Here is a 57,671-nt window from a genome sequence, read left to right as displayed (position 1 = left end):
TTCGAGTTGATCGACCGCATCCGTGAAAAGCATCCGGAAGCCCGCATTATAATCAATACCATGCATGATGAAATGTGGAACATCAGCCGCCTGCTTCAGATGAAAGTATCTTCCGTTATCCTTAAATCTTCCAATATACAGGAAGTAAAACAGGCGATCCTTACTGTATTATCCGGTAAACAATATTTTTGTGATCACTTTGAGTCTTTATGCCGTAAACTTAAAAATACGGATACCGGAATATTTCCGAATGATGTGCTCACTACTCGGGAGATGGATGTATTGCAGGCTATTGCCGATGGGTTGAATACTAATGAGATAGCTGAATTGTTACATCTGTCGGATAACACGATTGAATCTCACCGCAAGCGGCTGATGCTGAAATTGAATGCTCGTAATGCAGTGGATCTGGTGATGAAAGCCATTTCCAAAGGCATTATTTCTCTGAAGAAACGCTAAATATTATATTCTGTATTATACACTAAAATTACATGATTTATGAAACACAATTACTCAACGTTCTGGCTAAGCGCCTGCTTTATTCTGTGTTTGCTATTGTGCGGTAATGTATCTGCACAGCCGGTCACATCCTTTGAGGTCCAGCGCCCCGATTTCATGTCCGAACCTTATGAATTGCATTTAATGCTTCGTGCCCCGACTTCTTCGGATACGGAAGTTGGGCGGGAGTTTTACGCTGCATACAATTCTGAAACCGGAAAATATGAGATTCATGATTTGGAGGAATCGGCGGATTTTCTCATTAATGTGTATTACTCTTACTGGCAGCAATATGCCTATATTTTGCCTTATTCGTTTGTACAGCGTGTGACAGTAGGGGAAACCATGAAATTGGATCTACGGAATGTATACCATCAGTGTAATGTTACCGTGAAAGATTATTATGGTAATCCGTTTTCGAATGCTTCTTTGCAGGAATATCCTTACGGAAACAGTTACCAGCTTGATCAAGAGGGACAATTGCGATTCTATATGCCTAATGGTACCTATGATTTTTCAATTTCCGCTTCGGGCTACTCTCCTTTGAAAAAAAGCATAACAATGGCAGGAGCCGATCGTAATGTGACATTCACGCTCGATGATTATAGAAAAGTGAACTTTAAGGTTACGGATCATAAAGGAGACGCAATGGCGTATGCCAATGTAATGGTAGAGGAAGACAGAAGTTCTTTCTCTGTACAGACGAATGAAGAAGGGGAAGCGACTATGTTTCTAACTGATGGTAATTATGAAGTTTGTCTGTCGGCTACCGGATATTGGAGCTTGAACAAAGAACTTGTGGTGAACAGTGCTACTGAAACGGTAAGTCTTTCTTTTGAAGGATACAAACATTTATCTTTCAAAGTGAAGAATGGTGAGAATATGGATATTCATGTGAGTCATTTTTATCTTTATACTCAAGGTGAGGATTATTCTTCTTCCATTTCCGGTGATTCTTATTATATGCCGGAAGGGCTTTATATGTACGAGGTTAATTTTAATGCTACTTCTGCACAATATGGTTTGATTCAAGTCGGTAATTCAGATATAGAAAAGACATTTGATTTCAGTGGTTATAAAAAAGCAATTATAGAGTGTAGCCAGGATGTCAGATTTATCAATGTGTATGATCCTGCAAAAGAAGAATATGAGCCGATATGGAATATTTCGTTTCCTGATTATGCTGGTCCGGAAGGAGGGGAGACACCGGGGCAAGCGGACAGAACAGCTATCGTTTATCTTCTTGCCGGAGAATACGAAATCAATGGGCATGATACTCCTCAAACGGGTATGAAAATCCAACTGAACCAATCGGAACAGCGTTTCATTTATAATACACAAGCTTTGAATCTGCTCGATGTGGAATTGAATTTTATCAATTCGCCCGTCGATACTGACGAACTTAATTCTTGGTATGCCTATTTTATTCCTAAGGGATACAAGGGGAGTATATCCGGTAGTTCGTACAGTTTGCAAATACCTGCCGGTGAATATTCTTATACAGTTGAACATGATGCATATAATGGTTATGGCTTTATGAAAGAAGGGAATTGTAAAGTGGATGCTGCCAATCGTGTGTTGAATGTGGATTTGAAAGATTATCATTGTGTGAGTTTTAACGTATCGACTCCTGATGGTGTTGAAGTGGAATATCCGATCGTGGAACTCTTCAAAGATGGCGAGCCTTTTATGTCGGGAGAAGGGAGAGAGTATTTATTTGAAAATGGGAATTATAAAGCGCTGGTTTGGGATGAAGATGAGACAGAAGTTTTCCAAAAATGGGTATCTTTCACCGTATCCGGTAAAGACCAGATCATAGATGTGCGTTTTGAACATGCTAATACTTCTCTTGTTTTCACAGAGGTAAGAAACGAGAAGTTCGAACCGGTAGAAAATACAGATGTGGTCATCGCAGGAAAGACACCGGATTATGTGCATAAGAATTACGCTTTGTTTACGAGCATTCCTTGTGGTAAGAATAATTATACAATTTCTATTGGCGGAGCTCAAGTGCAGGCCGGTACAATAGAGATAAAAGCGGACGAAACGCTCGATATTACGTTCTTTATCGATTCTTCAGCAACCGGCATGAATGATCGGACGGAAGGAAAACTGTCGATGATACAGCAGGGTAACAAGCTACTGTTGCTTTCGGAAAACGGAGAGCCATACTCGGTTTCCATTTATAGTGTAAATGGAAATAAAATGTTGGAAAGAAGGATGAATGGAGATGGCGAGCTTTCTGTAGAATCTTTCGGAAGCGGTGTTTATATTTTGCAAATAGTGAAATCTGACCATGTGAAAACGTTTAAGTTTGTAAAGAAATAAACTGGTAAATATTTTTAAGAGGAAAGTTTAAACAGACTCTAAGTATGATTCCCCGACAAAAACGTTATTTTGTTTTTGCCGGGGGATTATTTTTTCTTAATTTTGTTCCTCTAAAACAGATATTCAGTCTTATTTGAATTTTACTCATCATTGTTTTGAGGAGAATTTGAACGAGCTCTTAATTAGACTCGATAGTTATGAAAATAAATAAAACAAATGCCGCCCGTCTTTTGGATAAGTCAAAAATCTCTTATGAGTTGATTCCTTATGAAGTGGACGAGAATGATTTGAGTGCAGTCCATGTAGCGGCTAATCTTGGCGAGAATATAAGCCAGGTGTTCAAAACGCTTGTTTTGCAGGGTGATAAAACCGGGTATTTTGTCTGTGTCATTCCCGGAGACAAAGAGGTGAATCTGAAACTTGCTGCTAAAGTATCCGGCAATAAAAGTTGTGATATGATACCGATGAAAGAACTTCTTCCTACTACCGGGTATATTCGGGGAGCTTGTTCGCCTATAGGGATGAAAAAGCATTTTCCTACTTATATTCATGAGACCTGTCTTGAATTTCCGTATATTTATGTAAGTGCCGGCCAGCGTGGGTTACAGATAAAGGTTGACCCGAACGATTTAATAAAAGAAATACATGCTGAAGTTTGCATCTTGTTTGTTGAATAATTCAAAAAAAAGCATATATTTGCAGAAACTATACCAAAAAAAAAGTAAACCATTATTAATTAAATATTTATATCTTATGTTTAGTAAACACCCTAAAGGGCTGATAGCAGCCGCCTTAGCCAATCTTGGCGAACGCTTTGGCTTTTATACTATGATGGCAATCCTCGTTCTTTTCTTACAGGCAAAATTTGGACTGGATGGAAAAAGCGCCGGATTTATCTATTCTACATTTTATTTTTCTATTTACATTCTTGCCCTTGTAGGCGGCATTATTGCTGATAAAACGCGAAATTATAAAGGTACGATTATGGTAGGTATTGTTTTGATGGCATTAGGCTATCTGATGCTTGCCATTCCTTCTAAAACTCCGGTAGACAATCAGACTTTATTTTTGGCTATCACTTGTATCGGGTTATTTGTTATTGCTTTTGGTAACGGGCTTTTTAAAGGAAATCTTCAGGCATTGGTCGGGCAGATGTACGATAATCCGCAATATTCTGCTATGCGTGACTCCGGTTTCTCCCTTTTCTATATGTTTATTAATATCGGTGCTATTTTTGCTCCGATGGCTGCTATCGGTGTACGTAACTGGTGGTTGTCTACTTTCGGTTTTGCCTATAATGCCGATCTTCCTGCGCTGTGTCACGGACAGTTGGCGCAGACACTTACTCCCGAAGCCATAGAAACTTATACGAGGCTTGCTTCGGAATCATCGTCAGTGCCTGTTACCGATCTGACCGCTTTTGCAGCCGATTATTTGAACGTATTTACTACCGGATTCCATTATGCTTTTGGTGTTGCTATCGTGGCTATGGCAGTTTCGCTTCTCATTTATGTATTGAATAAGAAGAACTTTCCTGATCCCAGCAAGAAAGCGGAAGCCAATAAAACTGCCGGAACTTCTGCAGCCGTTACGGAGATGAGCGCCCAAGAAGTGAAGCAACGCATTTATGCTCTGTTTGCTGTATTTGGTGTTGTTATTTTCTTCTGGTTCTCATTCCATCAGAATGGTTTGACATTGACATTCTTTGCAAAAGAATACACTGATCTGAATCTTTTCGGTATGCCTATTTCCGCAGAGTTGTTCCAATCGCTGAATCCTTTCTTTGTGGTATTCCTTACTCCGGTAGTTATGGCGATATTTGCCCGTCAGCGTGCCCGTGGATGTGAACCGTCTACTCCCAAGAAGATTGCTATCGGTATGGGAATTGCTGCTTCGGCATTTGTTGTGATGGCTGTCGGTTCTTTCGTTTCCAACTTACCTTTGCACAAAGAAATTCTTGAAGTAGGAACGTCTCCGGTAAAAGTAACTCCATTGTTGCTGATGGTGACTTACCTTATCCTTACGGTTGCCGAATTGTATATTTCTCCATTGGGTATTTCGTTCGTATCTAAAGTGGCTCCTCCTAAGTATCAAGGAATCATGCAAGGTGGTTGGTTGGGTGCTACCGCCATCGGTAATCAGTTGCTTTTCATTGGTGCGGTATTATATGAGACAATTCCTATCTGGATGACATGGACCGTGTTCGTTGTTGCATGTAGTATCTCGATGATTACTATGCTTTTTATGTTGAAATGGCTGGAAAGAGTGGCTAAATAAAAGAATCTTTTTTTAATTTGTTTTTTTTGAATATGATGAAAGGGTGTATCGGTAATTTTCCGGTGCACCCTTTTTGTAATGTGCCAATGTGTCAATATGCTAATGTGCCAATTGGTTGCGTCGTGGTCTTGAGTAGTAATTAGCCCATGGCCTTATTCTTTAATTGTTCCATTGTTCATTCTTCATTCTTTAATTGGCACATTGATACATTGGTGCATTATTTATTTTTTCTGTTTAAAAACTAAAATATTATTATAAAGATAAATCTTTGTTTCTATATTTGTACGTGTTTTATGTTTTTATTATATCATATAAGAAAATGGATATTTGGAACGTCTTTCTGGGGCTCTAAAACCATCATGTGAAAGTACAATAAAGATAATGGAGAGAGATACCAATGTTAAAACATGTTTAAAGGAATGGCATAAGCATCCTTTTAGTTGGTTAATCGTCCTGTTCGGGATGGGTTATGGTGTTTTTTATGTAATGGTGCGATATCTTTTTAGAGCCAATGGTATCGGAGTTATATTTGTCAGCATTATTTTGGGGATATTACTTGTGTTGGTAAATTGGTTGTTATGGAAGTCTGTCGCTTTTCATTTTTGTCCGAAGAAGGATACGGCCTTGGATGCTCTTGATATTTTAGCTTTATACAAAGCATGGGGAATGCATGTTTTGCTTTATATGATATGGTTCATTCCTGTATGGCCCGCCTTGCTGATCATATTTATTTGGTATTGGGGATGGCAGCATAAATATAACGTCCGTTTAGGATGTACCTGTCCTAAATGCGGGGAGATATCCCTTAAATCGCTTTCCGATGCAGAGTCCGATCCGTTATTGTATGAGAGCGATTGTACGGAGCTTGAGAAAGGAATAGCCGATATAAGGTATTATCGTTGTTCTTCTTGCGGTAAACTTCTGAAGCACCGTATACAGCTTGATAAAAGGCAAGAATGGCATTTGCTTCCATCTGTCATTACTAAATGTTCAACCCCATGATATAATCATTCATATAATATCCGTTTCCTATCGGAAAATCTCCTTCGCGTAATTTTCTCATTCCCATTTTTTCATAAAAGTGCAGGGCTTTATTATTCCGGTTTACATTCAGTTCCATCAGACAGGGGGCAGGGTGTATTTCCTTTATATACTTGATAGCCTGCCGAAATAGGAAACTACCCAAGTGTTGTCCTTGGAAAGCCGGGAGCACATAAATCTTTTGTAAATGAAATATAGCATCTTCCTGAGGCTGTACCGATACATATCCGCAAGGTTCGTCTCCTTTGTAGGCTATGAAATAAACATGGCCTTCTTCTTCCATTTGCTTGCGAATATTTTCGTGAGAGTACATCCAGTCCATCATAAAATCTAACTGTTCGGTTGAGATTATTTCTTTATAAGTAGCGGGAAAGACGATGGAAGCCATATTGTGAATCAATCCGCAATCTTTTGTTGTCGCTTTTCGGACAGTAAACATAAGTGTATCGTATTTTGGTTTTGAATGGTACAAATATAAGGTAATAATCGGTATAATTGAATGAGTGGTATTTTAATGTGAGTTAAAATCGTATTTTCAGTAGGGTACATATCTTATTCGGTAAGATGCGTTATATGATATGATCAATATGGATCTATCATATAACCATATGATAATGTGACTGAATAATGATAGATTAATTATTATTAAATTATAGTACTTTGTATTGCATAGTACTTATATGATACATATATTTGTTTCATCAAATTAAAAAAAGTGATTTATGAATGTAGATAATGTAAAGTCGCAGATGCGGAAAGGGATGTTGGAGTACTGCATTATGCTATTATTGCATAAAGAGCCGGCTTACGCTTCGGACATTATCCAGAAGCTGAAAGAGGCCCGGTTAATTGTGGTGGAAGGTACGCTGTATCCATTGCTTACCCGGTTGAAGAATGATGAACTGTTAAGTTATGAATGGATAGAATCTACTCAAGGCCCCCCGCGTAAATATTACAAGCTGACAGAGAAAGGGGAGATTTTTCTGGGAGAACTGGAAAATTCCTGGAAAGAATTGAATGAAACCGTGAGTCATATAGCAAATAGATAACAGATTAAAGGAAGATATAATAATGAAAAAAACATTGACTGTAAATTTAGGTGGAACTGTTTTTCATATAGATGAAGATGCTTACCGCCTGTTGGACAATTATTTGTGCAATCTTAAGCTGCATTTCCGTAAACAGGAAGGGGCAGAAGAGATCGTAGATGATATTGAAGCTCGTATTTCGGAATTGTTTTTGGAAAAGCTGAATGCCGGTTCGCAAGTGATTACGCTTGCTGACGTAGAGGAGGTGATTGCTCGTGTCGGAAAACCGGAGGATTTTGGGACTACAGATGAAGAGGAAAAGAGGACTTCGTCCGGTACTTCTGCCGCCTCTGCTACTTATACGTCCCGTCGCCGTTTATATCGCAATTCGGATGATAAGATATTGGGAGGAGTCATGGGTGGTTTGGCGGCATATTTAGGGTGGGATCCCACGCTGTTGCGTCTTCTCGCATTGGTAATCCTTATTTGTGGATATGGCACTTTGATCCCCGTGTATATCATTTGCTGGCTGGTTATCCCGGAAGCCCGTACAGCAGCAGAGAAACTCAGTATGCGTGGAGAGGCGGTGACGGTTGAAAATATAGGTAAAACGGTGACTGATGGTTTTGAGAAAATGGCTAACGGAGTAAACAGCTATATGAATTCTGAAAAGCCGCGTACTTTTCTCCAGAAATTGGGTGATGCGTTTGTTGCTGTAGCGGGATTCTTCTTGAAAGCATGTCTTGTGGTATTAGCTATTATTTTCAGTCCTGTATTATTTTTACTTGCCATTGTGTTTGTGGCATTGGTTATAGCGGCTATTGCAGCAGCCATCGGTGGTGGAGCTATACTCTATGAGATACTTCCTTCGGTGGATTGGTCACCTTTGGCTTCTATTTCTCCATTGATGACAGTGGCAGGAAGTATGGCAGGTATTGTTCTGGTCGGTATCCCATTGGCATGTATTGTCTATACTATTCTTCGTCAGATATTTCATTGGTCGCCAATGGCTACCGGGTTGAAATGGTCATTGCTTATCCTTTGGATTCTCGGATTGGCTATTTTCCTTATTAATTTATCTGCTTTGGGTTGGCAATTTCCCCTTTATGGAATCCATAGACTTTTTTAATAATCAAGTGATAAGAATAGCCAAGCAGTAAGCGGTAAGTAGTAAAGTAGTAAGTAGCCAAGTAGTCAAGTAGTTAAGTAGTTAAGTAGAATAGATCTGAGTTATAGTTTTTTTGTTTACCTAATTTAATTATTTACTACTTACCGCTTTACTACTTACTACTTAACTACTTGGCTACTTACTACTTAACTACTTACTACTTAACTACTTACTACTTGGCTACTTACTACTTAACTACTTACTACTTGACTACTTACTACTTGACTACTTAACTACTTACTACTTGACTACTTACTACTTAACTACTTTTATCACTTCCCTTCTGCATAAATCGATATTTTTATTTATGTTTGTAATATATTATTTGGTTTAGAAAGATGGGTGAACATATATGTTTCAGGCGAAATGAGCGCTTGGCGACTATAAACCCCTATTGGAGGGGAAATCCAATGGTAAAAGGACGATTTTTCAACCGTCAGCATCGTTTCCGGCCTGGAATGGGCAGTGTGTTGAAGTGGCGTTTGTCTCCTAATCCGCAACGAAAAGAAAAACGTACTGTAAAGTGGGAACCGAAGGTCAATTATCTTCGTTCGTTGGATGCGGTGAACGGCAATTCATTGATATGGCTGGGACATAATTCATTTTTTATGCAGTTGTCGGGTAAAAGGATTATGTTCGATCCGGTATTTGGCAATATTCCATTTGTGCGTCGGAGAAGTCAGTTTCCTGCCAATCCGAATATTTTTACGGGAATCGATTATTTGCTGATTAGTCACGATCACTTCGATCATTTGGATAAACAGAGTGTCGGGCGGTTGTTGGAGAACAATCCGCACATGAAGTTGTTCTGTGGCTTAGGTACCGGTGAATTGGTAAAGAGTTGGTTTCCGGAGATAGAGATGCTGGAAGCCGGATGGTATCAGCAGATAGAAGACGGGCACTTGAAAATAACCTTCCTACCTGCACAGCATTGGAGTAAACGTTCGGTGCGCGATGGGGGACAACGTTTGTGGGGGGCGTTTATGCTTCAAGGTGATGGTATTTCTATTTATTATAGTGGTGATACGGGCTATTCCAATCATTTTGCGGAGATACCCGAATTGTTCAGTTCTCCTGATTATGCGTTGGTAGGTATCGGTGCCTATAAGCCCCGGTGGTTCATGCGTCCCAATCATATTTCTCCTCATGAAGCGTTGACGGCTTCGCAGGAGATGCATGCCGGGTTGACTATTCCGATGCATTATGGTACATTTGATCTATCGGATGAACCGCTCCACGATCCTCCTCAAGTTTTTGCTGCTGAGGCAAGGAAAAGGAATATTAAAGTAGCTATTCCTACGCTGGGAGATATCGTGAAACTGAAAAAGCAAAAGTAGGAAGTTCAGTTTGTTACCGTTGTGTATGCGAAGGATGTATTTTTCTTTGTATAGTGATAAAGAAGATGTGTATCAGAAAAAATGGTGTACCAAAGAAGATAGTGTATAAACATAGAAAGAGATGATCATGAAAAAAGTAGAAGTTAAAGAACTCTCAGAGAATTTTTTTGAAGCAATAGGAAAAGAATGGATGTTAGTTACGGCCGGAAACAAGGAAGCATTCAATACAATGACTGCCAGTTGGGGTGGTATCGGCTGGCTTTGGAATAAGCCTGTGGCTTTTGTTTTTGTTCGTCCCGAACGGTATACTTATGAATTTATTGAAAAGGGCGATTTCCTTACGCTTTCTTTTTTGGGAGAAGAGAATAAGAAGATTCATGCTGTTTGTGGTTCCAAGTCCGGCAGGGAGGTGGATAAAGTGAAGGAAACCGGATTGAAACCGTTGTTTACAGCACAAGGGAATGTACTTTTTGAACAAGCCCGTTTGAGTTTGGAGTGCAGGAAGCTTTATGCCGGGGAGATTGGTCCTGAAAACTTTTTAGATAAGAATTTGATTGAGAAATGGTATGGAGGTTCGCACGGTGGATTTCATAAAATGTATGTAGTTGAAATAGAAAATGTGTGGATGCGCTGATTTGCTGCCATATGGATTTGTTGATTCGTTGATAATGATTGCATATCTTAGAAGACAGTGTCTATACGATTGTGCAAATAGATGAGGCTGACGACTCGATCAGCCCCATCAACTCAGAAGAAAGAAAAACCTCAATCACCTAAAACCTATTTTATTTTTCTGTTTTTCCTTTCCATTTCTGTAGTCCATTGTCCAATACGTAGACTTGAATTTTTTTTTTGCATATTCGGCAAAAGTACGTACATCGAAGAATTTCACTCCTTTTTTTTGAATTTTCTGGGCGAATTTTTTATTGGGTAAAGCCGTGTGTTTTTGTCATCATAATTACTCCATATTTTTGAAGCTCCCTCTCTACAGAGGTGTCTCATTGTTTGATTATATTAACTTTTTTCTAATAAAACAATTTTCTAATGGAAAATATTGACGCGATAACATTTATTTGCTAAGAAATAAAAGATTCTGTATGAATTTAAGAAAAATGTACAAATATATAGCAAAAAGCTCCTTTGGCGATCCAAAGGAGCTTTTTCATTTTCAATCGGCTTACCGGTTTATTTCAGCCATTTATCCAACCATTCGAAGAAGGTACGTTGCCACAGAATACCATTCTGCGGTTTCAGTACCCAATGGTTTTCGTCCGGATAGATTAACAGTTCCGCAGGAACTCCGCGCATTACCGCAGCATCGAAAGCAGCCATTGCCTGATTGGCAAGGATGCGATAGTCTTTCTCTCCATGGATACACAGAATGGGAGTGTCCCATTTGTCTACGAACAGATGTGGAGAGTTGGCGAAGGTGCGTTGCGCTGTTGCGTTCTGCTTTTCCCAATAAGCGCCGCCCATGTCCCAATTGGCAAACCATTTCTCTTCTGTTTCGAGGTATTGCATTTCCATGTTGAAGATACCGTCGTGAGCAATGAATGCTTTGAAGCGTTTGTCGTGATGTCCCGCAAGCCAGTAGACGGAGAATCCTCCGAAGCTGGCACCTACGCAGCCCAGACGTTCCTTATCCACGAAAGGCTCTTTAGCCATTTCATCGATTGCAGTGAAGTAGTCTTTCATGCACTGGCCGCCATAGTCGCCACTGATGGCTTCGTTCCATTCGTTACCGAATCCCGGAAGGCCGCGACGGTTCGGGGCTACAATGATATAATCGTTGGCAGCCATGATTTGGAAGTTCCAGCGGTAACTCCAGAATTGGCTGACGGGGCTTTGTGGGCCACCTTCGCAGAAAAGTAGCGTGGGATATTTCTTGTTCGGGTCGAATTTGGGAGGATAAATTACCCAAGTCAGCATCTGTTTGCCGTCGGTGGTTTTCATCCAGCGCCCTTCCACTTTTCCCATTTCGAGTTGGTCGTATATCTGCTTGTTCTCCTGTGTCAGCTGAGTAGTCTTTCCATCCAGACTGATGGCATAAATTTCATCACCCATACTGATAGAATGGCGTTTGGCGATCAGCTTGTCTCCGAAAAGGGCAGGAACACCATAGTCGTACATGCCTTCGGTAATGGCTCTGACAGAATTGTCGGTAAGGTTGAGGGCATATATTTGTACCTCTCCGTGCCATACACCTGTGAAATAGATCGTTTTCGCATCGGCACTCCAGATAAAAGCATCCACATTCGATTCGAATCCTTTGCTGGCAAATCTTTTTTCGCCCGTTTCGAGATTCATTACCATGAGCCGGTTCTGGTCGGCTTCGTATCCGTCGCGTTCCATACTTTGCCAAGCGATGTATTTACCATCCGGTGAGTATTGCGGGTTGGTGTCGTATCCTTTATTTTCTTCGGTTATGTTTACGGTTTGCTTGGTGTTCAAATCATAAACATAGATATCGGAATTGGTAGAGATGGCGTATGCCAGTCCGGTTTTCTTGCGGCAAGTATATGCCACTTTATCCGAAGTAGTGTTCCAAGCCAGTTGTTCGATGCCACCCCAAGGTTTCATCGGGCTTTCGTAGGGTTCACCATCCAGTATGTCGACAATATTCGAGATTGCATTGCCATCGAAATCGGCCACAAACGGATGCGGGGCGGTGGTTACCCATTCGTCCCAATGTTTGTACATCAGATCGGTGACGATGATGCCTGTTGCCTTGGGTAGATCGGGATATTTGTCGGCTGTGCTTTTCACTGTTTTCACTTGCGAAATGAAAAGGATCTTCTTTCCGTCCGGTGAGATGGAGAATCCCTCGATATCTCCGTCGTAGTTGGTGAGTTGTCTGCGTCCGCTACCGTCCGGATTCATTTCATAAATCTGGCTGCTTCCGTTGTCGTTGCTTAAGAAAGCTATTTTAGTTCCGTTTTTGATCCAGACAGCAGCATTCTCTTGATAGGGAGTATGGGTGATCTGCTTGGTGTCACTTCCATCCGCATTCATCACGAAGAGTTCTCGGTTACTTTTGTTCTGGGATACGCTGTAATAAGCTACGCTGTACACTATCTGTTTGTTATCGGGTGATACGGATAGCTCGCCGATACGCCCCATTGCCCATAATGCTTCGGGCGTCATGCGCATCCCTTCGATTTTAATATCCGATTTACAGATGAGTGCTTCTGCGCTCTGTCCTGCGTCTTTGGTGCCGCCGCAGGCTGCTAACATCATTGTTGTTGACATAACTAACAGTTTGGCTTGTCTCATATTTTTTCTTGTTAATTTTAGTTGTGCGAAGATAACGATTAAATTTTATTTCTCTGTAGGGTGATGTGAAATAGTTTAAGTTCTTATGGCAAGGGCTAAAAGATGCTACGTCTTTTCTAAAAAGATATATGTCCTTTGAGAGAAACACGTTATGTCTTTTTTCTAAACTTGCTACGTCTTTTTCTAAAGTCTGCTACGTCTTTTTGACTTATACTGATTTATACTAAAAACCGGTTGTTACTTTCAACGGTTAGTTGCTAATTGAGTTGTCAGATTCTGTTATTCTTTCCTGAAAAAGTTGTTGGCTTATCTGTATTGTTCCTGAAATAGTTGTCACGAAGGAAAACAGTGGAAAACTTATAACTGAACCGGTTTACATCTATTTCGTCTAAGCCCTGAATAAGTTGGTAGATGCGGAACATTACAGGTATCGTGAGAGATATGTTCTGTTTTTTGATTGATTTGTATGAACTTGATTTCTAAAGATGAAAATGGTGTATTTGTGTTACGTTTTTCAGACGCAGTTTTGAGACTTAGGGTTCACAAGGTTCATCGTTCATCTATGGCCCCTTCTGTGGAACTTATTTTGTCTTAAAAGTTTGTTGTTCAAATATATATGTATATTCTGTGTTTCTGCTTTTTGAGCGAATTTAGCGAATAAATATCTTTATTACTATTGTTTGTTTATGGAAAGTTTTTAACAATCATGTGCTTTTTGTATTTTTTTGTATTTTTGATTTTTTATATACATTATAGTAAATGATTCTGATCTTTTTCAGCCAAATAGGGTCTAAAAGGAACGTTGAACCTTTGTGAACCCTAATATTTATTTATCTTATTGAATATTAGAATTTTATACTGAATCTTGTTTTCTTTATAATAGCATAATTTAATAGGTATGGAAAAAGTATATATGTGATATATTTATACATTTATATTCTATGCGATATTTTGATTTTCATTCTATTTTGTTGCAATTAATTAAACCTTAAATTCTTTTGCTCATCTACTGGTTATATCTTTTTCTGTTGCCAATTTCCTTTTTGGATATACCATCGGCAGAGTATCAGTGTAAGGATCGCATACACGTGTTCCGAAGTCCAGCAGAGGGCTACGTCCACTCTCAAATACAGAATCAGATAGGTGATATAGGCAACATAAACCACCAGCACGGACATCTCCATGATCAGTGCTGTACGTGTATTACCCGTACCCGATACGGACTGGAAGTATACATTGGCCGGGACCATGATAAGATAACCCGTACACAGTACCCACAACGATGGGACAGAAGCTTCCCGCAGTGAGGGGATATCCGTGTAGATACTTAATATCAGGTTGGGAAACAGGGCAAAAAATATCAGTAGCGGGATAACGAAAGCATAGGCTATCCGTATATGCTGGCGGATCGTTCCTTGTACGCATTGCGTCTCTCCGGCTCCGATCAGGTTACTCACCAGTGAACCGCAGGTGGCAGCAAATGCCATAGTCATCATGAACGGTATGCCGGAAACATTGCGGATGATATTCGTAACAGCCAATGCACGTTCTCCCAGATGTTCCACGAACAGGAAGAATGTAAGCCAGGTAGACATGGATAGGAGGTTCTGTATCATTGTCCAGAGAGAGACCCCCAATATGCGTTTTAATATTTCCGGTTGGAAGGCGGGTAGCTTGTTGAGCGCATACTTCCGGCAGTCAATCCGCCTCCAGGTATAGATGATGAAGAATAGTACAGAGACCAATTCTGCCAATGACGAACCGATGGCTGCTCCGGCAATTCCCAGTTTGGGGAAGCCGAATTTTCCGAAAATCAGGATGTAGTTGAATACCACATTCGACAGTACCATGACAATGGAATTCAATGTCAGCGTTTTGGTTTGAGTGGTGCCCACGAAGAATGCCCGGAACATCACCATGATAAATGAGAAGAAGAAACCGAAGATGCGCCAATTGATGTAGCTGAGGGCTGCTTCATAAATGTTGGGTGAAGAGATGATATTCTTCAATAGATGTGGTGAGAAATGCAGCGACATGGCAAATACGATTACCGCCAGCACCAATAAGAAATAAATCCCCTGATAGAAGATAGGGCCTATTTCATTGTATTGCCGTTCTCCGTTACGCCGTGCCATCATGATCTGTGCCCCGATGCTGAAACCGAATGCCATCATAAAGATGACCATGTAATAGATACCTGCAATGGCTGATGCACCCAGTTCTATTTCTCCTACACGCCCCAGAAAGGCTGTGTCTGTCATTCCGATCATCTGCTCCATGACGAGACTGATCAAAATTGGATAGGAGATAATCCATATTTCCTTATAAGTATATTTAGTTTTCATTCTATTCTTTACTGTTTTGTCGTTGTCTGACTTGACATGCATGCCTGTATAAAAATCACAAAAGCCGGACTAACTCTTTCTTAAGTTTACCCGGCTTTTGCATTATAATGGAATAGCTTTTATCGCTTATTCTGCTGCTGTTTTGCTTTTGCCATCTCTTCCTGCTGCTTTTGCATAGCTTCAAGACGGGCGGCAAAGCCGGTTTTTTTCATTTGTTTCGGGTCTTTTTTCTTCGCTTCGAGAATGGCAAGCAACTTGTCTTCGTCGGTTGTTTTGCGAAGTACGATCATCGTACCCACGCTGATCAGCGTTGAAATAAAGTAGTAATAATTCAATCCCGAAGGATAGTCATTCAAGACGAAAAGGAACATTACGGGCATCAGATACATCATCCATTTCATTGCTGCCATCTGGGGCTGTGCACCGGTATCCTGCTGTTGCATGGTGAACTTAGTGTTCAGGATGTTGGTCACTGTCATCAACAGACAGAACAAACTGAGGTGATTGCCTAAGAATGGGATATGGAACGGGAATGTAATGAATGCATCGTAAGTAGACAAGTCGTCCGCCCAAAGGAAGCTTTGCTGGCGAAGCTCGATAGCGCTCGGCACAAACATAAACAATGCCATGAGGATAGGGAACTGTAACAGCATTGGCAAACAACCTCCCATCGGGCTTACTCCATACTGGCTATACAGGCTCATTACTTCCTGTTGTTTTTTCATCGCATCTTCCTGTTTCGGATATTTCTTGTTTATTTCATCTATTTTCGGTTTCAGTACGCGCATTTTGGCCGATGACATGTAAGTCTTCCAAGTGGCCGGATATACGGCGATTTTCACTATGATGGTCAGAATCAGCAGAACGATACCCATGCTCAGTCCCCAACCGGAAAGCCAGTCGAACACATTGATGGTGATAAATTTGTTGATCCAGCGAATCAACGGCCATCCTAAATAAACCAGATTGTCGAGTTCCCATTTATCATCGCGTCCTTTATCAAGTGCTTTTAGCGTTTTGTAATGGTTCGGACCGAAATAGAAATACATGTCGGTAGCTTGTTTTCCGGTCGGATCGAAGAAAGTATTCATTTCTGCGGAATAATCTTTGATATAGCCGCTTCCCTGTTTCTCCATTCTCGACTTGACGTTTACCTTATCAAAGTCCTGATTGGCGATGAATACGGAAGAGAAGAACTGATTCTTGAAGGCAATCCAGTCTACACGTCCTTCAATCTGCTTTTCATCGTCTTTGGCAGCCGAAAGATTGTCTGTATCGTCATTGGCTATTTTGTACATCAACTCGGCCAGACGGTTTTCATAAGTGAACCCTTTTTCAAGTTGACGTGCACGTTGCGACCAAGAGATATCTACATAATCCGTTGAAGCGAGTTTTCCTGCCATACCTGTTGCCTGAATGGTGAATCTCAACAGATAACTGTCCGGCTTCAGCGTATAGGTAAAGTCGATATAGCTGTCGCTGTCGGCAGTCAGACGCATGGTCAGGCTGCTGTCGGTTTTGTTGACAACCTCAAAATAATAATCCTTTGTCTGGATGGTCTCTTTTTTATTATAGAAGTTGAAGTTCATTTCGGCATCACTGCCATTGAACAGCACAACCGGTTTACCATCCTGTCCGTTATAGTCTTTTAGCATCGCGGAATAAACACGTCCTCCTTTATTGTCGAAAGTGATTTCCACTAAGTTATTCTGAATAGTGGTGAAAGATTCTTTGCCTTGCATGGCATTGAAGAAAAGCGAAGTCGAATCTACCGTACCGGTGGCTTCTCCTTTCTCATTGGCCAACGCTGCTGCCGCTTTGGCTTTGAGGGCTTCCTCCTGTTTCTGCACCACTGCAATGGAGTCGTAGTATTTCTTTTGTGCAGCGATCTGTTCCTCGCTCGGACGGCTCAGAAAGCTGAAACCTACTAATAAGATAGCTATTAAAACGAGACCTGTTATGGTGTTTTTATCCATTTTTAATTCTTGATTATTTAATTATTATTTGCTGATTGCTGCCTTGATGAATGATACGAATAGCGGATGCGGATTCAATACCGTACTGCTATATTCCGGATGGAACTGAGTTCCTACGAACCATTTCAATGCGGGGATTTCCACAATTTCCACTAAACCCGATTCCGGATTGATACCCGTACACTTCATACCTGCGGCTTCGTATTCGGCTTTAAATTCGTTGTTGAATTCATAGCGGTGGCGGTGGCGTTCTTGGATATATTCGGTCTTGTAGGCTTCATAAGCCTTGCTGCCTTTTTCCAACGTACATTCGTAGGCGCCCAGACGCATCGTTCCACCCATATTGGTGATTGCTTTCTGTTCCTCCATGATGTCAATGACGTTGTGCGGTGTTTTTTCGTCCATTTCGCGTGAATTGGCATCCTTATATCCTAATACGTTGCGGGCAAACTCGATAGCGATACATTGCATACCTAAGCAGATACCGAATGTCGGTATGTTATGGGTACGGGTATGTTTGATAGCAACGAATTTACCTTCGATGCCGCGTTGGCCGAAGCCGGGACCTATCATCACGCCTGCCATGCCTTTCAATGCTTCTGCTACATTGTCCTCTGTCAGCGTTTCACTGTTTACAAAATCCACCTGAACTTTACAGTCGTTGTAAGTTCCTGCCTGTGAAAGAGCTTCGCGGATCGATTTGTAGGCATCCTGCAAATCATATTTACCTACCAGGGCAATGTGTACCGGTTCTGTGTTTTCCGCTTTATGACGGCGTTCGAGGAATGTGCGCCATGGGCCGAGTCCCGGAGTCTCGCCTACGGGAAGCCCCATCTTTCTCAGAATCGTTTCATCCAATCCTTGTGCCTGCATCAGTATAGGCACTTCATAGATAGTAGGAGCATCGATGCTCTGTACGACGGCGTTCTCGTCTACATTGCAGAATAGGGCTACTTTCTTGCGAAGGCTGGCGCTCAGTTCGTGTTCGGCGCGCAGTACGAGGATATCCGGTTGGATACCGGCGCTTTGCAACTCTTTTACGGAGTGTTGGGTCGGTTTTGTCTTTAACTCGCCGGCTGCAGCCAAATAAGGAACATAAGTAAGATGTACGCACAATGCATCTTTTCCTAACTCCCATTTCAACTGACGGATGCTTTCTACGTAAGGGAGTGATTCGATATCGCCTACGGTTCCGCCTATTTCGGTGATTACAAAGTCGAATTTATATTTATTGCCCAGCAACTTCACGTTGCGCTTAATCTCATCGGTGATATGTGGAATTACCTGAATCGTTCTACCCAGATAGTCACCGCGACGTTCTTTGTCAATAACGCTTTTGTAGATACGTCCGGTGGTGATGTTGTTGGCTTTTGTTGTCTGGATACCTAAGAAGCGTTCGTAGTGTCCCAAATCAAGGTCGGCTTCATGTCCGTCTACGGTTACGTAGCATTCTCCGTGTTCATAAGGATTCAGTGTTCCCGGGTCGATGTTGATATACGGGTCAAACTTCTGAATGGTTACTTTATAACCTCTTGCTTGCAGCAATTTACCGATGGATGATGAAATAATACCTTTTCCTAACGAGGAAGCTACACCACCGGTGACGAAAATATACTTTGTTTCTCCCACAGCTATAACTGTTTTAATTATTTGTTTACTATGATGTAATTCTTATAAGTCTAACGCATTAAAAACTGCAAAATTACAAAAAAATGGGCAAGTAATGAGTAATCGTTGAAACAAATTTATTAAAAAATGCAATTCGTTCTTTTTAAGAGGGAAGAAAGGGTGGCAAAAACAACTTTCCTTTTCTTTCCTTTTTTAAAGATTTTAATGTATTTTTGCGCTCAAATTACAAACGACATGAAGAACTGTTACATTTCATTATTCACATTAGCGATTATTTTATCTTCATCGGTGATGGCGCAAGATGCGGTTAAACCTGTGTTGGATAGTTTAAATAATGTAGTAAAGGCGGATACGTTGTTGCCGGTAAAAGTTGATTCGTTGCCGGCGGCGAAGCCCGATGTGCAATTGTCGGAAAAAAACGATACACTGCGGGCTGTAAAATCCGATAGGCCGTTGGTGGTGAAGACAGATACGAAGCCGTCGTTAAAAGCTGTAACGCCCGTACCGGAGAAACCGGATACGCTTGCTGCGGGACTTCAGCCATATCTTATATTAAAACTGGATCCTAAAACAAATAAATTGGATACGGTTTCGATTTTGTATGAGAAATATATCGGGGCATTGAACTACTTGAATGACCCTGCTGTGCCGGAACGCTATATTCCGGTAAATCCCCAATATTATCGGTTGTTTACACCGTTGGCTTATTATTATTCTCCGATAGCGGAGTATTCTAAAATTGACTGGGAACTTCCTAAGATCGATACGGTATCTGTTGATTATTCCAAATGGCTGCCTTACAATGAAGATCAGTTCACCTCTTTGAAGCGTTCAAATAAAATTGTAGACCGCACATTGATGGGGGTTTACCTGAATGCACCCCAGCTTGTACGTACTACGGAAAAGCAGATCAGAAGCCGGAAAGTGTTCCGGGAAGATGTGAAGCCGAAAGCGAAAACAGAAGTGTTGCGTTTGTTTGATAAAGAGCCGATGGATGTGGGGGTAGGAGAAGCCGAATTGAAGATCAGCAAGCCAAACTGGTGGGTAACAGGTGGTAACGGTTCGTTGCAGATTACCCAGAACTATATTTCCGACAACTGGTATAAAGGAGGGGAAAGTAACAATGCGCTGTTGGCCAATCTGCAATTGTTTGCCAACTATAATGACCGTGAGAAGGTGCAATTTGAAAATATGCTGGAAGCGAAACTCGGATTCAATTCGACACCGTCGGACGAATATCATAAATATCTGGTGAACACCGACCAGCTCCGTTTGTATAGCAAATTGGGTATACAGGCAGCCCATAACTGGTATTATACCATTTCTGCTGAATTCAAAACGCAGTTCTGCAACGGTTATAAGGCCAATAGTGAAGAACTGGTTTCTGCATTCTTTGCTCCTGCCGATTTAGCGATCAGTGTCGGTATGGACTATAAACTGAAGAAGAAGAAATTCAACTTCTCTTTGTTCCTTGCGCCGTTGACATACAACCTGCGGTATGTGGGCAACAGCGAAGTGAACGAAACGAAATTCGGTCTGGATGAAGGCAAGTCTTCCAAGAATGATTTCGGTTCACAGTTTCAGCCTACTTTAACCTGGAATATTATTCCTTCCATCTCGTTTGATTCGCGTTTGAATTATCTGACCAGTTACAAATGGGTACGTATCGAGTGGGAAAATACAGTGAATTTTGTGCTGAACCGTTATCTGTCTACCAAGCTTTATGTACATGCACGCTATGATGACAGTTCGAAACCTGCCGAGGGGAAAAGTTATTTTCAGGTAAAAGAATTGTTGAGTTTTGGTATCAATTATCAATGGTAAACTGACTTTTAGTAAGCATAATAACACGGGCGACCCTATCAGGGTCGCCCGTGTTGTTTATCGTGTGCGGTAACAAAAAAAGTAAAAATAGCACTTTAACACATAGAAAAAACAGTTGAAAGCTTCGTAGTTCACAAATAATGCTTAAATTTGCCGCAATTTGTAATGTTCAGTTTGCAAAATGGCTAATACAATAAAGCATCAAGGTATTGTGGAAAACATAAACGGTTCCCATCTTTCAGTGAGAATTATCCAGACATCGGCATGTGCGGCATGCAGTGTCAAGGGACATTGTTCTTCTGCTGACAGTAAAGAGAAAGTGATTGATGTCACAGACCCTTCGGCACAGACTTTTCGGGTAGGTGAGCAGGTGATGGTTATCGGTGAAACCTCTATGGGGATGATGGCCGTGACACTGGCTTTTGTATTTCCTTTTATACTTTTAATACTTTCCCTTTTTATATTTATGGCAGTAATAGGCGATGAACTCTATGCGTCGCTTCTTTCGCTGGCTGTCCTTGTTCCATATTATTGTCTGTTGTGGCTGAATAAGACACGATTGAAACAAACATTTTCATTTACTATAAAACCAATAAAATAACTAATTTATGAATTTGATTCTGATTGCAGTAATTTCATTGGGAGCCATTGCGCTGGTTTCAGCCGCTATTCTGTATGCCGCTTCCAAGAAATTTGCCGTGTATGAAGACCCGCGTATTGCCCAGGTATCCGAAGTGCTGCCCCAAGCTAATTGCGGTGGATGTGGTTATCCGGGGTGCAGTGGGTTTGCCGATGCTTGTGTAAAGGCTGGTTCATTGGATGGAAAATTTTGCCCGGTAGGCGGACAGCCTGTCATGACGCAGATAGCCTCTATCCTCGGACTTGATGCAGGCGAAGCCGAACCGATGGTTGCGGTTGTGAGATGTAACGGAACCTGTGCCAACCGTCCTCGTACCAATGTGTACGACGGGGCGAAGAGTTGTGCGATTGCCGCTTCTCTTTACGGTGGTGAGACAGGTTGTAGTTTTGGTTGTCTGGGCTGTGGCGACTGTGTGGCCGCTTGTCAGTTCGATGCCATTCATATGAATGCCGAAACCGGACTTCCGGAAGTGGATGAGGCCAAATGTACGGCTTGCGGTGCTTGTGTCAAGGCCTGTCCGAAGGCGATTATCGAAATTCGTCCGCAAGGTAAGAAGTCGCGCCGTGTGTATGTGTCTTGTGTCAACAAAGACAAGGGTGCTGTGGCACGTAAGGCTTGTACGGTGAGCTGTATCGGTTGTGGTAAATGCGTCAAAACTTGTCCGTTTGAGGCAATTACGCTTGAAAACAATTTAGCTTATATCGATCCGAACAAATGTAAGTCATGCCGTAAGTGTGTGGAAGTTTGTCCGCAGGGAACCATTATTGAATTGAATTTCCCGCCGCGTAAACCGAAAGCGGAAGAGGCTCCTGCCGTAAAGGCTCCGAAAGGGGAAACTTCCGAAGCAAAGCCGGTTGCTGAAGCGTAAATAAAAGAATAATAAACAGATAAAATACAGAAATTGTATGTTGAAGACATTTTCAATTGGTGGTGTTCATCCACACGAAAATAAACTGTCGGCACATCAGCCCATTATCATGGCGGAGATTCCGTCAAAGGCGGTTATCCTGTTGGGGCAGCATATCGGTGCTCCTGCCAAACCGGTGGTAGCTAAAGGGGATGTGGTGAAAGTGGGCACTAAGATTGCCGAGCCCGCCGGTTTTGTTTCGGCAGCCATTCACTCTTCTGTCAGCGGAAAGGTCGCAAAAATAGACTCCATTATCGATGCCAGTGGTTATGCTAAGCCTGCTATCTTTATCGATGTGGAAGGTGACGAGTGGGAAGAAACCATTGACCGTAGCGAAACACTGGTGAGAGAGTGTGAACTGACAGCCGAGGAGATTGTGAAGAAAATTGCCGATGCCGGTATTGTTGGTTTGGGTGGTGCTTGTTTTCCCACTCAAGTGAAACTGTGTCCTCCTCCTTCGTTCAAGGCGGAATGTGTAATCATTAATGCCGTTGAGTGTGAACCGTATTTGACTGCCGACCATCAGCTGATGTTGGAACATGCCGAAGAAATCATGGTAGGGGTTTCTATTTTGATGAAAGCGGTGAAAGTAAATAAGGCCTTTATCGGTATTGAGAATAATAAGCCCGATGCCATTGGGTTGATGACTAAGGTCGCTTCCAGTTATGCCGGTATCGAAGTTGTTCCTTTGAAAGTGAAATATCCTCAAGGAGGTGAAAAGCAGTTGATCGATGCTGTGACAAAACGGCAGGTGGCAAGTGGGGCGCTTCCTATTTCTACCGGTGCCGTAGTGCAGAATGTAGGTACGGCTTTTGCTGTTTATCAGGCTGTGCAGAAAAATAAGCCGTTGTTTGAGCGGGTGATTACCGTGACCGGAAAGTCGCTGGCCAAACCTTCCAATTTCATGGCACGTGTGGGTACGCCGATGCGTCAGTTGATCGAAGCTTGCGGTGGTTTGCCCGAAGATACGGGTAAGGTGATCGGTGGTGGTCCGATGATGGGTAAAGCGCTGGTGAATATCGATGTTCCCACGGCAAAAGGTAGTTCCGGTGTTCTGATTATGGATCGGAAAGAGGCAAAGCGTGGCGAGATACAGAATTGTATCCGTTGTGCGAAGTGTGTGGGGGCTTGTCCGATGGGGCTTGAGCCTTATTTGCTTTCTGCATTGGCTGAGAATACAGAATTTGAAAGAATGGAAACAGAAAGAATCATGGATTGCATCGAGTGCGGTTCTTGCCAGTTCACTTGCCCTGCCAACCGTCCGTTGCTCGACTATTGTCGTTTGGGTAAAGGGAAAGTAGGCGCTATGATTCGTGCACGTCAAGCTAAAAAATAACGAAGTATGGAAAATAAATTTATAGTATCATTATCCCCTCACGTTCATAGCGGAGACAGCGTACAGAAGAATATGTACGGTGTGCTGATTGCCCTGTTTCCGGCTTTTATCGTGTCGCTTGTCTTTTTCGGATTGGGAGCCCTTATCGTTACGGCTACTTCCGTGGCAGCCTGTGTTTTTTTTGAATGGGCTATCGGCAAGTACCTGCTGAAAAAAGAAACTACTACTATTTGTGACGGTTCGGCCATCATCACCGGTGTATTGCTGGCTTTCAATCTGCCCTCCAATCTTCCTGTATGGATTATTATTCTGGGTGCGCTGTTTGCTATCGGTGTGGGCAAAATGTCGTTCGGAGGTTTGGGAAATAATCCTTTTAACCCTGCATTGGCAGGACGTGTGTTCTTATTGCTTTCTTTCCCGGTACAGATGACTACGTGGCCGGTGGTTGGCCAGTTGACGGCTTATGCCGATGCTACTACAGGAGCTACTCCGTTGGCAATCATGAAAGGGGTGATCAATGGAGCGCCGGGTGTGTCGCTCGACCAGCTTCCCGATTCTTTGAGTTTGCTTATCGGTCAGAACGGCGGATGTTTGGGTGAAGTGAGTGCGGCTGCGCTATTGCTCGGTCTTATCTATATGCTGTGGAAAAAGATTATTTCCTGGCATATCCCGGTATCTATTCTGGTCACTGTGTTTGTCTTTTCGGGCATCATGCATTTGGTTAATCCCGAGTTATACGTGTCTCCGGTGATACAATTGCTTTCCGGAGGTTTGATGTTGGGAGCTGTCTTTATGGCGACAGATTACGTAACTTCTCCGATGAGTAAGAAAGGTATGTTGATTTATGGTGTTTGTATCGGTTTGCTGACGGTTATTATCCGTTTGTTCGGTGCTTACCCCGAAGGTATGTCGTTCGCTATTCTGATTATGAATGCATTTACTCCGCTGATTAATACATATTGTAAACCTAAACGCTTTGGGGAGGTGGCGAAGAAGAAATGAAAAAGTTAGAATCATCATTAAAAAATATGTTGCTGGTACTTACCGGTGTTACTGCCATTTCGGTAGCGTTACTGGCATATGTGAATGAGCTTACAAAAGGTCCGATTGCTGAAGCGAATGCCAAGACGCTCAGCGATGCGATCAGCATTGTAGTACCGGCATTTGATAACAATCCGACGGCAGAAGCTACGAAGGAAACGGTAAACGGAGTGGAGTATACTATCTATCCGGCTAAGAAAGACGGACAATGGGTAGGCGCTGCTGTAGAATCTTCGGCTATGGGTTTTGGCGGTGAACTGAAAGTGCTGGTGGGCTTCGATGCCGACGGCAAGATCTATGACTATTCGCTGTTGTCTCATGCCGAAACCCCGGGATTGGGTTCTAAGGCTGCCGATTGGTTTAAAGAGGGCAACAAAGGGAGCATCAAAGGTATGAATCCGGGGGAAGCTCCGCTTACGGTAAGTAAAGATGGCGGGCAGATAGATGCCATTACGGCTTCTACGATTACTTCGCGTGCTTTTCTTAATGCCGTAAATGCTGCTTATGCTGCTTATAAAGGCGATGGTGATACGAACGGGACTACCGGTGCCACGCAAAAAGTTGTTGAACCTGCTGATTCCGTCAGTGTTAATTAAGAAAGGAGTATATAGATATGAATAACTTTAAAGTCATGATGAACGGGATTGTCAAAGAGAATCCTACATTTGTGCTCCTGTTAGGTATGTGTCCTACATTGGGAACTACCTCTTCCGCTATCAACGGTATGGGTATGGGATTGGCTACCATGTTTGTGCTTATTTGCTCGAATGTGGTAATCTCACTGATTAAGAATCTGATACCCGATATGGTGCGTATTCCGTCTTTTATTGTGGTTATCGCTTCATTCGTAACGCTGTTGCAAATGGTAATGCAGGCTTATGTACCGGGATTGTATGCTACTCTGGGGCTTTTTATTCCGTTGATCGTTGTAAATTGTATTGTGTTGGGCCGTGCCGAAGCCTTTGCTGCCAAAAATAATGCAGTGGCTTCTATGTTCGATGGTATCGGTATGGGGCTCGGTTTCACCATTGCCTTGACATTACTGGGCGCCGTACGTGAATTTTTAGGAACGGGTAAGGTGTTTGACTTTGCCATTCTTCCGGAAGAATACGGTATGTTGGTATTCGTATTGGCACCGGGCGCTTTCATCGCATTGGGGTATCTTATTGCGCTAATTAACAGTTTGAAGAAGAATTGAGAAGAAATAGTGGTGTTTACCACCGCTTTTTTCATTATTCATTTTTTCATTATTAATTTAGAATTATGGAATATATATTGATATTTATATCGGCAATTTTTGTAAATAACATTGTATTGTCACAGTTCCTTGGGATTTGTCCTTTTTTAGGTGTTTCCAAGAAGGTAGATACTGCGTTGGGTATGAGTGCTGCCGTAGCATTTGTGCTTACGATTGCTACGATTGTAACTTTCCTTATCCAAAAGTTCGTGCTCGATGCTTTCGATTTAGGTTATTTGCAGACGATTACTTTCATTCTGGTGATTGCCGCTCTGGTGCAGATGGTGGAAATTATATTAAAGAAGGTATCTCCCTCACTGTATCAGGCATTGGGTGTATTTCTGCCGTTGATCACTACCAACTGCTGTATTTTGGGTGTAGCTATTCTGGTAATCCAGAAAGACTATGATTTGCTGACAGGGGTTGTATATGCTTTCTCTACAGCAATCGGTTTCGGCCTTGCTCTTGTGTTGTTTGCCGGTTTACGCGAACAGATGAGTCTGGTGAAGATTCCCGAAGGTATGAAAGGTACACCGATTGCCTTGATTACAGCCGGGCTGCTGGCTATGGCATTTATGGGCTTCTCAGGAGTAGTATAAGTAGGATTTAAACTACGGGTTATATAAGTGCTACGGGTTATCAATTACGGTTTATAAGTCTTTTGTGTTTCATGACACAGTCACTTATCAGCCATAATTGATAGCCCGTAGCTTTTTTTGTATTCAAGGGATGTTTTTTTTACTCTGAAACGGATATTACAAATTAATTTTTTAAATTTGCAGACTGAACAAAGGAAAAACCGAAAAAACTAACCATATATAATTTTATGAAAGAAAGAATTTTAGTTACCGGTGGAACTGGTTATATCGGTTCTCACACAGTGGTAGAACTCCAAAACAGCGGATACGAAGTCATCATCATTGATAACCTCTCAAACTCGAGCGCCGATGTCGTTGACAATATTGAAAAGGTATCCGGTATACGTCCTGTTTTTGAAAAACTCGATTGTCTTGATTTTGCCGGCCTTGATGCCATGTTTGCTAAATATCCGGGTATTAAAGCAATTATTCATTTCGCAGCCAGCAAGGCGGTGGGTGAGTCTGTTCAGAAGCCTTTGCTTTATTATCGTAATAACCTCGTATCTTTGATCAATTTGCTCGAATTGATGCCTAAACATAATGTAGGCGGAATCGTATTCTCGTCTTCCTGTACGGTTTACGGACAGCCTGACGAACTTCCTGTAACAGAACAGGCTCCTATCAAAAAGGCAGAATCTCCTTATGGAAATACCAAGCAGATTAACGAAGAGATCGTTCGTGATACAGTAGCTTCCGGAGCACCGATCAATGCAATATTGTTGCGTTACTTCAACCCGATAGGAGCGCATCCTACCGCATTGTTAGGTGAACTTCCTAATGGAGTGCCTCAGAACCTGATTCCTTACCTTACTCAGACCGCTATCGGAATTCGTGAGCAGTTGAGTGTATTCGGTGACGATTATGATACTCCTGACGGTTCTTGTATCCGTGACTTTATCAACGTGGTTGACCTTGCTAAAGCTCACGTGATTGCCATCAAGCGCATTCTTGAACAAAAACAGAAAGAGAAAGTGGAAGTATTCAATATCGGTACGGGTCGTGGACTGTCTGTGTTGGAACTGATTAACGCTTTCGAAAAGGCTACCGGTGTGAAACTGAACTACAAGATTGTAGGACGTCGTGCCGGTGATATTGAAAAAGTATGGGCGAATCCCGATTATGCAAATAAGGAATTAGGATGGAAAGCTGTAGAGAGTATTGAAGATACTTTACGTTCTGCATGGAACTGGCAGTTGAAACTCCGTGAAAGAGGCATACAATAAAGAGTGTATTATGCTCTATTAACATTGAAGAAATAAACAAATGCATAGATCGTTTGTTTATCAAGTGCAAATCGGCCTGAAACTTTTTTTATGTGTATGCGAATATCCATGGAAAGTACATATGCCTCTCGGCATAGACAGGTAAGATTGCATAGTAGTTTTGTCGTGTTTTATTTTGTGTTTGTGTTGTGACGGTACTACGACGGGAGTCGTGGTACCGTTTTGGCATTTATAATATCAGGTTTGCTTCTGTTGCATGCATTGAGCCGTTTTTGTCTGATGATACGTTTTTATTTACGATTAGGCGGTTTGTAATTTACGATTGGAATTACTTCCTGCTTGGTTTAAAAGCTCCATGGGCTTTTGGATTGCTCCGTTTTTTCTTAACTTTGTATCCATTATCTTTTATGTATTCAGCAATATATGTATCTGACTCTTTTTCTCAACTTCGTAAAAATAGGAATGTTTACCATAGGTGGAGGATATGCTATGATTCCGCTTATCGAGCGTGAAATCGTGAAACGCCAGTGGATGACTAAGGAAGATTTTATGCAGATGTTTGCTATTACCCAGTCTCTGCCCGGAGTTTTTGCTGTTAATATTTCTATTTTTGTCGGTTACAGGCTGAAAGGCTTTTGGGGTAGTCTGGTTTGTGCTTTAGGCACTATTTTGCCTTCGTTTGCCATTATACTGATAATAGCTTTGTTCTTCAATCAGTTCCAGGATAACCCTTATGTCATCAGGATATTTAATGGAATCCGGCCGGCTGTTGTTGCTTTGATCTTGGTGCCCTGTCTTTCGGCCATTAAGGCTATTCGCATGGGTTATATGGAATTGATAGCCCCGATCATAGGAACTTTGTTGATATGGAAAGCAGGTGTATCCCCGGTATATATCGTATTGGCGGGTATTGTCGGCGGATTGGTTTATACATTATGGCTAAAAGATAAATTGAAAGGAGGAGATATATGATCTATTGGCAATTAATCTATGTTTATTTGAAAATCGGATTGTTTGGTTTTGGCGGGGGATATGCCATGCTTTCGTTGATTCAGTTCGAGATTGTAGATCGGCATCATTGGCTGACGTTACAGCAATTTACGGATATTGTCGCTATTTCACAGATGACTCCTGGGCCTATCGGGATAAATAGTGCCACTTATATTGGCTATTCGGTGACTGGGAGTGTTTGGGGGGCTGTTGTTGCGACGGTTGCTGTTTGTCTGCCTTCATTTCTTATGGTATTGTTTATCTCTTACTTCTTTGTGAAATTCAAGAATAATAAATATGTTAATGCGGCAATGTCAGGCCTGTTGCCTATGTCCGTAGCTTTGATCGGAGCTGCCGCTTTGCTGCTGATGAACGGAGAAAACTTTATAGATTATAAGAGCATTTTAATATTCATTGCTGCTTTTATTCTTACTTGGAGATATAAAGTTCATCCGATTCTGATGATCTGTCTGGCCGGGGTGATGGGATTTATTTTGTATTAAGCAATCGTAAAAAAATAGATTGTCGCATACCGTACAGTGAGAAAATCGCACGTCTGATTTTAACATTGTTAATTCCGTTTTCTTGCATATCATTCCTTTTTTTGCAAAACATTAATATCTTGTTGGTAAAGAAGCGTATTCCTGCCGACAAGAATACGTGTTTAACACAACATTAAAAGCGTATTCTTGCAGGTTGAGAATATCGGTTCATTTGTTTATTGAACGAATGGTTAATGGTTTGATATACAATGGGTAATATCGTACATTGTTATTCCCCCTGTATTGGACATCCCTCATTGGCTCGGAAAATAGTTCCTGCCTGTACTTGTCAAAATAGTAACATTTTCCTCTCAGAATAATACCGGGCAAAATTTAAACAGACTCATAATCTGGAGGTCCTTGGTTTAAACTTAGGTTGTTATTTGTTAAAAAAATCAAGTATTTACGAGAAATTACAGGTGCTTTTTCTTTTATTGATGAACTTCAGGTGACCTTTTTGTGCGCAAAGTATATTCACACGGGGAGTATCTGATTTCATAAAAGTGCATACGATTTCATGATATTTTTCTATGTTGTGTAGCCATTTCTCTTGAGGAAATTAGCTTTCTCTTATCAAGAGAATAAATGGACTCTTTGAGGTGGAACTTTTAATCCACAAGTTTGCAAGAAAGATAAATATTGTTTAATTTTGTCATGATAATACATCTTACAGTTTTAAATCCTACAATTTAACAATTATGGAAAAAATAGATTATAGTTGGTGCTATGTAAGTTCGTCATCTAACACTTGTTCAAAAGGCGACGACGCTGTTGTATACCACAATTGTAGCATGTGTGATGAGCACTATGTTTATTGTGACGATGATTGCATGATTGATTATGACTAAGCTTGACTCATGGAAGTAATACGTCAGGAGCAAATTTGGTTTCGTGATCATTTAGTAAGACAGCCTAAGCAGAATATCAAGTACAGACTATCCCATTTCGTTGTTAAACAAGTAACTGACGATGGAATACTGTTGTATAACAATGTAACGGGCTGTCTTCTCTTTTTTAAGTCTGAGAAAGATATTAAAGAAAATTTCATTTTTTTGGTAGAGTATTGGTTCTATTTACCTGTCGATTCTTTTAATGAGTGCGATTGGGTCGATTTTTTGCGCACAAAAAGGATTGATGACGCATCGCATCAAGGCATCAATTCTTATGTGATTATGACCACTTTAGACTGTAATGCAAGGTGTTTCTATTGCTATGAAAAAGGAACTCCGCGTATTTCTATGACCGAAAAAAATGCACTTGTCACAAGTGAGTATATTCAACGCCATTCTACAAATAAGGTTAAGCTAACTTGGTTTGGAGGAGAACCTTTGCTGAATACAGTAGTAATGGATTTGATATGTCAAAAACTAAATGATTTCGGCATTTCGTACTTTTCGCACATAATCACCAATGGACTGCTCTTTACACGAAACATAGTCAACAAAGCAATAAATGTGTGGAAACTCAAACGAGTTCAAATTACATTAGATGGCACGGAGCAAGTATATCTGCGCGCGAAAGCATACGTTAACTCTCAAGGGTCCGAGTTCCAAATTGTTTTAGACAACATTGAGGCATTATTAAACTCAAAGATAGCTGTCAATATCCGTCTTAATCAAGACGCATACAACACAGAGGACCTTTTAGAGTTACTTGCTATTCTACATAATCGTTTGGGGACTAATCCGTACCTGACAATATACAATCACCTCCTGTTTAATTTCGAGGGAGACTATACACAAGAGCAAATAGGCTGTTATTACAAATTAAAGAATAAACTCACCGTTTTGGAGTATATAAAAGGTTATAAACTTCCTAACGGTATGACCGATCATCAGTGTATGGCCGATAGCAGTCATTCTTTAGTCATAACTCCATCCGGGATAATTGGCAAATGTGAGCATTTTACCGAAGAAAAAATGATTGGTTCGATATTTACTGAAGATATTGATTCATCTGTTCTGAAGATGTGGAACGAAAGATACGACAAGCAAAAGGAATGCAATTTATGCCCTCTTTATCCAACTTGTATAAGGATAAAGATGTGTCCGAATCAGAAAAAGCATTGCTCTGATTTTTATCGTAAAGATAGAATGGAATCTCTTAATATTGCCATCAAATATTGTTACAAAGAATGGAAAATTCACAAAGCTGAATTAACTGGTTTAGAGAACTAAAAGTAAGGATTATTACATTGAAATTAAACTTCTTTGTCCTTTCTCAATTTTCCAATCATACGCCCCCTCTGCAACATCGCCCACCTCTTTGAGTGTGTGGAGATGTTTGATTTCGTCAAAGGGTTGCTTATGTTCTGCATAGCCACACAGCCAGTCACCAACAGCTTTTTGTATTTCAGTCGTTTCCCCATATTTCTGCATCACACTTTTAATGTCAGCGGCTTCGGATGGGGCAAAGATTGACTTATGTTGCTTTGTGCCAAAATGAACAATCGCATCAATTGCTCGTCTGAACACTTCGCTTGCTTGGTAGAGGATATTAGCTATGACATTTAAAATTTTCCGGCTGGCTTCCAAAGCCTCCTGCAACAAACGGGTAGTATTGTCTTTCTTCTTGGTGGCTGTAAGAACCGCTTGGCTGATGCGCTGCTGTATGTTTGCTTCCTGCGCTTGAAGCTACCTGACAGTCTCGTTCCTCTCAATGGCTGATGTGCGACTTTGCGCCAAAACCCTGTCTCGCTCAGTTTTGGCACTTCGCTTTTCTTCAACCAATGCCTTTTTATAAAGGAAATTATGAGATATCTATTGTAATGGAGGAATTTTATACAGAGTTTGAACGACCTTTCTCTCCAGCAAGGACATACAATAATTACTATAAGATTGTAATATTAATACTTGTATTAGTTCACTTAATTATTTTAATCTATGTAACTTAGCTAATGTTTAGTTTTACAATCAATAACTGTATTATACTTTACTTTATAAAGTCAATACCCCAACATGGGCAAACGGTATTTATACACAATGCGTGGTACAATAAAGTATATAGTTGCGTGCGTTAATTTATAAGTGATACTTCGCTCATTTCGGTGACCTTCAGGTGACCTTTTCGCATGAAAACTACCGCAAATATACATGTTTTTCTGCAGACCGCAAAACCTACTAATATCTGATTATCGGTATACTTATACACTATGCAATTACATGAAATATCGCACAAAAAGACTCTAATTATATGTTTCTTCTGAAACTGTCTGCTTGCGTGGAAAAATGTTATATCATTTTTCCTTTAAACACAAAGCTTTCTTTTCCAAAATCGGCTTCCGGCAGGGGAGTACCCGGGGCGAATAAGCCGAAGACGGAGGATCCCGAACCACTCATCGCAGCATATATGGCTCCTTTTTGGTATAGCTCGTCTTTTATCTCTCCGATGGCAGGGTATTGTGGAAATACGCTTGCCTCGAAGTCGTTTACTAACCTTTCTTTCCACTCGCTGACAGGCAGGGCGATGGTTTCTTTTAACGAGTATTCCGGCTTATGAGGCTTAATCAGTGAAAAAGCTTCTCGCGTAGATACAAAAATATCGGGTTTTACCAATAGGATCTGATAATCTTTTAAAGAAAGCGTGATAGGAGAGAATAGGTTTCCGATTCCTTCGGCATAGGTTGGCATATTGTTGATAAAGAAAGCACAGTCGGCTCCTAACGCTGCAGCATATTCTTCCAGTTTTTCGGTGGTTAGTCCCAGTTCGAACCTTTTGTTTAAAAGTTTTAGCATGAAAGCGGCATCGGACGATCCGCCGCCCAATCCCGCACCCGATGGGATATGCTTATACAAATGAATATCTACCGGAGGAAGGTCGAACACTTTGTCCAACATCAGATAGGCTTTCACAACCAGATTGTCTGCTGCATTTCCTGTTATTTCCAAGCCTGCCTGATGAAGAGAAAACTTTTGTACTTGCCCGTTGGCAGCAGGTAATTGGCAGTTGTTTTGCACATGTATCTCTAAAGCGTCTTCGATGGGAACGGGATAAAAAACGGTTTCCAGATTATGATATCCGTCCGGGCGTTTCTCTGTGATATTCAACCCCAAGTTTATTTTTGCATTCGGAAATGTGATCATTTTTTTATTTACGATTAGGAAAACTACAATTTACAATTGAAATCTCAGAAACCTGAAAAGAAATTCTATAAAAAACAAAATAGATTCTCATGGTTTATAAGTATCGATGCAAAGTTAGTAAAATCTTCATTTTTCTTTATTTATTCTTCATTATTATATTCTATCTTTGCCATCCCTTTACGAACCGACCGGTCGGTTTGTTTTGGTTTTTAATAATAAATTAGGCAGATATTAAATTGTAAATAGAAAGATGGCTGAACAACAAAAAAGAACTTCCCGTAATACGAAATCCAAAACTCCGCAACCTATAACCGACTATGGACGTATCCAGCCACAGGCCCCGGAATTGGAAGAAGCCGTGTTGGGGGCTTTGATGATTGAAAAAGATGCATATTCCCTGGTAAGTGAAATTCTTCGCCCGGAATCGTTTTATGAGCATCGCCATCAACTGATTTATGCAGCTATTACAGACTTGGCTGTTAATCAGCAACCGGTGGATATCCTTACTGTGAAAGAGCAATTGGCTAAACGCGGTGATTTGAAAGAGGTTGGTGGTCCGTTTTATATAACACAGTTGAGTAGTAAGGTTGCTTCTTCTGCTCATATCGAGTATCATGCGCGTATCATTGCACAGAAATATCTGGCGCGTGAACTGATTACTTTTACCAGTGGGATTCAAAGCAAGGCATTTGATGAGACGCTCGATGTGGACGATCTGATGCAGGAGGCAGAAGGAAAGTTATTTGAGATTTCGCAACGGAACATGAAGAAAGACTATACGCAGATCAATCCGGTGATTAGTGAGGCGTATCAGTTGATTCAGAAAGCTGCTGCCCGTACCGATGGTTTGAGTGGCTTGGAGAGTGGTTATACCAAGTTGGACAAGATGACTTCCGGTTGGCAAAACTCTGACCTTATTGTTATCGCTGCCCGTCCTGCTATGGGTAAAACGGCATTCGTGCTTTCTATGGCAAAGAATATAGCGGTAAATTTCAGGAATCCTGTTGCGTTGTTCTCGCTTGAAATGAGTAATGTACAGTTGGTAAATCGTCTGATTTCCAATGTCTGTGAAATTCCGAGTGAGAAAATCAAGAGCGGCCAGCTCGCTGCATATGAGTGGCAGCAACTGGATTATAAGTTGAAAGATCTGATCGACGCACCTTTGTATGTCGACGATACCCCTTCGTTGTCTGTTTTTGAACTTCGTACCAAAGCGCGTCGTCTGGTGCGTGAGCATGGGGTCCGGATTATCATTATCGACTACCTTCAGTTGATGAATGCGAGCGGTATGGCATTTGGTAGCCGTCAGGAAGAGGTAAGTACTATCTCGCGTTCGCTCAAAGGACTTGCTAAGGAGTTGAATATACCTATTATTGCCTTGTCGCAGTTGAATCGTGGTGTCGAGAGTCGTGAGGGTATCGAAGGAAAACGACCTCAGTTGAGCGACCTTCGTGAATCCGGGGCCATTGAACAGGATGCCGATATGGTGTGCTTTATTCATCGTCCGGAATACTATAAGATCTTTCAAGACGATCATGGAAACGACTTGCGTGGTATGGCGGAAATTATTATTGCCAAGCATCGTAACGGTGCTGTAGGAGATGTGCTCTTACGTTTCAAAGGTGAATACACTCGATTCCAAAATCCGGATGATGATATGGTGATTCCTGCACCCGATGCAGGGGCGATGCCTATAGTGGGTTCACGAATGAATAGTGCCGGTAACGTTCCGCCTCCTACACCTGATTTTGCTCCGCAAGCTGATAATCCGTTTGGCGGAATAGGCGGTGACGGGCCATTGCCTTTCTAAATATTTTTAGCTTGAATTGTTTATATATAGTAGCTAAGTAGTCAAGTAGTTAAGTAGTAAGTAGAAATGTATTGTCTGATGCTTTTCGCTTATCCACTTGTTACTTAGTTGCTTATTATTTATTTAATTAATGCTTAGTTGCTTACTATTTAACTACTCACTACTCACTACTTACTACTCACTACTTACTACTTAACTACTCACTACTTAACAGCTCACTACTTGACTACTCTGCAAGTGAAGTAAACTAATTGGGATTGTTTCCGGATTTTAAGAAATGATACCGGCTATTTTTGTACTTCATTAATTTTCTATGTATTAAATTTCCTGCCAACCGAAAAAACTTATTAACTTTGCGAATCTTTTTGAGAAATAATAAAAACTTAATGATATGAATATCTCTTATAATTGGCTGAAAGAGTATGTCGACTTCGATTTGACACCGGAAGAAGTGGCTGCTGCGCTTACTTCCATCGGATTGGAAACAGGAAGTGTGGAAGAAGTTCAAACCATTAAAGGCGGTCTGGAAGGTCTCGTTATTGGCGAGGTGTTGACATGTGTGGAGCATCCGAATTCAGACCACTTACACATCACTACGGTTAATTTGGGAAATGGCGAGCCCACCCAGATTGTATGCGGAGCGCCCAATGTAGCTACCGGACAAAAGGTTGTTGTTGCTACCTTAGGCACGAAACTCTACGATGGTGATGAATGTTTTACGATTAAAAAATCAAAAATTCGTGGTGTAGAGTCTATCGGTATGATCTGTGCAGAGGATGAAATCGGTATCGGGACTTCTCACGATGGTATCATCGTCTTGCCCGAACAGGCTGTTCCGGGCACATTGGCCAAAGATTATTATAATGTAAAGAGTGATTATGTACTCGAAGTGGATATCACGCCCAATCGTGCGGATGCCTGTTCGCACTATGGTGTGGCACGCGACCTGTATGCCTACCTGATTCAGAATGGCAAGCAAGCTACGTTGAAATGTCCGTTGGTCGATGCTTTTGCAGTAGAAAATCACGATCTCGATATAAAAGTAACGGTAGAGAACAGTGAAGCATGTCCCCGATATGCCGGTGTTACTGTAAAAGACGTTACTGTAAAAGAGAGTCCTGAGTGGTTGCAGAATAAGCTTCGGTTGATTGGGGTGCGTCCTATCAATAATGTGGTGGACGTTACGAACTATATCGTTCATGCTTTCGGACAGCCGCTACACTGTTTTGATGCAGATAAAATAAAGGGCGGGGAAGTCATTGTAAAGACTTTGTCCGAAGGTACTCCTTTTGTTACATTAGACGGTGTAGAGCGTAAATTGAATGAGCGTGATTTGATGATCTGTAACAAGGAAGAGGCGATGTGCATTGCCGGTGTGTTCGGCGGATTGGATTCCGGTTCTACGGAGGCAACCACAAACGTTTTTATCGAGAGTGCTTATTTTCATCCTACTTGGGTGCGTAAAACGGCTCGTCGTCATGGATTGAATACGGATGCTTCTTTCCGTTTCGAAAGAGGTATCGATCCGAATATAACTATTTATTGCCTGAAGTTGGCGGCCATCATGGTAAAAGAGTTGGCCGGTGGTACCATCTCCAGTGAGATTAAGGACGTGTGTGTGGCTCCTGCGCAAGATTTTATCGTAGAGTTAGCATATGAAAAAGTAAATTCTCTGGTTGGCAAAGTGATTCCGGTGGAAACAATCAAGAGTATTGTGAAAAGTCTGGAAATGAAGGTCACGAATGAAACGGCTGAAGGCTTGACGTTGGCAGTTCCTCCTTATCGTGTGGATGTACAACGTGATTGTGATGTGATTGAAGATATTCTTCGTATTTACGGATATAATAACGTAGAGATACCATCTACCTTGAAATCGAGTCTGACTACCAAAGGAGAGGAAGATAAATCAAATAAACTGCAGAATTTGATAGCTGAGCAGTTGGTTGGTTGCGGATTTAATGAAATACTGAACAACTCTCTGACACGTGCTGCTTATTACGACGGGTTAGAGTCTTATCCTTCCAATCACTTGGTGATGCTGATGAATCCGTTGAGTGCTGATTTGAACAGTATGCGCCAGACATTGTTATTTGGAGGGCTCGAAAGTATCGCTCATAATGCGAACCGTAAGAATGCTGATTTGAAATTCTTCGAGTTCGGTAATTGCTATTATTTCGATGCCGATAAGAAGAATCCGGAAAAAACATTGGCAACTTATGCCGAAGATTACCATCTTGGATTGTGGGTGACGGGCAAGAAGGTTTCCAATTCTTGGATACATGCGGATGAGAATAGTTCGGTATATGAGTTGAAAGCTTATGTAGAGAATATCTTGAAACGTCTGGGATTGGATTTACGCAATCTGGTGGTGGGTAATCTTACGGATGATATTTTTGCTGCGGCTCTTACCGTTCATACCAGAGGTGGCAAACGTTTGGCTACATTCGGTGTTGTGACAAAGAAATTGCTGAAAGCATTCGATATTGACAATGAGGTATATTATGCCGATCTGAACTGGAAAGAACTGATGAGGGCAATCCGTTCAGTGAAAGTCAGCTTTAAGGAAATATCTAAATTTCCGGCTGTGAAACGTGACCTTGCGCTGTTGCTCGACAAGAATATCCAGTTTGCTGAAATTGAAAAGATTGCTTACGAAACAGAGAAGAAACTCCTGAAAGAAGTAGAGCTCTTCGATGTATACGAAGGTAAGAATCTGGAAGCGGGTAAAAAGTCATATGCTGTAAGTTTCTTGTTGCAAGATGAAATACAGACACTGAATGATAAGATGATTGATAAAATCATGTCGAAACTCGTGAAGAACCTGGAAGACAAACTGGGTGCGAAATTAAGATAAGAATTTAAAATCAATATATAAAAATATAAACCAATGGGAAGAGCATTCGAATATAGAAAAGCTACCAAGCTGAAAAGATGGGGCAATATGGCCCGTACATTTACGAGAATAGGTAAACAAATCGCAATTGCAGTGAAAGCCGGTGGTCCGGATCCTGAAAATAACCCGCATCTGCGTGCAGTTGTTGCCACAGCAAAGCGTGAGAATATGCCGAAAGATAACGTGGAACGCGCTATCAAGAATGCAATGGGTAAAGACCAGAAGGACTATAAAGAGATGAACTATGAAGGATACGGACCTTTTGGTATTGCTGTGTTTGTAGAGACCGCTACAGATAATACGACTCGTACGGTTGCCAATGTCCGTAGTGTTTTCAATAAGTTCGGCGGCACTCTGGGAACTTCCGGTAGCCTTGACTTTATGTTCAGTTGGAAATCGATGTTTACCATCGCTAAGAAAGAAGGTTTGGAGATGGATGAACTGATTCTTGAATTGATCGATTATGGAGTAGAAGATGAATATGACGAAGATGAAGAGGAAATCACCATTTATGGCGACCCTAAATCGTTTGCTCAGATTCAGAAATATCTTGAGGATAATGGCTTCGAAGTAAAAGGAGCCGAATTTACCCGTATTCCTAATGACGAGAAAGAACTGACTGCCGAACAACGTGCTACTATTGATAAAATGGTGGAACGTCTGGAAGAGGATGAGGATGTTCAGAACGTCTATACCAACATGAAACCGGCAGAGGAAGGCGAGGAATGAAATATGTTTATAGAACCCAGGGGACTTGCAGCACGAATATCGAACTCGATGTAGAAGAGGGTGTGCTGAAAGAAGTGGCTTACTGGGGTGGATGTAACGGTAGTTTGCAAGGTATTTCCCGTCTGGTGACAGGTATGAAAGTAGAAGATGTCATTGAAAAGCTGGAAGGTGTCAGATGTGGACGCCGTTCTACTTCCTGTCCGGATCAGTTGTGTAAAGCGTTGCATGAAATGGGATATTAAATCTTGATAGGATCCCATAAAAAAGCCGGAGATGCGCTTGAAAAAGCATCTCCGGCTTTTTTATGTGGAGGGTCTCAGTTTGATGTTATTTATCGGATTCTATTTGTACATATCCGGCGTGACCTTTACACGGAAGAGTTCTTGCTGAGTCTTATCCGATAGATAGACATATGCCATGGTTACATCCATATCTCTGTACATCTTGAGATCATCTGTGTTTTTGATGATTCCCGGTAGGTTTTCCTCCAAATGTTTTTGAGTGGTTTCCGCTATGTTCGGATCGTCTGCTGCTCCTGTCAGTGTATAATAATAAGTAAATGTGTTATCTCCTCCCGTATAGCTTGTGCTATCCATTCGTGTCATTTCGTCTATGGTCATGGGACACTGCTTATTGACTTCCTGAGAGGCTATTTCGAATACTTTTTGTTTTGCTTGCTGGCATGAGGTCAGTACGAGAACGGTAAGGCAAACTGCTGTGATGATCTTTTTCATAATGATATCTTGTTTTTAATAAATAATATTTCAAAGGTAATTGTTTTTGATGAACTGAACAAATGGGCGGATTGTTTTGTTTAATATCATTAAGGTTGGCGGTTCTCATCCAACAAAACCGTGTTAAAAATTGCGTTTAATTTCATTTAATCGTAATTTTGTGCAAACATTAAAAGAAAAGAACAGAACTTTATTATGCAGAATATATTTAAGGATTTAAAACGTAAAGACCATAAACGTTATTTGGGAGGATTGGATGTGTTCAGATACATCGGTCCCGGATTATTGGTCACTGTCGGTTTTATAGATCCGGGTAATTGGGCTTCAAATTTTGCCGCCGGCTCCGAATTCGGATATTCATTGCTGTGGGTGGTTACTCTGTCTACTATCATGCTAATCGTACTTCAGCACAATGTGGCGCATTTGGGAATTGTAACCGGGCTTTGTTTGTCTGAAGCGGCTACCCAATATACTCCTAAATGGGTGTCACGTCCTATCTTGGGAACAGCCGTGCTGGCCTCCATATCCACTTCGCTGGCAGAAATCCTGGGTGGAGCCATTGCTTTGGAAATGTTACTCGATGTTCCTATAATTGGGGGAGCTGTATTGACTACTGTTTTCGTTTCCGTCATGTTGTTTACAAACTCTTATAAAAAAATCGAACGGTCTATCATTGCTTTTGTGTCTGTGATCGGCCTCTCGTTTATTTATGAACTTTTTCTTGTAGATATAGATTGGCCATTGGCTGTGCAAGGATGGGTTACACCGGCCATTCCTAAGGGAAGCATGCTTATTATTATGAGCGTGCTTGGCGCAGTAGTGATGCCTCACAATCTGTTTCTTCATTCGGAAGTGATACAGAGCCATGAATATAACAAACAGGATGACGCTTCTATTCGGAAAGTTTTGAAGTATGAATTGTTCGATACGCTTTTTTCAATGATTGTGGGATGGGCCATCAACAGTGCAATGATCTTGCTTGCTGCCGCTACTTTTTTTAAAAGTGGGATACAAGTAGAGGAGCTGCAGCAGGCAAAATCACTGCTGGAACCTTTGTTGGGCAGTAATGCCGCCATTGTTTTTGCTTTGGCTTTGCTGATGGCAGGTATTTCTTCTACGATAACGAGTGGAATGGCCGCCGGTTCTATCTTTGCCGGAATATTTGGTGAATCATATCATATAAAGGACAGCCATTCGCAGGTGGGAGTCATTCTCTCGTTAGGCATTGCTTTGTTATTGATATTTTTTATAGGCGATCCTTTTAAAGGACTGATCATTTCACAAATGATTCTGAGTATTCAGTTGCCGTTTACCGTATTTTTGCAAGTGGGGTTGACTTCTTCTAAGAAAGTAATGGGCAATTACGTCAATAGTCGTTGGAGTACGTTTATACTTTATACAATTGCGATAGTAGTTTCTATATTGAATATCATGTTGCTGTTTTCTTGAATGAAGAAAGCAAGAAACAGGTTGTCGTTGTTGGATGGCGACATTAACTTTACCCAGTAAAATTGGATGATTATGAGTAATAAACAAGACGAAATTAATTTTGCCCGTGTGGCAGACGCCATTGAATATATTACCCGAAATTACCGGGAACAACCTTCTCTGTTCGATGTAGCGGAGGAAGTGAATGTAAGTATCCATCATTTTCAGCGGCTATTTACAGAATGGGCCGGAGTAAGCCCAAAGAAGTTTTTGCAGTATATCAGTGTCAATCATGCCAAGAAGATTTTAAGAGAAGGACAGGGAAGCCTTTTCGATGCTGCTTTTGAGACGGGACTTTCCGGTACGGGGCGTTTGCACGAACTTTTTATCCATATCGAAGGGATGACCCCGGGAGAATATAAAATCGGTGGTCGTGGATTGACCATTAACTATCGTTTCGCAGAAACTCACTTTGGGGAAATGCTGGTGGCATCTACCTCTAAAGGGGTATGTTATATGGCTTTCTGTGATGACCGGGAGCAGGTGTTGGACGAGTTAGGACATCATTTTCCGTATGCTACGTTCGAAAAGCGTCCGGATGAATTTCAAGAACGTGCCCTTGCTGTCTTTTCTATGGATTGGACGAATATAGATGAGGTGAAACTTCACCTACGGGGTACTGAATTCCAACTGAAAGTATGGGAAACATTGCTTAAAATACCGATGGGGGCATTAACCACCTATGGAGATATTGCCTGTTATCTGGATAATCCGAAATCCTCTCGTGCTGTGGGGACGGCAGTAGGAGATAATCCGGTTGCTTTTCTTATTCCTTGCCACCGTGTGATTCGCTCTACCGGTGCATTGGGGGGCTATCGTTGGGGGTTGACTCGAAAAACTGCTATGATAGGATGGGAAGCAGCAAAGATTGAGAAATAAAAAATAATGGAATAGCATATAATAGATGTTTTTATGAAAATAATAACTTATAATGTGAATGGCCTGCGGGCCGCAGTAACCAAAGGTTTGCCCGAATGGCTGTCACAGGAGCAGCCGGATGTTCTCTGTCTGCAAGAAACTAAATTGCAACCGGAACAGTATCCGGCAGAAGCGTTTGAAGCATTGGGTTATAAGGCCTATCTGTACTCTGCACAGAAAAAAGGATATAGTGGGGTGGCTATCCTTACCCGCCGTGAGCCCGATCATGTGGAATATGGTATGGGAATTGAAGAATATGATAATGAAGGCCGTTTTGTCCGTGCGGATTATGGAGACTTGTCTGTTGTGAGTGTATATCATCCCTCAGGAACAAGTGGCGATGAACGTCAGGCATTCAAGATGGTATGGCTGGAAGCCTTTCAGCAGTATGTGACAGAATTGCAAAAGTCCCGCCCTAAGCTGATTCTTTGCGGAGACTATAACATTTGTCATGAACCGATCGATATTCATGATCCTATCCGAAATGCGACAAATAGCGGTTTCCTACCCGAAGAACGAGAATGGATGACTCGTTTCCTGTCTGCCGGTTTTGTCGATTCTTTCCGTACGCTTTATCCTGAAAAGCAGGAGTATACCTGGTGGAGCTATCGTTTCAATTCGAGAGCGAAAAATAAGGGATGGCGCATAGATTACTGTATGGTCAGTGAACCTGTACGACCGATGTTAAAGGCTGCACGTATATTGAATGAGGCGGTACATTCCGATCATTGCCCGATGATGTTGGAATTGGAAGATTAGAGGATTCAGAGTATGGTGATACTCAGTTTGCGGCTATCTCCTCCATCACGAAACTCACATAAATAAATTCCCTGCCAAGTGCCCAGGTTCAACTTGTGGTTCTTGATAGGGATAGTTACTGAACTACCTATCAGAGACGCCTTTATATGCGCGCTCATATCGTCCGGGCCTTCCAGTGTATGCACAAAGTAAGGTGCGCCGTCCGGAACAAGTTTGTTGAAGAACGTCTGGAAATCGTACCGTACATCCGGATCTGCATTTTCATTGATTGTAATTCCTGCCGAAGTATGCTTGATAAACACCACAAGCAATCCACTTTCAGGTAATTCAGGCAGATGGGATATGATGTCACGCGTCACCAGATGGAAACCGCGTGGATAGTGTGGTAACTGTATATCGAGAGTGATAGCCATAATATTACTTCATTTAAATTACTTCTGCAAAGATACTTTTTTATACTTTTGCACAACTAAATGATAGAAATAAAAAATGGAAGATAGAATACAACGAGCTACTCAGCTTTTCAAAAGCGGTTATAATTGTTCGCAGTCCGTAGTAGCTGCTTTTGCCGATATATATGGATTTACGGAAGAACAGGCGTTACGTATGGCAGCCTCTTTCGGTGGCGGTATCGGGAGAATGAGAGAAACTTGTGGCGCCGCTTGCGGTATGTTTCTACTGGCAGGACTGGAAAAAGGTGCGGTTGACGGTGCTGATAAGGAAGGGAAGGCTGCTAATTATGCTTTGGTACAAGAACTTGCGGCTGAATTTAAGAAAAGAAACGGTTCATTGAATTGCGGTGAACTGTTGGGGTTGAAGAAAAGGGCGGAGATTTCGTCTGTTCCGGAAGAACGGACCGAGCAATATTATGCTAAACGTCCGTGTTCCAAGATGGTAGAGGAAGCTGCAAGAATTTGGGCGGAATACCTTGAAAAAAATCGGAAACAAGGCTAAAAAAGCTGTTTTTATTACAGATTTTGCAAAAAAACGACCAATAAAGTGTTATATAACATAAATATAACTATCTTTGCAGTTGAAATAAAATCTGAAAGTTGATATAACTTTCGATTTTTACATCATGTCGAACTTAAATTTCTAAAGCAAATGTTGAAAGAAAAAGCAGGTGAAATTGCAGGTAAAATCTGGAATGCACTGAACGGTACAGAAGGTCTGACCGCTAAGCAAATCAAAAAAGCAACCAAGTTAGTAGACAAAGACTTGTTTTTAGGTCTTGGTTGGTTGTTGAGAGAGGATAAGATCTCTACTCAGGAAATTGAAGGTGAACTTTTCATTCAATTGATCTAAGAAGGTAAATCACTTACTTATAAAAAAATGCGTTGATACATTCTGAATGTGATCAACGCATTTTTTTGTATTCTAATAAATAGAATGTGTTCTGAATGTTATTTATGGTAAGTCGATGGTATTATCTTGTTGCCGACCTTTGCTCTATATAATTAATAACTTGTTTTACATTCCCATTTTTTTCTCTAAATTTGCAAACGAATTGAAGGAATAAGAAAGGAGACATGTAAATGTCCGGCAAGAATTCTTGTTGACGAATCATTAAAAAAATAAGAAATATAATAAGAAAAGAATGAAGAATATACGTAATTTCTGCATCATTGCTCACATTGACCATGGTAAATCAACGCTGGCGGATCGTCTGTTGGAATTCACTAATACGATACAGGTAACTAACGGTCAGATGTTGGATGATATGGATTTGGAAAAGGAGAGAGGCATTACCATCAAGAGCCATGCTATACAGATGGAATATACCTATAAAGGTGAAAAGTATATTCTGAATCTGATCGATACTCCGGGACATGTCGATTTTTCTTATGAAGTTTCACGTTCGATTGCTGCTTGTGAAGGGGCATTGTTGATTGTAGATGCTTCGCAGGGTGTGCAAGCTCAGACGATCTCGAATCTTTATATGGCTATTGAGCATGATTTGGAAATTATTCCTGTTATCAATAAGTGCGATATGGCAAGTGCCATGCCCGAGGAAGTGGAGGATGAAATCGTAGAGCTGCTTGGTTGCAAGCGTGATGAAATTATTCGTGCATCTGGTAAAACTGGTATGGGAGTTGAAGAAATACTATCTGCTGTTATCGAACGTATTCCACATCCGAAAGGAGATGAAGAAGCACCGTTGCAGGCGCTGATTTTTGATTCTGTATTCAATTCTTTCCGCGGAATTATTGCTTATTTTAAAATTTTGAACGGGGTGATCCGTACAGGCGATAAAGTGAAGTTTTTTAATACCGGAAAAGAGTATGATGCCGATGAGATAGGAGTTCTTAAAATGGATATGGTTCCACGTAAAGAGCTGCGTACGGGGGATGTAGGTTATATTATTTCAGGTATTAAAACTTCTAAGGAAGTGAAGGTTGGGGATACTATCACGCATATCGCCCGTCCTTGCGATAAGGCCATCGAAGGTTTTGAGGAAGTGAAACCGATGGTGTTTGCCGGTGTATATCCTATTGAAGCAGAGGAGTTTGAGGATCTGCGTGCTTCTCTTGAGAAATTGCAGTTGAATGATGCTTCGCTTACTTTTCAACCGGAATCTTCATTGGCATTGGGATTTGGTTTCCGTTGTGGATTTCTTGGACTATTGCATATGGAGATTGTTCAGGAACGTCTCGATCGTGAGTTTGACATGAATGTGATTACCACTGTGCCGAACGTTTCTTATAATATTTATGATAAGCAGGGACACGTGACTGAGGTACACAACCCCGGTGGTATGCCCGATCCTACGATGATAGATCATATCGAAGAACCCTATATCAAGTCTTCTATCATTACTACTACCGATTATATCGGTCCTATTATGACACTTTGCCTCGGTAAACGTGGTGAGTTGATTAAGCAGGAATACATATCCGGCAATCGGGTGGAGTTATACTATAATATGCCTTTGGGGGAGATTGTAATCGATTTCTATGACAGATTGAAGAGTATTTCCAAAGGATATGCCTCTTTTGATTATCATCCGGCCGGTTTCCGTCCGTCCAAACTTGTGAAGTTGGATATTCTGTTGAACGGTGAGTCCGTCGATGCGCTTTCTACATTGACCCATTTTGACAATGCTTATGACATGGGACGCCGCATGTGCGAGAAGCTGAAAGAGCTGATTCCGAGACAACAGTTTGAAATTGCTATCCAGGCAGCTATCGGTGCTAAGATTATTGCCCGTGAAACCATTAAGGCTGTTCGTAAGGATGTAACGGCTAAGTGTTACGGGGGAGATATCAGCCGTAAACGAAAGTTGCTTGAGAAACAGAAAAAAGGAAAGAAGCGTATGAAGCAGATCGGTAATGTGGAAGTGCCTCAAAAAGCGTTCCTTGCCGTACTGAAACTTGATTAAGCCTTTTTTATGATAGCTAAAAAGGGGGTGTATCTTGAACAAATACCGTTGTAAATAGTTTTAGATACACCAGGTAATTGCCATCTGTCTACAGAGCTTTCCCTGGCAATTATTTTAACATATACGATACAAAATGAGAAAAGTTCTGTCGTTTTCGGTTTTCTTGGTAGCCGGTCTTGTCTTGTCTCAGTCTCTGCCAGTGTTGGTAGGAACAGAAGGAATTGGTGCAGTAAGAACCGTTGCTAATATATTGCTTTATGTCTGTCTGAGCTTCATTATGATTAATGTGGGCAGGGAGTTTGAAGTAGATAAATCTCGTTGGAAAAGTTATACGCAAGATTATTTTATTGCGATGGCCACGGCTGCCATGCCTTGGTTTCTGATTGCACTCTATTATGTGTTTGTATTGCTTCCACCTGAGTTTTGGAATAGTTGGGAAGCTTGGAAAGAGAATTTGTTACTGAGCCGTTTTGCCGCACCGACTTCTGCCGGTATTCTTTTCACTATGTTGGCAGCTATCGGTCTTAAGTCCAGTTGGATGTATAAGAAAATTCAGGTACTTGCCATTTTCGATGATCTCGATACCATTCTTTTGATGATCCCTCTCCAGATCATGATGATCGGTTTGCGCTGGCAGCTTATTATTGTTGTCCTGATTGTGTTTTTGTTGTTGTCATTTGGCTGGAAGCAGTTGGGCAAATATAATTGGCGGCAAGATTGGAAAGCCATTTTGTTTTATTCTTTCCTTGTCTTTATCGCTACTCAGTCTCTCTATCTGATTAGTAAAAGTTTGTATGGCGAAGCGGGAAGCATCCATATTGAGGTGCTGCTGCCTGCATTTATAGTAGGTATGATTATGAAACATAAAGAGATAGATACACCGGTTGAACATAAAGTGGCTACCGGAATCTCTTTTCTATTCATGTTTCTGGTAGGGATGAGTATGCCTCATTTTATTGGAGTTGATTTTGCAGAGACTCAAGCTGGAGAATATTCGGTTACCGGTTCGCAGGAGATGATGCCTTGGGGCATGATTATCTTTCATGTACTTATTGTTTCTCTGCTATCTAATATAGGAAAGTTATTTCCTGTCTTTTTCTATCGTGATCGTAAATTCAGTGAACGATTGGCTTTATCCATCGGTATGTTTACCCGTGGTGAAGTGGGGGCGGGAGTTATTTTTATTGCTCTCGGTTATAATTTGGGAGGGCCTGCTCTGCTCATTTCAGTTCTTACAATAGTATTGAATCTGATATTGACCGGTATTTTTGTTCTTTGGGTGAAGAAACTTGCCCTGAGAAGTTATGTGGAATAGCGCAAACTGAGTAATACTTTAAATCTTATTATTAAAACACATATACCATGACTATCTTGCGAACAATGAGACACTTCTCGTCCATGAATATTGCGGCGAGTATTTTGCTATTTCTGACAGCGATTGCTGCTGCTATTATTGCCAACTCTCCAGTGGCTCCTGTCTATCAGGAATTCCTGTCGCATGAACTTCATTTCCGGATTGGCAATTTTAATCTGCTTTCTCATGGAGGTCAGAATCTGACAATGATCGAGTTTATTAACGACGGATTGATGACTGTCTTTTTTCTGTTGGTAGGATTGGAGATAAAACGTGAATTGTTGGTAGGAGAGCTGTCTTCTTTTCGGAAAGCGGCATTGCCGTTTATCGCTGCTTGTGGTGGTATGCTGTTTCCTGTTTTAGTCTATTCATTTGTTTGTGCGCCGGGTACTCCGGGTGGGCAGGGACTTGCTATTCCGATGGCTACGGATATTGCTTTCTCGTTGGGAGTACTGAGCCTGTTGGGAAAGCGCGTACCGTTGAGTCTGAAAATTTTTCTGACGGCTTTTGCCGTAGTCGATGATATTGGAGGTATTCTTGTTATTGCTGTTTTTTATAGCTCTCATGTGGCTTATGGATATTTGTTGGTAGCTATTTTACTTTTAATCTTACTTTATTTCATCGGTAAACGGACGGTTGCCAATAAATTGTTTTTTCTGGTTATCGGTGTTGTTATTTGGTATCTGTTTTTACAATCGGGCATTCATAGTACGATTGCCGGGGTACTGTTGGCTTTTGTAATACCTGCCAAACCTCAACTGCGTGCAGGCAGATATATCGAACGTATCCGGCGTATCATCAATACTTTTCCGGTTATGGGTGAGAATGATATTGTATTGACCAATGAGCAGATAGCACAGTTGAAAAGAGTGGAGTCGGCTTCCGATCGCGTGATCAGTCCTTTGCAGTCTCTGGAAGATAATCTTCATGGAGTGGTTAATTATATCATTCTTCCTCTGTTCGCTTTTGTGAATGCAGGAGTGGTATTCAGTGGTGGAGGAGAAGTGATAGGGGAAGTGAGCATTGCCGTAGCTTTAGGATTATTGTGTGGTAAATTTCTGGGTATTTACTTCTTTACGTGGTTGGCTGTTAAAAGTAAGCTTACGCCTATGCCGCAAGGTATGGACTGGAAAAACATTGCCGGTGTTGCTTTGCTGGGTGGTATCGGTTTTACGGTATCTTTGTTTATTGCAAATCTGTCATTCGGTGTAACTCATCCGGTATTGCTGAATCAAGCTAAATTTGGTGTACTTTCCGGTACGGCTTTGGCTGGCATTTTGGGGTATATTGTGTTATATCTCGTATTACCGAAGAAAAGATAACCAAAGAATCTGTTTCTCTTCTGAAGAAAAGAGTAAGGCATCAACTTTTTTTGTAGTTTTGTCCACTTAAGCTAACAATTGATTATGATGGATGAATTTAATGATGTTCAGCAAGAACAACACTTCGATTTCGGAGAAAAAAAGAATACTACGCGAAAAACTATAAAGAGAACTTTGCTTGCAATAGGGTTGGCATTGGCAGTTTATATGGTATACTCTATAGTCCATTTATTTCTTTCCCCTGATCGTAATATTCAGCAGGTCTATTTAGTCCCGGAAGACGCCGCATTTATCATTCAATCGTCCGCTCCGGTCAAGGATTGGGAAAAGTTCAGTGGAAGTGAAACATGGCAATGTCTGAAGAAAGCGAAATCTTTTGAGGAAATAACGAAAAGTGTGGAGACATTGGATTCGATTGTTAAGGGCAACAAAGTATTGTTGTCACTTGTCGGTAGGCGGGATATGCTTATTTCAATTCACAAGACTCGTACTTCCGATTGGGATTTTCTGATTATTCTGGATATGCAGAAAGCATCCAAGATCGATTTGTTGAAAGATCAGATTGAGACAGTGCTGACGATGGCTGGCAATTCGGTCACTAACCGAAATTATAATGGCATTAATATTCTTGAAATGCGCGATCCGGATACGCGTGCTATTTTTTATACGGCTTTTGTCGACAATCATTTTGTGGCTTCTTATACATCCAAACTGGTAGAAGCTGCCATCGATTCGCGTGATAAACCCAAAATAGGGCTCGATCGTGCCTTTATCGAAGCCGAGAGGTTGGTTTCCGGCAAAGGTCTTGTCCGGGTGTTTATTAATTATGCACGTTTACCTCAGTTTATGGCTATCTATTTGGGGGCTAAAAACGAGTACATCGATATGTTCAGTAATTCCATGGATTTTGCCGGTCTTTATTTCAATACGGATAAAAAAAGGATGGAAGTAAAAGGTTATACATTACAAAAAGATACGGCCGATCCTTACGTCATTGCTTTGCTGAATTCGGGAAGGCATAAAATGAAAGCACATGAGATTTTGTCCGGGCGGACAGCTTTTTATACTAATATCGGTTTTAATAATCCGATAACTTTTGTGAAAGAGTTGGAGAGTGCTCTTTCTGTTCATGACAAACCGTTGTATGATTCTTATAATAGTTCCCGGAAAAAGATCGAAGGATTGTTTGGCATCTCTCTGGAAGAGAACTTTCTGAGTTGGATGTCGGGAGAATTTGCCATTACGCAGTCCGAGCCGGGCTTGTTGGGACATGAGCCCGAACTTATTTTAGCTATCGGTGTAAAAAGTATCAAGGATGCCCGTAAGAATATGGAATTCATTGAAAAGAAAGTAAAACGGCGTACTCCGGTTAAAGTCAAAACGGTTCATTATAAAGATTTCGAGATCAACTATATTGAAATGAAAGGTTTCTTTCGTTTATTTTTCGGAGGATTGTTTGATAAGTTCGAGAAACCATATTATACATATGTAGATGATTATGTGGTTTTCAGTAATAAGGCTTCGTCTTTGCTTTCATTTGTAGAAGATTATGAACAGAAGAACTTATTGAAAAACACCTTAGGATTTAAAAATTCATTTTCATATTTGAACTCGAGTTCGACTCTCTTTTTGTATACGGATGTGCATAAGTTCTATTCTCAGCTGAAACCAATGATGAATGCTGCCACATGGAATGAAATACGGGCCAATAAGGAGGTTTTGTATTCATTTCCTTATTGGACAATGCAGATTGTGGGTAATAAGGAGTCGGCTTCTTTGCAGTATGTGATGGATTATAGTCCTTATGTTCCCGAAACTATTGCTGCGATTGATACGGATGAAGAAGATGAGGAAATGGATGAGGATGCTGCTACGGAGAAAGAGCAAATGAGTGAACTGAAGCGTTTTTATGTCGAGAAGTTTGAAGGAAATGTTTTGCGGGAGTTTTATCCGGAAGGTGCACTGAAAAGTGAAGCAGAAGTAAAAGAAGGGAAACGTCATGGACGTTATCGCGAATATTATGAAAATGGAAAACTGAAACTTCGCGGGAAGTATGCCAATAACTTACCTAAAGGTACATGGAAGTATTATACGGACGGGGGGGAGTTTGAACGTAAAGAGAAATATTAATTGTTATATTGGGCTTTGATATAGTTTTATTAAATAGCAAACCTCTGATTGATCAGATGAAAATGCATGCTTAATTATGTATTACTTATTTTTTTCTTAAGAAATAAAATTATGTCGGAATTTTATTTGTAATTTAGTTGTCGATAATCGTTTGTATAGTCTGATTAATCAGGATTGATATATAAATTGTTCTTTGAAATGTTGATATACAGTGAAATAGCTATTGTGTCGATGTCCCATGCTTTTTATACGATTAACCATCGACATAATTGATGTTATAAAATGGTGTTGTTTATTGGATAACTTGCTTATTATTAGATGTCTTTTTTGAATATTTAATGGGTCTTAATTGTACCGTTATGGAATTGAAACTTCTTTTTGTTTTTTGTATATTTCTTATTTTTGAGTCTTAATTGTACCGTTATGGAATTGAAACAACTCACCGAAAGTCTTCGCAATCGAAGCAAGACAAGTCTTAATTGTACCGTTATGGAATTGAAACAGGAAATGGCAGCAATAAACCAGCAATATGCATTGCGTCTTAATTGTACCGTTATGGAATTGAAACTTATTATCGTCCATCTCATATTGTCTTGACAATATCGTCTTAATTGTACCGTTATGGAATTGAAACCAAATATAACATGGTTTTTTCTCTGTTGGTTCTCTTGTCTTAATTGTACCGTTATGGAATTGAAACTGATTTATAGCTACCGTCTGATATTGCGATCCGGGTCTTAATTGTACCGTTATGGAATTGAAACCTGAATTCTATTTTTTCGAGGATTGACTCACGAGTAGTCTTAATTGTACCGTTATGGAATTGAAACACGACTGGATGATAGTAGAGTAATCACATTGCCATGGTCTTAATTGTACCGTTATGGAATTGAAACTGATTTTCAGCGTGTTTTATCAAAATTTTCGTTTAGGTCTTAATTGTACCGTTATGGAATTGAAACGAGCTTTCATGCAGGTTGCCAAGGTCGAAGACAGGGTCTTAATTGTACCGTTATGGAATTGAAACAATGCATTATTCGTTACATTAACAGTGACAAACGAAGTCTTAATTGTACCGTTATGGAATTGAAACAATGCATTATTCGTTACATTAACAGTGACAAACGAAGTCTTAATTGTACCGTTATGGAATTGAAACAGATTATTCGCTAATAAAAAAGGAACAGGGGTTTTGTCTTAATTGTACCGTTATGGAATTGAAACCGGATTGTAAGCCCCCAACGGGTTACAGCTTTTGTTTGTCTTAATTGTACCGTTATGGAATAACTTGAGATTACTCTTATGTGTAATCTTTTGCTATCTATGTTACTACTTTTTTATTTGTTAAAAAATACAAGAAGAAAACGCGCAATTATATTCTTTTATATCATTTAACATCAGATAATTAACCTAATTTCTATTTTTGAGACCCCAATTCGACAATTCATATTTAATTATTAACCTATATATTTTATATGACTATGCGAACTAATTATTTATTATTTTTAGTAATCATGTTGGGAATATTTCCCTTGAGTCACACACAAGCATCCGATTCTATTTCAAACAATGTAGTACTTTATTCTCCTTACACGAAAATCTCAGTATCGCCCGGAGAAAGTATTAACTACAGTATCGATTTAATAAATAATGGTAGTGAGATTTATAATGAGAATATCTCATTGAGTGGATTGCCGTCCAGTTGGAAATACGATATAAAATCCGGTAGTTGGAATATCAAACAATTAGCTGTACTGCCCAATGAAAAAAAGAATTTCAGTTTAACGGTGAATGTACCGCTAAAGATAAATCGAGGTAATTACAACTTTTTAGTATCAGCCGGCGAGGCGAAACTTCCACTTTCCATTATTGTAGCACAGCAAGGTACCTATCAGAGCGAATTTACAACAGATCAACCCAATATGCAAGGTAATTCCAAGGCAAATTTTACTTTTAGCACTACACTGAAAAATCAAACTGCAGATCAGCAACTTTATGCCTTGATGGCCGATGCTCCCAGAGGCTGGAATGTCATTTTTAAACCAAACTACAAGCAGGCTACTTCTGCACAGATTGAAGCTAATGCAAGTCAGAATATTACTATCGAAATTACTCCTGCTGCTAATACAGAAACCGGTACATATAAAATTCCTGTGCGGGCTGTAACTAAAAGTACTTCTGCCGAGTTGGCATTGGAAGTTGCCATTACAGGTACGTTTCAGATGGAATTGACTACACCGCAAGGATTATTGAGTTCGGACATTACGGCTGGAGATACCAAACGTATTGACTTGGAAATTGTAAATTCCGGTTCGTCTATGCTGAAAGATATTCAGTTGACATCGCGTAAGCCTTCTGATTGGGAGGTGTCTTTTGAGCCTTCTAAAGTTGAATCATTGAAAGCGGGGGCTATTGCCAACGTGACCGCTATTCTTAAAGCTTCATCGAAAGCTCTTCCCGGTGATTATGTGGTGACAATAGATGCCAAAACTCCTGAAGTAAATGCCAATGCACAATTTCGGATAGCGGTCAAAACTCCCTTGATATGGGGATGGATGGGGGCACTTGTCATCGTTGTTACTATTGGAGGCGTTTATTTTCTGTTCCGTAAATATGGGAGGAGGTAGATTATGGGTGAAGAAGTAATCGTACTCACTGATTTGACAAAAAAATATGGGAGCTTTACAGCAGTAGATCATATTTGCTTGTCGGTCGGGAAAGGAGAGATTTTCGGTTTGCTTGGCCCTAATGGAGCCGGAAAGTCGACTACGATTCTTATGATGCTCGGACTAACGGAACCTACTTCGGGCAGCGTCTCTATTTGTGGTATTGATGCAACGAAACGTCCCATAGAGGTAAAAAGAAAAATCGGATATTTGCCCGAAGATGTTGGTTTCTATGATGATATGACGGGTGTTGAAAATCTGGTCTATACGGCTGCCCTGAATGGAATGATGCCGGAGAGAGCTCAGGCGAAAGCTAAAGAACTAATGGCTCGTGTAGGATTGGGTGAACAAACGCAGAAGAAAACCGGGAAATACTCGCGTGGGATGAGGCAAAGATTGGGATTGGCTGATGTCTTAATTAAAGATCCGGAAATAATAATATTGGATGAGCCGACGTCGGGGATAGATCCTGCAGGGGTTCAGGAATTTATCTCTCTTATTAAACAATTAAGTCGTGAGGAAAAGTTGACTGTATTGTTTTCGTCTCATAATTTGGATCAGGTACAAAAGGTATGTGACAATGTCGGTTTATTTAATCGAGGGAAGCTTGTTGCACTCATCAACCTATCCGAATTGGAAAAGGAACATCGCGAATTAACAGATATTTATAATCAATACTTTATGGAAGGAGGGTTGTAAAATGAATAAAGTAAAACATCCGTTTTGGGTTATTGTCCATAAAGAGATTGCCGATCATGTACACAGTTTGCGTTTTATCATTTTGATAAGCATCATTGTATTGACTTGCATGGGAGCTTTGTATACGGCCCTTACCAATATCGGTGCAGCAATAAAGCCCGATGATCCGGATGGCTCGTTTCTTTTTTTGAAACTTTTTACGGTATCGGATGGAACGCTGCCTTCATTTGTTCTTTTCATTAATTTTTTAGGTCCCTTACTGGGGATAGCACTTGGTTTTGATGCTGTCAATTCCGAGCAGAATAAAGGAACACTCAGCCGTATGCTTGCACAGCCTATCCATCGTGATTGTATTATCAATGCAAAGTTTGTGGCAGCATTGATAATTATAGGTGCTTTATTGTTTGCACTTGGATTACTGGTGATGGGGTGTGGATTGATCGCTATTGGCATTCCTCCTACGCCGGAAGAGTTCTGGAGGATCATCCTTTTTATTATCACTGGTATTTTTTATGTGGCATTCTGGTTGAATATATCTATTTTGTTTTCTCTTTGCTTTCGTCAAGCTGCAACTTCTGCGTTGGCTTCGGTTGCAGTTTGGTTGTTTTTCAGCGTGTTTTATGCAATGATAGTCAATGTGGTGGCCAAGGCGTTGAGTCCATCTGGTATGGTGTCTGTATATCATCAGATCAGTTATCAGAAATTCATTTTGGGACTGATGCGGTTGGCACCAAGTGAGTTATTTAATGAAGCGACCACAACATTGCTGATGCCTTCTATCCGAAGTCTGGGACCGTTGACAATGGAGCAATTGCAGGGAGCCATTCCCAGTCCGTTACCTTTGGGAGAAAGTATAATGATTGTTTGGTCGCAATTGACGGGGTTGATAGCTGCCACTGTTGTTTGTTTTGCTATATCTTATATTGTATTTATGAGGAGAGAAGTCCGTTCCAGATAGTATCTTAATATGGATACCCAGAATAAACAGAACTCCGAAAGTTTTCATATTCAACTTTCGGAGTTCTGTTTGTATTATAGTGTGGGTATTTGCTTTATTTATTCGTCCTCTCCGTCGTCAATCGGTAGAATTTTTTGGCTTTCTTCATGAGGTAGTTGTTCCACTTGGCGGAGTTTTCTCTCAATGGCACGGGTGCGTTTTCCCATTACTTCTTCCAGTTGGTCTCCTGCGCTTTGGAGGTTCTTCTGCACTTTTTCGAGCAAACCGCCAAATTTACTGAATTCGGTTTTTACCGCTCCCAAAACAGTCCATACTTCTCCCGTCCGTTTTTGGATGGCGAGTGTGCGGAAGCCCATTTGCAGGCTGTTGAGGATGGCACCCAAAGTGGTAGGACCGGTAATTACTATTTTATACTCTTTTTGCAGCATTTCTACCAGCGCTGTCCGGCGTATTACCTCCGCATAGATACTTTCGAACGGTAAAAACAGAATGGCAAAATCGGTGGTAAAAGGAGGATCGACATATTTGTCATGAATATCTTTTGCCATTTTCTTGATGGTATTCTCCAATTGTTTTCCGGACGATTCGATCAGTACGGCATCTCCGGCTTCGAAAGCGTCGTAGTATTGCTCGTACACGTCTTTGGGGAATTTGGCATCGATGGGCAGATATACAGTGCTGTTAGCATCGTCTTTACCCGGAAGTTTGATAGCAAATTCCACAAACTCTGTTCCGCTTTTCTTTGTTTTCACATTGGCATCATACTGTTCCGGACTCATCATCTGTTCCAGCAATGCCCCTAACTGCACTTCGCCGAAAGTGCCCCGCATCTTCACATTGCTCAGTACTTTCTTTAATCCGCCTACATCCTGTGCCAGAGACTTCATTTCCCCCAGTCCCTTTTGTACATTTTCGAGTTGAGAACGAACTATCTCGAAAGATTGTCCAATGCGCTCGTTCAGCGTTTTTTGCAGCTTTTCTTCTACCATAAGCCGCATGTCGTCCAAACGCTTTTCGGTAGATTTCAGTAGCATTTCCTGTTGACGTGCCATTGCATCGAACTTCTGCCGTTGCAATTCGCCGTTAGTTATCATGTTTTTGTGCAATGCATCCTGTAATTGCTGCATACTTTGATTGATGGTTTGCGTCATTTCCATGCGGAGCTCGCGGATGCTGCGGTTCAGTTCTTCGCGATTCTCCTGCATTTGCAGCCGCAAGGCGGTTTGTAATTGTTCGTTTTGTGCCTGCCCATTATTTCTGGTCAGTATCAGAATGATAAGACCGGCCAATAATAAGATGACAACTATGAGTAAAATCAACTCCATAAATCAATAGGTCAGAATTTCGTTTCCGGTTTCTGTTATCAAGATCATATTTTCCCATTGTGCCGATGGCAGTCCGTCATCGGTGCATATGGTCCAGCCGTCTTCATCGTCTACGAACACCTCGTATGTTCCCATATTTATCATAGGTTCTATGGTAAATGTCATTCCCGGAACAATCAGCATGCCTGTACCCCGACGGCCGAAATGTTCCACATCGGGTTCTTCATGAAACTGCATCCCGACTCCGTGTCCGCAAAGGTCGCGTACCACGCTATATCCGTTTTTTTCGGCATGTTCTTGGATGGCGGCACCTACGTCTCCCAACCGTGCCCAAGGTTGTGCAGTGGCGATACCTATTTCCATACATTCTTTGGTGACTTGTACCAGCCGACGCATTTCCGGACTGACTTCTCCAATCATAAACATGCGCGAAGCATCCGAAAAATATCCTTTGTATATGGTAGAAACATCTACATTTATGATGTCTCCACTTCGTAGAATTTCGTCTTTGCTCGGTATTCCGTGACACACTACATCGTTGATGCTTGTGCAAACACTCTTGGGAAAACCCTCATAATTGAGTGGAGCCGGAATGGCCCCGTGACTGGTAGTAAAATCATAAACCATGCGATCGATCTCTTCGGTGGACATTCCTTCGCGGATATTTTCGGATATGTAATCCAGCAAGGCGGTGTTGATTTTGGCGCTTTCGCGTATACCTTCCAACTGTTCCGGTGTACGGAGTACTTTTCTGGGAGGAAGTTTTAAGCCCTGTTTTCTATATTTCTGTATTTTATCTTCTATCTCGTCCGGGTAATTGGAAGGGGTGAACCGGAAGCCCTTGATAAACTTTTTCATTGTTTCTATAAATTTTGTCTTTCAATCTATAGCACAAAGGTAGAGAATAAATGTTAGTAATTGAAATGCAGACGTACCATTTATTTTTCACCGGATTGATTCTACCTAAAGCGTATTATTGTGGAATTCGAGTAGATAGGAATTTTCCCGAAGTTGTCAATTTGATAAGTATAGGTAAAGTGTCCTTAGAACCGGAACAATCTGCATAGTTTGAAGAAATATGTAATATGTAAGCTAAAGTATTGTATGTCAGTTATATATTAGATGTGTCGTATCGGTGGAAAAGTCG

General features: G+C 41.1%; 47 protein-coding genes, 1 pseudogene and 1 CRISPR repeat array (1 of these 49 running past the window's edge). Of the genes and pseudogenes, 37 read left to right on the top strand and 11 right to left on the bottom strand.

Annotated elements, in window-relative coordinates; translation table 11 throughout:
- The 5 genes from RB604_RS16645 to RB604_RS16625 all read left to right on the top strand — a co-directional run.
- Positions 1-459, top strand: partial view of a response regulator gene (locus RB604_RS16645; protein WP_007481265.1) — the 3' portion only. It extends 198 nt beyond the left edge of the window; only the last 459 of its 657 coding nucleotides appear in the window; the start codon falls outside the window, past its left edge; its stop codon occupies positions 457-459.
- A gap of 39 nt (positions 460-498) precedes the next feature.
- Positions 499-2,826, top strand: coding sequence for a carboxypeptidase regulatory-like domain-containing protein (locus tag RB604_RS16640; RefSeq protein WP_007481257.1), 2,328 nt, complete (start codon positions 499-501; stop codon positions 2,824-2,826).
- Positions 2,827-3,023: 197 nt separating this feature from the next.
- Positions 3,024-3,503 carry a Cys-tRNA(Pro) deacylase gene (gene ybaK / locus RB604_RS16635; RefSeq protein WP_007481255.1) on the top strand — a complete coding sequence of 160 codons (480 nt, stop codon included), beginning with the start codon at positions 3,024-3,026 and terminating at the stop codon, positions 3,501-3,503.
- 76 nt (positions 3,504-3,579) lie between these two features.
- Positions 3,580-5,103, top strand: coding sequence for a peptide MFS transporter (locus RB604_RS16630; protein WP_007481254.1), 1,524 nt, complete (start codon positions 3,580-3,582; stop codon positions 5,101-5,103).
- Positions 5,104-5,484: 381 nt separating this feature from the next.
- Positions 5,485-6,105 carry a hypothetical protein gene (locus RB604_RS16625; protein ID WP_044094011.1) on the top strand — a complete coding sequence of 207 codons (621 nt, stop codon included), beginning with the start codon at positions 5,485-5,487 and terminating at the stop codon, positions 6,103-6,105.
- On the opposite strand, the gene RB604_RS16620 is transcribed toward RB604_RS16625, so the two are convergent.
- Positions 6,086-6,583, bottom strand: coding sequence for a GNAT family N-acetyltransferase (locus RB604_RS16620; protein WP_007481252.1), 498 nt, complete (start codon positions 6,581-6,583; stop codon positions 6,086-6,088). The two genes, RB604_RS16625 and RB604_RS16620, sit on opposite strands and share 20 nt — an antisense overlap.
- 283 nt (positions 6,584-6,866) lie before the next feature.
- Between RB604_RS16620 and RB604_RS16615 the strand changes: the two genes are divergently transcribed.
- The 4 genes from RB604_RS16615 (at position 6,867) to RB604_RS16600 (ending at position 10,311) form a co-directional block, all read left to right on the top strand.
- Positions 6,867-7,193: a PadR family transcriptional regulator gene (locus RB604_RS16615; protein WP_005931334.1), complete on the top strand. Its 327-nt coding sequence runs from the start codon at positions 6,867-6,869 to the stop codon at positions 7,191-7,193.
- Between the two features lie 22 nt (positions 7,194-7,215).
- A complete protein-coding gene (locus tag RB604_RS16610; RefSeq protein ID WP_005931337.1) occupies positions 7,216-8,301 on the top strand; it encodes a PspC domain-containing protein in 1,086 nt (361 codons plus the stop codon).
- A 377-nt stretch (positions 8,302-8,678) separates the two neighbouring features.
- Complete coding sequence (locus tag RB604_RS16605) at positions 8,679-9,677, top strand: MBL fold metallo-hydrolase (protein ID WP_007481250.1); 999 nt, start codon at positions 8,679-8,681, stop codon at positions 9,675-9,677.
- 127 nt (positions 9,678-9,804) lie between these two features.
- Entirely contained in the window at positions 9,805-10,311 is a 507-nt protein-coding gene (locus RB604_RS16600; RefSeq protein ID WP_025819187.1) for a flavin reductase family protein, read from the top strand.
- A gap of 551 nt (positions 10,312-10,862) precedes the next feature.
- On the opposite strand, the gene dpp5 is transcribed toward RB604_RS16600, so the two are convergent.
- The 4 genes from dpp5 to pyrG all read right to left on the bottom strand — a co-directional run bounded on the left by dpp5 (position 10,863) and on the right by pyrG (position 18,900).
- On the bottom strand, positions 10,863-12,950 hold the full coding sequence (gene dpp5, locus RB604_RS16595; RefSeq protein WP_005931346.1) for a dipeptidyl-peptidase Dpp5: 2,088 nt from the start codon (positions 12,948-12,950) through the stop codon (positions 10,863-10,865).
- Positions 12,951-13,963: 1,013 nt separating this feature from the next.
- A complete protein-coding gene (locus RB604_RS16590; protein WP_005931349.1) occupies positions 13,964-15,295 on the bottom strand; it encodes an MATE family efflux transporter in 1,332 nt (443 codons plus the stop codon).
- Positions 15,296-15,414: 119 nt separating this feature from the next.
- Positions 15,415-17,271 carry a membrane protein insertase YidC gene (gene yidC, locus RB604_RS16585; RefSeq protein ID WP_005931352.1) on the bottom strand — a complete coding sequence of 619 codons (1,857 nt, stop codon included), beginning with the start codon at positions 17,269-17,271 and terminating at the stop codon, positions 15,415-15,417.
- Positions 17,272-17,295: 24 nt separating this feature from the next.
- Positions 17,296-18,900: a CTP synthase gene (gene pyrG / locus RB604_RS16580; protein ID WP_005931355.1), complete on the bottom strand. Its 1,605-nt coding sequence runs from the start codon at positions 18,898-18,900 to the stop codon at positions 17,296-17,298.
- A 126-nt stretch (positions 18,901-19,026) separates the two neighbouring features.
- Here pyrG and RB604_RS16575 point away from each other — a divergent pair, with 126 nt between their 5' ends.
- From RB604_RS16575 to RB604_RS16520, 12 genes are all read left to right on the top strand, one after another.
- Positions 19,027-20,724 carry a DUF3078 domain-containing protein gene (locus RB604_RS16575; protein WP_055294358.1) on the top strand — a complete coding sequence of 566 codons (1,698 nt, stop codon included), beginning with the start codon at positions 19,027-19,029 and terminating at the stop codon, positions 20,722-20,724.
- A gap of 181 nt (positions 20,725-20,905) precedes the next feature.
- Positions 20,906-21,325, top strand: a complete 420-nt coding sequence (locus tag RB604_RS16570) for a SoxR reducing system RseC family protein (RefSeq protein WP_007481244.1) — start codon at positions 20,906-20,908, stop codon at positions 21,323-21,325.
- 7 nt (positions 21,326-21,332) lie between these two features.
- Positions 21,333-22,232 carry a Fe-S cluster domain-containing protein gene (locus RB604_RS16565; RefSeq protein WP_055294360.1) on the top strand — a complete coding sequence of 300 codons (900 nt, stop codon included), beginning with the start codon at positions 21,333-21,335 and terminating at the stop codon, positions 22,230-22,232.
- Positions 22,233-22,269: 37 nt separating this feature from the next.
- Positions 22,270-23,607 (top strand): electron transport complex subunit RsxC, encoded by a 1,338-nt coding sequence (gene rsxC / locus RB604_RS16560; RefSeq protein ID WP_005931365.1) that lies wholly within the window; start codon positions 22,270-22,272, stop codon positions 23,605-23,607.
- 6 nt (positions 23,608-23,613) lie between these two features.
- A complete protein-coding gene (locus tag RB604_RS16555; RefSeq protein WP_007481242.1) occupies positions 23,614-24,609 on the top strand; it encodes an RnfABCDGE type electron transport complex subunit D in 996 nt (331 codons plus the stop codon).
- Positions 24,606-25,244 (top strand): RnfABCDGE type electron transport complex subunit G, encoded by a 639-nt coding sequence (locus tag RB604_RS16550; RefSeq protein ID WP_025819185.1) that lies wholly within the window; start codon positions 24,606-24,608, stop codon positions 25,242-25,244. The genes RB604_RS16555 and RB604_RS16550 overlap by 4 nt, the downstream gene beginning before the upstream one ends.
- 17 nt (positions 25,245-25,261) lie before the next feature.
- Positions 25,262-25,846, top strand: a complete 585-nt coding sequence (locus RB604_RS16545; protein WP_025819184.1) for an RnfABCDGE type electron transport complex subunit E — start codon at positions 25,262-25,264, stop codon at positions 25,844-25,846.
- A gap of 65 nt (positions 25,847-25,911) precedes the next feature.
- Positions 25,912-26,484, top strand: a complete 573-nt coding sequence (rsxA, locus tag RB604_RS16540) for an electron transport complex subunit RsxA (RefSeq protein ID WP_005931377.1) — start codon at positions 25,912-25,914, stop codon at positions 26,482-26,484.
- Between the two features lie 227 nt (positions 26,485-26,711).
- Positions 26,712-27,746, top strand: coding sequence for a UDP-glucose 4-epimerase GalE (gene galE / locus RB604_RS16535; protein WP_005931380.1), 1,035 nt, complete (start codon positions 26,712-26,714; stop codon positions 27,744-27,746).
- A gap of 423 nt (positions 27,747-28,169) precedes the next feature.
- Positions 28,170-28,718, top strand: coding sequence for a chromate transporter (locus RB604_RS16530; protein ID WP_081504159.1), 549 nt, complete (start codon positions 28,170-28,172; stop codon positions 28,716-28,718).
- Entirely contained in the window at positions 28,715-29,239 is a 525-nt protein-coding gene (locus RB604_RS16525) for a chromate transporter (RefSeq protein WP_007481239.1), read from the top strand. The genes RB604_RS16530 and RB604_RS16525 overlap by 4 nt, the downstream gene beginning before the upstream one ends.
- Positions 29,240-30,135: 896 nt before the next feature.
- Positions 30,136-31,455, top strand: a complete 1,320-nt coding sequence (locus tag RB604_RS16520) for a radical SAM/SPASM domain-containing protein (protein WP_007481235.1) — start codon at positions 30,136-30,138, stop codon at positions 31,453-31,455.
- 12 nt (positions 31,456-31,467) lie between these two features.
- On the opposite strand, the pseudogene RB604_RS16515 reads toward RB604_RS16520, so the two are convergent.
- Together RB604_RS16515 and ispE are read right to left on the bottom strand one after the other, a co-directional pair.
- A pseudogene (locus tag RB604_RS16515) lies at positions 31,468-32,013 on the bottom strand (mobilization protein); the annotation flags it as partial.
- 495 nt (positions 32,014-32,508) lie between these two features.
- Positions 32,509-33,360, bottom strand: a complete 852-nt coding sequence (ispE, locus tag RB604_RS16510) for a 4-(cytidine 5'-diphospho)-2-C-methyl-D-erythritol kinase (RefSeq protein ID WP_007481234.1) — start codon at positions 33,358-33,360, stop codon at positions 32,509-32,511.
- A gap of 250 nt (positions 33,361-33,610) precedes the next feature.
- On the opposite strand from ispE, the gene dnaB reads away from it, so the two are divergent.
- From dnaB to RB604_RS16490, 4 genes are all read left to right on the top strand, one after another.
- Positions 33,611-35,170: a replicative DNA helicase gene (gene dnaB, locus RB604_RS16505; RefSeq protein WP_005931392.1), complete on the top strand. Its 1,560-nt coding sequence runs from the start codon at positions 33,611-33,613 to the stop codon at positions 35,168-35,170.
- Positions 35,171-35,561: 391 nt separating this feature from the next.
- Positions 35,562-38,024, top strand: a complete 2,463-nt coding sequence (gene pheT, locus RB604_RS16500; RefSeq protein WP_007481232.1) for a phenylalanine--tRNA ligase subunit beta — start codon at positions 35,562-35,564, stop codon at positions 38,022-38,024.
- Positions 38,025-38,057: 33 nt separating this feature from the next.
- A complete protein-coding gene (locus RB604_RS16495; RefSeq protein WP_005931398.1) occupies positions 38,058-38,792 on the top strand; it encodes a YebC/PmpR family DNA-binding transcriptional regulator in 735 nt (244 codons plus the stop codon).
- Positions 38,789-39,034: a TIGR03905 family TSCPD domain-containing protein gene (locus RB604_RS16490; protein ID WP_007481230.1), complete on the top strand. Its 246-nt coding sequence runs from the start codon at positions 38,789-38,791 to the stop codon at positions 39,032-39,034. Before RB604_RS16495 ends, RB604_RS16490 begins: the two co-directional genes overlap by 4 nt.
- 99 nt (positions 39,035-39,133) lie before the next feature.
- Here RB604_RS16490 and RB604_RS16485 read toward each other — a convergent pair whose 3' ends face one another.
- On the bottom strand, positions 39,134-39,526 hold the full coding sequence (locus RB604_RS16485) for a DUF8479 domain-containing protein (RefSeq protein ID WP_005931403.1): 393 nt from the start codon (positions 39,524-39,526) through the stop codon (positions 39,134-39,136).
- Positions 39,527-39,721: 195 nt separating this feature from the next.
- Between RB604_RS16485 and RB604_RS16480 the strand changes: the two genes are divergently transcribed.
- From RB604_RS16480 to RB604_RS16470, 3 genes are all read left to right on the top strand, one after another.
- Positions 39,722-40,975, top strand: a complete 1,254-nt coding sequence (locus tag RB604_RS16480; protein ID WP_007481228.1) for an Nramp family divalent metal transporter — start codon at positions 39,722-39,724, stop codon at positions 40,973-40,975.
- Between the two features lie 72 nt (positions 40,976-41,047).
- Complete coding sequence (locus RB604_RS16475; RefSeq protein ID WP_007481227.1) at positions 41,048-41,893, top strand: methylated-DNA--[protein]-cysteine S-methyltransferase; 846 nt, start codon at positions 41,048-41,050, stop codon at positions 41,891-41,893.
- 33 nt (positions 41,894-41,926) lie between these two features.
- Entirely contained in the window at positions 41,927-42,691 is a 765-nt protein-coding gene (locus RB604_RS16470; RefSeq protein ID WP_007481226.1) for an exodeoxyribonuclease III, read from the top strand.
- Positions 42,692-42,696: 5 nt separating this feature from the next.
- Here the strand turns inward: RB604_RS16470 and RB604_RS16465 are convergent, their stop codons facing one another.
- The gene (locus RB604_RS16465; RefSeq protein ID WP_005931414.1) at positions 42,697-43,104 is read right to left on the bottom strand and encodes a secondary thiamine-phosphate synthase enzyme YjbQ; all 408 of its coding nucleotides are present in this window, start codon (positions 43,102-43,104) and stop codon (positions 42,697-42,699) included.
- Positions 43,105-43,180: 76 nt separating this feature from the next.
- On the opposite strand from RB604_RS16465, the gene RB604_RS16460 reads away from it, so the two are divergent.
- From RB604_RS16460 to RB604_RS16420, 9 genes are all read left to right on the top strand, one after another.
- Complete coding sequence (locus RB604_RS16460; protein WP_005931419.1) at positions 43,181-43,645, top strand: C-GCAxxG-C-C family protein; 465 nt, start codon at positions 43,181-43,183, stop codon at positions 43,643-43,645.
- Positions 43,646-43,795: 150 nt separating this feature from the next.
- Complete coding sequence (locus tag RB604_RS16455; RefSeq protein ID WP_005931421.1) at positions 43,796-43,996, top strand: winged helix-turn-helix domain-containing protein; 201 nt, start codon at positions 43,796-43,798, stop codon at positions 43,994-43,996.
- A gap of 292 nt (positions 43,997-44,288) precedes the next feature.
- Positions 44,289-46,070 carry a translation elongation factor 4 gene (lepA, locus tag RB604_RS16450; RefSeq protein WP_005931422.1) on the top strand — a complete coding sequence of 594 codons (1,782 nt, stop codon included), beginning with the start codon at positions 44,289-44,291 and terminating at the stop codon, positions 46,068-46,070.
- A 133-nt stretch (positions 46,071-46,203) separates the two neighbouring features.
- Entirely contained in the window at positions 46,204-47,385 is a 1,182-nt protein-coding gene (locus RB604_RS16445) for a cation:proton antiporter (protein WP_007481224.1), read from the top strand.
- A gap of 47 nt (positions 47,386-47,432) precedes the next feature.
- Complete coding sequence (gene nhaA / locus RB604_RS16440) at positions 47,433-48,746, top strand: Na+/H+ antiporter NhaA (RefSeq protein ID WP_007481223.1); 1,314 nt, start codon at positions 47,433-47,435, stop codon at positions 48,744-48,746.
- Positions 48,747-48,833: 87 nt separating this feature from the next.
- Positions 48,834-50,876: a DUF3352 domain-containing protein gene (locus tag RB604_RS16435; RefSeq protein ID WP_007481221.1), complete on the top strand. Its 2,043-nt coding sequence runs from the start codon at positions 48,834-48,836 to the stop codon at positions 50,874-50,876.
- A gap of 342 nt (positions 50,877-51,218) precedes the next feature.
- Positions 51,219-52,167: a CRISPR direct-repeat array (repeat unit 30 nt; unit sequence GTCTTAATTGTACCGTTATGGAATTGAAAC).
- Positions 52,168-52,351: 184 nt separating this feature from the next.
- Positions 52,352-53,503 (top strand): COG1470 family protein, encoded by a 1,152-nt coding sequence (locus RB604_RS16430; RefSeq protein ID WP_005931430.1) that lies wholly within the window; start codon positions 52,352-52,354, stop codon positions 53,501-53,503.
- 3 nt (positions 53,504-53,506) lie between these two features.
- Positions 53,507-54,241, top strand: a complete 735-nt coding sequence (locus tag RB604_RS16425) for an ABC transporter ATP-binding protein (protein ID WP_005931432.1) — start codon at positions 53,507-53,509, stop codon at positions 54,239-54,241.
- A 1-nt stretch (position 54,242) separates the two neighbouring features.
- Complete coding sequence (locus tag RB604_RS16420; RefSeq protein WP_005931433.1) at positions 54,243-55,199, top strand: ABC transporter permease; 957 nt, start codon at positions 54,243-54,245, stop codon at positions 55,197-55,199.
- Positions 55,200-55,297: 98 nt separating this feature from the next.
- Here RB604_RS16420 and RB604_RS16415 read toward each other — a convergent pair whose 3' ends face one another.
- On the bottom strand, positions 55,298-56,524 hold the full coding sequence (locus RB604_RS16415) for a DNA recombination protein RmuC (protein ID WP_007481215.1): 1,227 nt from the start codon (positions 56,522-56,524) through the stop codon (positions 55,298-55,300).
- Positions 56,525-56,527: 3 nt separating this feature from the next.
- A complete protein-coding gene (map, locus tag RB604_RS16410; RefSeq protein WP_005931437.1) occupies positions 56,528-57,382 on the bottom strand; it encodes a type I methionyl aminopeptidase in 855 nt (284 codons plus the stop codon).
- Between the last annotated feature and the right edge of the window lie 289 nt (positions 57,383-57,671).

Origin of the sequence: Bacteroides salyersiae (genome assembly GCF_031172035.1) — a bacterium.
GTDB lineage: Bacteria > Bacteroidota > Bacteroidia > Bacteroidales > Bacteroidaceae > Bacteroides > Bacteroides salyersiae.
The sequence above is the reverse complement of the archived record's forward strand: the minus strand, read 5'-3'. Positions and strand labels throughout refer to the sequence as shown.

Bases quoted from the DNA above. Each gene is read 5' to 3' on its own strand.
- RB604_RS16425 (WP_005931432.1), top strand. From the start codon at position 53,507: ATGGGTGAAGAAGTAATCGTACTCACTGATTTGACAAAAAAATATGGG.
- RB604_RS16615 (WP_005931334.1), top strand. From the start codon at position 6,867: ATGAATGTAGATAATGTAAAGTCGCAGATGCGGAAAGGGATGTTGGAG.
- RB604_RS16525 (WP_007481239.1), top strand. From the start codon at position 28,715: ATGATCTATTGGCAATTAATCTATGTTTATTTGAAAATCGGATTGTTT.
- ispE (WP_007481234.1), bottom strand. From the start codon at position 33,360: ATGATCACATTTCCGAATGCAAAAATAAACTTGGGGTTGAATATCACA.
- RB604_RS16430 (WP_005931430.1), top strand. From the start codon at position 52,352: ATGACTATGCGAACTAATTATTTATTATTTTTAGTAATCATGTTGGGA.
- dpp5 (WP_005931346.1), bottom strand. From the start codon at position 12,950: ATGAGACAAGCCAAACTGTTAGTTATGTCAACAACAATGATGTTAGCA.
- RB604_RS16600 (WP_025819187.1), top strand. From the start codon at position 9,805: ATGAAAAAAGTAGAAGTTAAAGAACTCTCAGAGAATTTTTTTGAAGCA.
- RB604_RS16530 (WP_081504159.1), top strand. From the start codon at position 28,170: ATGTATCTGACTCTTTTTCTCAACTTCGTAAAAATAGGAATGTTTACC.
- RB604_RS16435 (WP_007481221.1), top strand. From the start codon at position 48,834: ATGGATGAATTTAATGATGTTCAGCAAGAACAACACTTCGATTTCGGA.
- RB604_RS16545 (WP_025819184.1), top strand. From the start codon at position 25,262: ATGAATAACTTTAAAGTCATGATGAACGGGATTGTCAAAGAGAATCCT.
- RB604_RS16475 (WP_007481227.1), top strand. From the start codon at position 41,048: ATGAGTAATAAACAAGACGAAATTAATTTTGCCCGTGTGGCAGACGCC.
- RB604_RS16570 (WP_007481244.1), top strand. From the start codon at position 20,906: ATGGCTAATACAATAAAGCATCAAGGTATTGTGGAAAACATAAACGGT.
- nhaA (WP_007481223.1), top strand. From the start codon at position 47,433: ATGACTATCTTGCGAACAATGAGACACTTCTCGTCCATGAATATTGCG.
- RB604_RS16625 (WP_044094011.1), top strand. From the start codon at position 5,485: ATGGAGAGAGATACCAATGTTAAAACATGTTTAAAGGAATGGCATAAG.
- RB604_RS16480 (WP_007481228.1), top strand. From the start codon at position 39,722: ATGCAGAATATATTTAAGGATTTAAAACGTAAAGACCATAAACGTTAT.
- RB604_RS16495 (WP_005931398.1), top strand. From the start codon at position 38,058: ATGGGAAGAGCATTCGAATATAGAAAAGCTACCAAGCTGAAAAGATGG.
- galE (WP_005931380.1), top strand. From the start codon at position 26,712: ATGAAAGAAAGAATTTTAGTTACCGGTGGAACTGGTTATATCGGTTCT.
- dnaB (WP_005931392.1), top strand. From the start codon at position 33,611: ATGGCTGAACAACAAAAAAGAACTTCCCGTAATACGAAATCCAAAACT.
- RB604_RS16630 (WP_007481254.1), top strand. From the start codon at position 3,580: ATGTTTAGTAAACACCCTAAAGGGCTGATAGCAGCCGCCTTAGCCAAT.
- RB604_RS16460 (WP_005931419.1), top strand. From the start codon at position 43,181: ATGGAAGATAGAATACAACGAGCTACTCAGCTTTTCAAAAGCGGTTAT.
- RB604_RS16455 (WP_005931421.1), top strand. From the start codon at position 43,796: ATGTTGAAAGAAAAAGCAGGTGAAATTGCAGGTAAAATCTGGAATGCA.
- RB604_RS16550 (WP_025819185.1), top strand. From the start codon at position 24,606: ATGAAAAAGTTAGAATCATCATTAAAAAATATGTTGCTGGTACTTACC.
- RB604_RS16620 (WP_007481252.1), bottom strand. From the start codon at position 6,583: ATGTTTACTGTCCGAAAAGCGACAACAAAAGATTGCGGATTGATTCAC.
- RB604_RS16415 (WP_007481215.1), bottom strand. From the start codon at position 56,524: ATGGAGTTGATTTTACTCATAGTTGTCATCTTATTATTGGCCGGTCTT.
- RB604_RS16610 (WP_005931337.1), top strand. From the start codon at position 7,216: ATGAAAAAAACATTGACTGTAAATTTAGGTGGAACTGTTTTTCATATA.
- map (WP_005931437.1), bottom strand. From the start codon at position 57,382: ATGAAAAAGTTTATCAAGGGCTTCCGGTTCACCCCTTCCAATTACCCG.
- RB604_RS16605 (WP_007481250.1), top strand. From the start codon at position 8,679: ATGGGTGAACATATATGTTTCAGGCGAAATGAGCGCTTGGCGACTATA.
- yidC (WP_005931352.1), bottom strand. From the start codon at position 17,271: ATGGATAAAAACACCATAACAGGTCTCGTTTTAATAGCTATCTTATTA.
- RB604_RS16445 (WP_007481224.1), top strand. From the start codon at position 46,204: ATGAGAAAAGTTCTGTCGTTTTCGGTTTTCTTGGTAGCCGGTCTTGTC.
- RB604_RS16640 (WP_007481257.1), top strand. From the start codon at position 499: ATGAAACACAATTACTCAACGTTCTGGCTAAGCGCCTGCTTTATTCTG.
- RB604_RS16520 (WP_007481235.1), top strand. From the start codon at position 30,136: ATGGAAGTAATACGTCAGGAGCAAATTTGGTTTCGTGATCATTTAGTA.
- RB604_RS16575 (WP_055294358.1), top strand. From the start codon at position 19,027: ATGCAATTCGTTCTTTTTAAGAGGGAAGAAAGGGTGGCAAAAACAACT.
- RB604_RS16555 (WP_007481242.1), top strand. From the start codon at position 23,614: ATGGAAAATAAATTTATAGTATCATTATCCCCTCACGTTCATAGCGGA.
- rsxC (WP_005931365.1), top strand. From the start codon at position 22,270: ATGTTGAAGACATTTTCAATTGGTGGTGTTCATCCACACGAAAATAAA.
- pheT (WP_007481232.1), top strand. From the start codon at position 35,562: ATGAATATCTCTTATAATTGGCTGAAAGAGTATGTCGACTTCGATTTG.
- RB604_RS16590 (WP_005931349.1), bottom strand. From the start codon at position 15,295: ATGAAAACTAAATATACTTATAAGGAAATATGGATTATCTCCTATCCA.
- RB604_RS16565 (WP_055294360.1), top strand. From the start codon at position 21,333: ATGAATTTGATTCTGATTGCAGTAATTTCATTGGGAGCCATTGCGCTG.
- RB604_RS16465 (WP_005931414.1), bottom strand. From the start codon at position 43,104: ATGGCTATCACTCTCGATATACAGTTACCACACTATCCACGCGGTTTC.
- ybaK (WP_007481255.1), top strand. From the start codon at position 3,024: ATGAAAATAAATAAAACAAATGCCGCCCGTCTTTTGGATAAGTCAAAA.
- RB604_RS16490 (WP_007481230.1), top strand. From the start codon at position 38,789: ATGAAATATGTTTATAGAACCCAGGGGACTTGCAGCACGAATATCGAA.
- rsxA (WP_005931377.1), top strand. From the start codon at position 25,912: ATGGAATATATATTGATATTTATATCGGCAATTTTTGTAAATAACATT.
- lepA (WP_005931422.1), top strand. From the start codon at position 44,289: ATGAAGAATATACGTAATTTCTGCATCATTGCTCACATTGACCATGGT.
- RB604_RS16420 (WP_005931433.1), top strand. From the start codon at position 54,243: ATGAATAAAGTAAAACATCCGTTTTGGGTTATTGTCCATAAAGAGATT.
- RB604_RS16485 (WP_005931403.1), bottom strand. From the start codon at position 39,526: ATGAAAAAGATCATCACAGCAGTTTGCCTTACCGTTCTCGTACTGACC.
- RB604_RS16470 (WP_007481226.1), top strand. From the start codon at position 41,927: ATGAAAATAATAACTTATAATGTGAATGGCCTGCGGGCCGCAGTAACC.